The following is a 56,470-nucleotide window of genomic DNA, read 5'->3' as shown; positions in this document are numbered from 1 at the left end:
TCATGTCAGCCTGGGTGGTGTCGCCCTCAAGCTGGACGCGGCGCAGCGTGCCGATTGAGCTATCGGCGGCGATCCATTCCACCGTGCAGCCGCAGGTGGCTTCAAAGCCGGCCTTCAGGCCCGGGCCGGGGCCCCATTCGGCGGCAAAGCCATCATAGGTGTAGATCGTGAGCGTAGGCGTTTCCTGGGCGGAAACGGGTGCCGCGAACAGTCCAAAAAGGACCGCAGCAACGAGGCGGGTGGACTTGACCATGGGTCATCCCTTCGTCGGTTGCGGCCATGAAAGAAGGGGATGTGTGTCAATGGCGCGGCATAACGAGATGCCCTTGCCATCTCGAACTTCCTCCGCCAGCATGACCTGGTTCAGGTTCAATGGGTAACTCTCAGCTCCGGAAAATCCGGAACACCCCAGCGAGACACCCCACACTTAATGAGAGCTTTGTGACAGTGCAAGACACTTCCGTTGCGCCGGCGGATGCGCCGATCCTCGCCTTTGACGGCCCAATTGCCATTGTTGGCGGCGGGGCCGTGGACCCCGGACTGCTGCGCAGCCTGGCCGAACACGGCGTGGAACTGGTGGGGGCAGACGGGGGCGGGGATGCCATCGGGGATGCGGGGCTGGTGCCTGCCGCGATCATCGGCGACCTCGATTCGCTCGGGGACCGTGCGGCCTGGGCAGAGCGCACGCAGGTGATTCACATTCCCGAACAGGTGACCACCGATTTTCAGAAGGCGCTCTATTCGACCAGTGCGCCGGTAACGCTGGCGGTCGGCATGACGGGCAAGCGGCTCGACCATACGCTGGCGGCGCTGAGTGCCGTGCTGCAGTTCGCGCCCGAGCGCCGGCTGCTGGTGGTGGACGAGGTGGACGTGGCCCTGGCCGTGGTGGGGGCGGTGGCCTTTGAGGCGGCGCCGCGCGAGCGGATTTCCATCCATCCGCTGCTGCCGATCAGCTTTGTGCGCTCGACCGGTCTGTACTATCCGGTGGATGGGTTGACCCTGGAGCCGGGCGGGCTCCTGGGCACGTCCAACGAGGGCACGGGCGGGCGCGTCGAGATTGTGCCGGCCGATGAGACGCCATGGCTGCTGATCCTGGGCAAGGCGCGGCTGTGGGACCTGGTGGCGGTGGCCAGGAACAATGCGCTGGGCACATGACGTGCCAAAGGGCCCGCATTGGCGGGCCCATTACGATGCTGAATAGCGCGATTACTGCGTGCGGAAGCGCAGGCGACCGATCTCGTCGTATTCGGCCTGTTCGGCCTTGAGCTGTTCGGCAGCCTCGCGCTGGTGTTCGCGCTGGTCGAGCAGTTCCACCTTCTTGAGATCTTCGAGCGCTTCGGCCAGGGCGTCCTGGGCGGCTTCGAGCTTGCCGCGCATGTCGTTGGCCGAGGCCAGCAGATTGTCGCGGCGGCTCAGGGCGGCCTTGGCAAAGGTCGAATAGGCGAAATGAGCAATGTCGGAAATGCCGGTCTTGGTATGCTCGATCTCGATCTGCTGGTCGAGTTCGGACGCCATGCGCACGAAATCGTTGACCATCATTTCGATCTGCGCAACCTGGCGGCGCTTCTCGTCAACTTGAAACTTCTTGAGCCGGATGAGGCTCTCGCTACGCGATTTCAAGACTTGTACTCCTTACACACCAAGTCAGTTCCGAGGCTGATACCTTGCCCCATCAGTCTGCCGCGCCCGCTTCGGCGATAATGGCCTCGAGCATTTGATAGCCCTCCGCCACTGTCGTCGTCTCTTCCCGGTCCTGGCTCAAAAAAGCCTCAAGCGCCGGGTTGATGGCGATCGCGCGGTCCACTTTCGGATCTGACCCTTTCCGGTAAGCCCCCAGCCGGATCAGCTCCTCCATGTCGGAATAGATCGACATGAGCTCCCGCGCCTTGGCCAGGACCGGTCTGAAACTGACCGGTACGCACCCTGGCATGGTGCGCGAGATGGACCGGAGCACGTTGACGGCGGGGTAGCGTCCCCGCTCGGCGATGCCGCGCTCCATTACAATGTGCCCATCCAGAATGCCGCGCACGGCGTCCGCGATAGGCTCGTTGTGATCATCACCTTCAACCAAAACGGTAAAGAGTCCGGTAACAGAACCGGTCGTTGGTGTTCCCGGACCCGCCCGTTCCAACAATCGTGGCAATTCTGTGAACACTGTGGGCGGGTAGCCCTTTGCCGTGGGCGGTTCGCCAATGGCCAGGCCGATCTCGCGCTGGGCCATGGCAAAGCGGGTCAGGCTATCCATCATGCAGAGCACGCGCTTGCCCTGGTCGCGGAAATATTCGGACAAGGTCAGGCTCATATAGGCCGCCTGGCGCCGCATCAGCGCCGCTTCGTCCGATGTCGCCACCACCACCACGGCGTTGGCCAGCCCGGCTTCACCGAGATATTCCTGGATGAACTCATGCACCTCTCGGCCGCGCTCACCGATCAGCCCGATGACGGCGACATCGACATTGGTGTTGCGGGCCAGCATGCTCATCAGCACCGACTTGCCGACACCGGAGCCGGCGAAGATGCCCAGGCGCTGGCCCTCGCAGACGGTGGTGAAGGTGTTGAGGCACCGCACGCCCAGGTCGAGCGGTTCGCCCACGCGCACGCGGTCATGCGCGAGAAGAGGGTTCTGCCGCAGCGGATAGGGGGTTGGACCACGCTCAAGCGGTCCCTTGCCGTCGATGGGCTCGCCCACCGCATTGATGACGCGACCCAGCCAAGCCTCTGAGGGGAAGGCGGCGCCGTCGCTGCGCTGGAAGATGGCCTTGCAGCCCAGGCGCACGCCCGAGAGCTGGCCGAAGGGCAGGCAGAGGGCCCGGCCATCCTTGAAGCCGATGATCTCAGCGGCGAGAAATTCGCCATCGGTGCTTTCGATCTGCACCCGACCGCCGACCCGCAGTTCGCGCACCGGGCCCACGATTTCGATCAGCAGGCCCTGCACGGATTTGACCCGACCATAGACCTCGATGTCGTCAATGGCCTCGATGGCCGAGATCAGGGCCTTCATCTGTGTTCAATCCCGGATTCGTTCATTTCGCATTAAGGTTTCCGCCGCTGCTGGGCTGGGCCGAACCACGAATCAGACAGTAACCCATCGTTAAGCAAAAGGCGCTATTTCACCTTGTTGATCGCTCCGCGCGCCCGTGTGCGCCCCGACCGGTCCAAACCCCCGCCATACCCCGGATTGCTTGAGTCCCGAGAGTCGCTTGGAGGCGGTAGTTAAACCATTTTCTTAAGAAAAATTGATAAGATTAACCCTTAAATTTCAATGACTTAGACTTAATTCACCCTAACGCTCTTTGCGTATTGCCGAACCGAATTAAACTTTGTTAACTATTTGGACTTAGGGTTCAGTCATATCCAGTAGGGTTGGCGTGGGCAGGCCAGGTCCCACGGTTCCAGCAGGAACGAATGACAAGGGGAATATAATGCGGGTACTCCTTATAGAGGACGACAGCGCTACGGCGCAGAGCATCGAACTGATGCTGAAGTCCGAGAGCTTCAATGTCTACACCACCGATCTGGGTGAGGAAGGCGTCGATCTCGGCAAACTCTACGACTACGATATCATTCTTCTCGATCTCAATCTGCCCGACATGAGCGGTTATGAGGTGCTGCGCACCCTCCGCGTCGCAAAGGTGCAGACGCCAATCCTGATCCTGTCCGGCCTTGCCGGTATCGAGGACAAGGTGCGCGGCCTGGGCTTTGGTGCCGACGACTACATGACCAAGCCTTTCCACAAGGACGAGCTCGTGGCCCGCATCCACGCCATCGTTCGGCGGTCCAAGGGTCATGCCCAGTCGGTCATCAGCACGGGCGAGCTGACCGTCAATCTCGATACCAAGACTGTCGAAGTGCAGGCCCAGCGCGTGCATCTGACTGGCAAGGAATATCAGATGCTCGAGCTGCTTTCCCTCCGCAAGGGAACCACGCTCACCAAGGAAATGTTCCTCAACCACCTCTATGGCGGTATGGACGAGCCCGAGCTCAAGATCATCGACGTGTTCATCTGCAAGCTGCGCAAGAAGCTCAGCGTGGCCACCGGCGGCAAGAACTATATCGAGACCGTGTGGGGCCGCGGCTATGTGCTGCGCGAGCCCGACGAGAACGACAGCTATTCGGAAAACGTCGCCTGATATCAATCAGGACGTTCAAGCCTTTGAGCCCCGCGCGACACAGTCGCGCGGGGTTTTTCGTCGTGTTGGTACACGCGCGGATTGTCGCTGGCGCCTTATGCTGGTTTCATCCCCATCATGACCGTAGAATCGCCCACGCACCATGCCATCAAGGATGTGTTCCGAACCGAGCAACCCAGGCTGATCGCCGGGCTGACGCGGGTTGTGCGCGACATTTCGCTGGCCGAGGAGCTGGCGCAGGATGCGCTGCTGGTGGCGCTCAAGACCTGGCCGGAGCGCGGCGTGCCCGACAACCCGGCGGCCTGGCTGATGCAGACTGCCAAGCGGCGGGCGATCGACATGTTCCGCCATCGCAGCATGGCGCGCGACAAGCTGGCCGAGATCGGCCGCGACATGGACAGCGCTGGCGATGACGCCATCGAGGCGCTGCACGAGCAGATGGATGATGAGGTCGGCGACGACCTGCTCAAGATGATTTTTACCGCCTGCCACCCCATTCTGCCGGCCGAGGCCCAGGTGGCCCTGACGCTGCGGCTGGTGGGCGGTTTGACAACCGAGGAGATCGCGCGGGCGTTCCTGGTGGCGGAACCGACCATTGGCCAGCGCATCGTGCGGGCCAAAAAGACCATTGCCACGGCCCAGATTCCCTATGCCGTGCCCAGCGGGCCGGAGCGGGCCGAGCGGCTGGCCTCGGTTCTGGGCGTGATCTACCTGATCTTCAACGAAGGCTATTCGGCCACGGCCGGAGACGACTGGATGCGGCCGCAGTTGAGCCGGGAGGCGATCCGGCTGGGGCAGGTGCTGGCCGGGCTGGCGCCGCGGGACAGCGAAGTGCATGGCCTTGTGGCGCTGATGGAGATCCAGGCCTCCCGCATGGCCGCGCGCATGGGCGCGGATGGCGAACCCGTGCTGTTGCTCGATCAGGATCGCAACCGCTGGGATCATCAGGCCATTGCGCGGGGATTGTCGGCGCTGGACCAGGCCATTGCGCTGGGCGGGGAGAACGGGCCCTACACCCTGCAGGCGGCCATAGCGGCCTGCCATGCGCGCGCGCGCATTGCCGCAGACACCGATTGGGCCCGCATTGCCGGGCTCTATGGGCAGCTGGCGCAGGTGACGCCCTCAAGCGTTGTCGAGCTCAACCGGGCGGTGGCGCTGTCGATGGCCGAGGGGCCTGCTGCCGGCTTGGCGCTGATCGACTCCATTCGCGGCGATCCTGCGCTGGCGCGCTATCATCTGCTCTACAGCGTTCGCGGCGACATGCTGGGCCGGCTGGGCCGGCATGCCGAGGCGGCAGAGGAATTTGAGCGGGCCGCCGGGTTGACGCGCAATGCCCGCGAAAAGGCATTCCTGCTGGGGCGGCTGGAGGACGAGCGACGGGCCCTGGCCAGTTGATCAGGCGGCCAGGTCGGTTTCGAACTTGGCTTCCAGGATGGTGCGATCAAAGGGCTTCATCATGTAGTCGCTGGCACCGGCCTTGAGCGCCATGGCGATGGCGCCGATGTCGTTCTCGACGGTGCAATAGACCACGCGTGGCTTGTCGCCACCCTCATAGCCCCGCAGCAGCTTGAGAAACTGCAAGCCGCTCAGGATGGGCATGCTCCAATCGAGCAGGATGGCGTCGGGCATTTCCTGGCGGCACTTGTCGAATGCTTCCTGCCCGTCCTCGGCCTCATCGACAATGTAATCCATGTTCTCGAGGATGCGGCGCGCGACCTTGCGGACCACGGCAGAGTCATCGACAATCAGGCAGGATTTCATCTGAACAAGGCTCCGAGGCGGGTCACACCTGCGTCGATCCTAGCGATCACTTCCTATGAATTGGTTATGGAAATGCTAGGACTTAAACTGCCGCGGCGGCGGCTTTAGGCGTGGCGGTGAAGCGGAAGACGTCGTCGGTGATGCCGATGCTGATGTCCATCTCGGTCATGCGGGCCAGCAAGCCGGTGTAGAAGGGCTGGATGCCGCGCGCATCGACAAAGCCCTCGTCGGGCGTGCCGGCGAGCAGGCCGGCGGCGCCGGAGGGGACCAGGGTCTTCTGGCGCTTCTCGGGATCGCTCTTGGAGGTGAACTCGAACACTTCATTGCCGGCATCGCCGGTGATGCTCGCCGTAACCTGGCCGCCGCGCGGCACGGACATGGCCGCGATCAGCAGCATGTTCATGAACAGCTTGGCCTTGTGCTTGGGCAGCAGGATCAGCGGCACATTCCATTCCAGATCGGCCTTCTCGATCTCGAACAGGATGCGGGCGACGCGCTCGCATTCGCGCGTATCGATATCGGTGCCCGAGGTGGACGACGCGCCATAGGCCAGGCGGGCGAATTCCAGCTTGGCCCGGCTCTGGCGGGCGGCGCTGGCGATCAGGTCACGGGCGCCTTCGGCCATTTCGGCCTGATTGGGGTCACCGAGCACTTCCAGGCCATTGCCGATGGCGCCGATGGGGTTGATCAGGTCATGGCAGACGCGGCTGCACAGCATGGCCGCGAGGTCGGTTGCCTTAAGCTCGATAATGTCGGCCATGCAGAAGTCTCCGTGAGGCGTGTCGTCGGCAAAGAATCAGTTGCCCCGACATTAATCGGTGCGGGTTAACATTGGAGGCAAAAAGCGCGTGCCAAGTCGCGCGGCCAACAGGAAGTTCAGTTGATCGAGAGGGTTTTGGCCAGTTCGGGCCAGCGGGCTTCGGCCTGAGTGGCGGCAGCATCGGGCGCCAGCAGGAAGGCTTCACGGTTGGATGCTGAATAAAACAGGTAGAGCCGCTGCTTGAAGAGCGCGAAGAAGCGCGCGTCGCCGTCGGAAAGGAAGCCGCGCGCCACGCCCATGCCGTCATGGCCGCCGAACTGGGGGGCATAGATTTCGGGCGCGCGCGAGAACACGTCGCGATTGGCGGGCGACGAGAAATACCAGGGCACGTTGTTCCAGGTGAACTCATAATCCGGCGAACCCTGGAGGGGCGCGGGCTCAGTAAAATAGCTGACGGGATCCATGCCCGACATGGCGATCCCGGTGAGGGGATCGGTGACGATCAAGGTCACGACCGACTGGGCCCGGGCCAGCTGCAAACCGCCGCTGGCCAAGCCGAAAAGCGGCAAAACAAAGGCAAGCATGGTTAAGATTTGTTTATAGGTTTGCGTCATCTTCAAACCATGGATCGGCCCAACACTGGAACGAGTGTGCCGCAGAAAAGTTAAGCTCCTCGTTCGTCCGTGTTGCAATCGCTGCCAAAGCCACCCCATCGGGAGACGTCATATGCTCAAGCGCTTCGCCCTCATCATTGCCCTGGTTGCGGCTGTGCTGGCGCCACTGCCTGCCGCCCATGCCCAGGGATCGCTGAGCGACAGCTATTCCGGCTCCGAGCTGGTGGACAGCGGCAAGCAGTTTTTCGGCTCAGCCTCGCAGGGCCTGGCCTCTGTGGTTGAACGGGCGGTGAGCCAGTTCGGCCTGCCCAATGGCTATGTGCTGGGCGAAGATGCTGGCGGCGCGTTGTTCGCGGGCGCCCGCTATGGCGAGGGCGTGCTCTATACGCGCAACGCCGGCGAGTACAATCTGTACTGGCAGGGTCCCTCGATCGGCTTTGACGTGGGCGGCGACGGCTCAAAAGTGATGATGCTGGTCTATAGCCTGAACCAGATCCAGGACGTGCTGGGGCGTTTCGCTGGTGTGGACGGCTCGGCCTATATTGTGGGCGGCTTCGGCATGACGGTGATCAAGCGCGGCAATGTCGTGATCGTGCCGATCCGCTCGGGCGTCGGGGCCCGGCTGGGGATCAATGTTGGCTATCTCAAGTTTACCGCGGAGCCGACCTGGAACCCCTTCTAGGGCTGGTTGGGCGCTCCGTCGGTCACCATGGCGTGAACTGAAGATGCCGGGCGCGCCAAGTGTCCGGCATTGTCGTGACTGGACCGTCCCGTCGCGTTAGGGTTAATCATTGGCGATGATGGCGGGCCAGCCCCAGAGCTGCGAAAACCAGAGGTGACCCGCGCCACAGCGCTGCGCGGATCGGAGACCGGTCAATGCCTATCGAAAACATGATGTATTTCGCGCTTGGACTGCTGGTGGCAGGCCTGCTTGCGCTGATCATCATGCCATCGGTGTGGAAGCGCGCCGTGCGGCTGACCAAGCGCCGCATCGAGGCGGCGACACCCATCACCATGGCCGAGTTCCGCGCCGACAAGGACCAGCTGCGCGCCGAATTTGCGCTCTCGACCCGCCGGCTGGAAATGAATGTCGAGCAGCTGCGCAAGCGCCTGGCCGAGCAGCTGGGCGATGTGAACCAGAAGCGCAGTGACCTTGGCGCGCTCAAGGCTGAGCGCGACAAGCACCTTGCCACAACCCGGGAGCTGGAGCGGCGCGAAACGGAATTGCGCGGCCGCATTCTTGAACTGGAGCGGCATGGTGCGGCGCTGAGCGAACAGCTGAGCCTGCGCACAGAGGTGGCAAATGACAGCCTGGTGCCTGGTGGCGAGCTGGAGGGGGCTGACCTGTCTGGCGACTATGTGCGGGACATTACGCGCCTGTCCGCTGCACTGGCGGCAGAACGCAAGCGCGCAAGTTTCCTGCAGGAACAGGCCGAGGACCTGCTGACACAGCTGGAGAGCCTGGATCGTCGCAGTGCCGACACCAGCGAAGCCATGGCCCAGATGCGCGCGGCGCTGGCGGGGCAGGATGACAGCAAGGCTGCCGCCACCGAGGCCCTGATCGCGGCCGAGGCGCGCATGGCAAGTGCCGAGAACCAGCTCAACGCCATATTGGCCGAGACCGGGCAGGTCGTGGCCAAGTCGGAAAACCGCGTCGAGGCGCTGCTGGCCGACAAGCTCAGCCTCGAGGCTGAGGTCGAGGCCCTGCGCAAGACCGTGGCGGGCGTTGAATCCACCATCATGGCCGATTGGGACAGCGACCGGCTGGAGCAGGCCTATCTGCGCGAAAAGCTCAACGACATTGCTGCCAGCGTCAGCCGGCTGGTCTATGCGGTGGATACCGACACGCCGGTGGAGAGCAGCGAACCCGAGAGCCTGTTTGATCGGGTACAGCGCTTTGCCGACGAAGGCGACGAGGGGCCGCTGGAGCCACCTCCGGCCGCAAAGAGCCGGCGCGGATCGGTGTCGGACCGCATGGCGGCGCTTCGGGAAATCCAGGAGCGCTGAGACGCCTATTCCCCTGGAGGCGTCCTAGCTTTGCAGCCTGGGCGCCGCCTTTTGGCCTGCGGGGGGCGGACAACTCCATATTTCAGTCCGTGTCACCACCGGGCTTGTCCGGGTGGTCGATCTGGCCCTGGGGAGGGATTGCCCGGACGCGCCATGCAATGACGGAACGCAGGGGCCTTTGGAGCGTGTTTCCCAGGGGACTGCACTCTCAGGCGGCCGGGAGTGTCAGGGCGTGGTGATGGCGATGCTGCGGGTCAGGGTGCCGGTGGCGGGATCGAACAGGGCCAGGACTGTCTGGCCGTCGAGCGCATAGGTAACGTTGATCGCGCCGTCGGACAGTTGCGACGAGATGACTGTTGCGCCGGCAGGCAGGGCAATGGCTTCTGCAGTGGGTGGGGGCGGGGCGTCGCGCATCACGCGATAGACAAGCGCAACGCCAATCGCCATAAAGCCCAGCAAGAGAATGCCGATCGAAATACCGAACGAACGGCGCGCCTTCCCCAGCATGGCAAGAGCTTCGGGCGTGAGCGGAGTATCCGCTTTTTGTTCGCTGGGCCCAGTTTCGTTAGGATTGTCCATGGCCGAAGATACCGCACTAGAGTTCGAGGGCGACGAGGTTGAAGTCGTTGTCGATGCCGACATGGCCGGCGGACGGCTCGATGCCACGCTCGCCAAAGTGCATACCGTGCTCAGCCGCAACCGGATCAAGGATCTGATCCTGACCGGCGCCGTGAGCATCAACGGGACAATCGTCAGTGAGCCCAAATACCGGCTTAGTGCCGGGGAGACAATCGTCCTTCTTGCCCCACCCCCAGAAGACGCGGAGCCGCAGGCCGAGGATATTCCGCTCGATATCCTCTATGAGGACGACGATCTGATCGTGATCAACAAGCCGGTGGGCATGGTGGTGCATCCCGCGCCCGGCTCGCCCGATGGCACGCTGGTCAATGCGCTGATCTTTCATTGCGGGGCCAGCCTGCAGGGTATTGGCGGCGTCAAGCGGCCGGGCATTGTGCACCGGCTGGACCGCGATACATCGGGCGTGATGGTCGCGGCCAAGACCGAGCAGGCGCATCGGCACCTGTCGGCGCAGTTTGCCGACCACGGCCGCACCGGGCCGCTGCACCGGGCCTATATTGCCTTTGTCTGGGGCACGACCGAGACGGCCAAGGGCACCGTGGATGCGCCGCTTGGCCGGGACCAGAACAACCGCCTCAAGCAGACCGTGCGCAAGGACGGACGCGAGGCAATCACCCACTATATGGTGGAAGCCCGCTTTGGTGACACCGGCTGGGACATCACCCGCGTCCAGTGCCAGCTGGAAACCGGGCGGACGCACCAGATCCGCGTGCATATGGCCCATATTGGCCATCCACTGGTTGCCGATGCGGTCTATGCCTCTGGCTATGTGACCAAGATCAACAGGCTGCCGCCGGAGGTTGCCGGCCCCATTCAGGCGCTCGGCCGACAGGCGCTGCACGCTGCTGAACTGGGTTTCGAGCATCCCGAGACGGGCGAGGAAATGTTCTTCGAGGCGCCGCTGCCGCCCGACCTGGCGGCGCTGGAAGAGGCGCTCGAGGACTTCAACAAGGCCTTTGCCCGCTAGGGCCTGCGCCTGTTTGGGGCCTGTCGCCCGCCTTGCCAATTTGTAACATTTTTTCGACCCGGCAGGTCTTACAATCGCCCAAGTGGGGCTTATATATCCATCGTAGTCTTACGATGGGCCGGATTGGACATCGTGGACCACCAGAGTCTGCCCGCCCATGTGCGGGGGAACACGAAAGGGGTGCGTTTATGGCCCAGACTAATTTGCCCGTGCTCTCAGCCGAAGGTGGCTTGAGCCGCTATCTGCAGGAAATCCGGAAGTTCCCCATGCTGGAGCCGGATGAAGAATTCATGCTCGCCAAGCGCTACAAGGAACATGCCGATCCCGGCGCGGCGCAGAAGCTGATCACCTCGCATCTGCGGCTCGTCGCCAAGATCGCCATGGGCTATCGCGGCTATGGCCTGCCGATTTCCGAGGTCATCTCGGAAGGCAATGTTGGCCTGATGCATGCGGTCAAGCGTTTCGAGCCCGACAAGGGTTTCCGCCTGGCGACCTACGCCATGTGGTGGATCCGCGCGGCCATTCAGGAATATGTCCTGCGCTCGTGGAGCCTGGTCAAGATCGGCACGACGGCGGCCCAGAAGCGGCTGTTCTTCAACCTGCGCAAGGTGAAGGGCCAGATTGCCGCGCTGGAAGATGGCGCGCTGCATCCCGACCAGATCGCCCAGATTGCCACCACGCTCAACGTGACGGCAGATGAGGTGGTTTCGATGAATGCGCGCCTGTCCGGCGACGCGTCGCTCAACTCGCCCATGCGGGCTGATGAAGGCACGTCGGAATGGCAGGACTGGCTGGTGGATGATACCCCGAGCCAGGAAACCGCGCTGGGCGACAGCGAAGAATATACCGAGCGCATGGGCCTGCTGACCAATGCGATGGATGTGCTCAACGAGCGCGAACGGGCGATCTTCCAGGCGCGCCGCCTGCAGGACAATCCGGCGACGCTGGAAGAGCTGGCCCAGCAGTATGACGTCAGCCGCGAGCGCATCCGGCAGATTGAAGTGCGGGCGTTCGAGAAGGTGCAGGATGCTGTGCGCGGCGCGGCACGCCCCGACGCCTGAGGGCTACCAGCAGCGCTAGAATTGGAAAGCGGGCCGAAAGGCCCGCTTTTTTTGTGTCCGTTGTTCAGTCGATCAGGCGTGCGCTGTCGCGATCGTAGGTGCGCATGGCGCGATGCGGCATGCCGCCGTCCTGAAACTCTGGTCCGAAGGCGACAAAGCCCAGGCGCTGGTAGAAACCGAGCTTGTCCGATTGCGCCGTGAGGTAGAAGCGGTCGCACCCCTGGGCGCGGGCGTGCGCCATGGCGGCGGCGATCATCGCCTGGGCGATGCCGCGCCCCCTGAAGGCCAGCCGTACGGCGACGCGGCCGATCTTGATGTGCTCGGGGTAGTCAATGAGGCGGAGCGTGCCGACCACTTCGCCATCCAGCACGGCGACGAAATGGGTGGCGGTGAGGTCATCGGCGTCATGCTCGTCGGCTTCGGGAACATGTTGCTCCCAGACAAAGACCTCACGGCGCAGCGCAAAGGCCGCATTGCAGAGCGTGGAAAAGGGCGGGACGATCAGAATGGCCGGCGGCGCGGCGGACAGAGTGTGTGACATGGCTGCAGCCTAGTGCTGCTCCGGCGCGCTGCCTAGGGGGCTGGCGCAGGGGCGGCAGGCTCAGCCATGTCTGTGATGCACCAGATCGTGGATGAAGCTGAGCTTGTCGATCACCTGCGGCGTCAGGATGAAGGGATAGGCATCGGGATGTCCCATGGCGCGGTTGAGGTTGTTGAGCATGGAGGCCAGGGGCACCCAATTGTCGACGATGGTCTTGGCGTCGGCGGCCGCATAGGGGTCGAAGTCGATGCGGGCGGACAGGCTTTCGTCCTGTGTGGCGGGGCGGGCGCGAATGCCGAAAGCGGCGGCCATTTCGACCGTGTCGGTGATGTGCAGGTAGTGCGCGAATGTCTCGGCGAAATCCTCCCAAGGATGGGCGGTGGCATAGGCGCTGATATGGGTCTGCGGCCAGCCGGCCGGGGCGCCATTGGCGTAGTAGGTCTGCAGCGCCTGGCCATAGTTGAGTGTGTCATCGCCGAACAGGGCCCTGAACGCGTCGAGCCGGGGCCCGTTGGCCACCAGCAGATCCCAATAGTGGTGACCAATCTCGTGGCGGAAATGGCCCAGCAGCGTGCGATAGGGCTCGCCCATGCTGGCGCGTCGGGCTTCGCGCTCGGCATCGTCGGCCTCGGCCAGAGCAATGGTGATGATGCCATTGTCGTGGCCTGTCATCACCGGACTGCTTCCGGGCGCCGCGTCGGCATCGGACAGAAAGCGGAAGGACAGGCCATGCGCTGGATTCTGGCTGCGCGTCTCCAATGGCAGATCAAGGCGGAGGAGCGAATAGAACAGGCGCTTCTTGGCGCGTTCGATAACCTGCCAGCGCGACAGGTTGAGCGGGTTGTCGATGGCCGGGATGGTTTCGTTGTGGCGGCAGGCGGCGCAATAGACGTCGCCACCCGGCGCGGCGGGCACCAGCCAGTTGCAGGCACCATGACGGGCATTGGCGCAAAAGACGTAGCTATCCTGCGGAAAAGCGGGGGATGACAGGAGGCCGTTGGTCTCCACCAGCGAAATCAGGGCGTTGCGATCGGCACGATAACCCAGGCCATGGCCGCAGCGTTCGCAGACGGCGTTCTCGAAATACACCGTGTTGCCACAGTGATCGCAGCTGAAAAGCTTCATGATGGCCTTTGATGGCGGATGCGTTGATGGCATGACTATTGCACAACTGTGGAGCTTTTGCGTCTCCTGGCCGGTTCAATTCGACCGCCGGAGGGTAGGAGGGTGAATGGCGGCCAAGACCATCGGTGACTACATCGCTGGATTGCCCGACGGTGTGCAGGCCGTGTTTGGGGCGGTGTGTGAGGTGATCCGCCACAATGCGCCTGGCGCCACCGAAGCGATCAAATATGGCATGCCGTCCTGGCACGCGCCGAAGGGGCCCGTGATCTATGCAGGCGCCTGGAAAAACCATATAGGGCTCTATCCAGTCTATGTCGGGGACGCCGATTTCGAGGCGCTGGTAGGCCCTTACCGCGACAAGAAGGACACTGTGCGCCTGGTCTATTCCAGGCCCATGCCGATGGATGTGATTGCCGCCATTGTCGCGGCGCGGTGGATTGAACTGGAGCGCCAGGCTTGAGCATTGAATTTCTGATCACGACGCTGGTGGTGGTTGTCTCGCCGGGGACGGGGGCGCTCTACACCATTGCCGCAGGACTGGCGCGTGGCGGCAAGGCCAGCGTATGGGCGGCTTTCGGCTGCACGCTGGGGATTGTGCCGCACATGCTGGCCGCGATCACCGGTCTGGCGGCCATCCTGCACACCAGCGCGCTGGCTTTCGAGATCATCAAATACCTCGGCGTTGCCTATCTGCTCTACATGGCCTGGGTGACCTTGCGGCAGACCGGTTCGCTCAGCGTCGAGGCCGATGTGGCGGACAAGTCGGTGGGCAAGGTCATTGTCGAAGCCGTGTTGATCAACATTCTCAACCCCAAGCTGTCGATCTTCTTTTTCGCCTTCCTGCCGCAGTTCGTGCCAGCCCAGGCCCCCAATGCGCTGGTGCAGATGCTCGAATTGAGCGCGGTGTTCATGCTGGTGAGTTTTGTGGTGTTCGCGGCCTATGGCCTGTTCGCGGCGGCCATGCGCAGCCAGGTGATCTCGCGGCCGTCTGTGATGGTGTGGCTGCGGCGCAGCTTTGCGGGGGCCTTCGTGCTGCTCAGCGCGCGGCTGGCGCTGATGGAGCGCTAGTGGATTTTATTGCCCGCATGCGCGTGCTGGCGGAGACGGTCCTTGTCACGCCCCGGTTGCGCCTTGAGCCGCTAACGCCCGCGCATGCACCGGAACTGTTTGACGGGCTCCGCGCGCCAGCGCTGTACGCATTCATTCCGCAAGAGCCGCCTGCGAGTCTGGACCACGTACTGGCCCGTTTTGAGCGGATATCACGGCGGGGGCCCGCCGATGGCAGCGCCGTCTGGCTCAACTGGGCCTTCCGCACAGAAGAGCATTATTGCGGGTTGTTCGAGGCGACGGCCCTGGCTGATGGCACGGTGGACATCGCCTACTTCGTGTTCTTGCCTGACCAGCGGCAAGGGCTGGCACGCGAGGCGGGTGCTGCGGTCATGGCGGCGCTATGGGCCGATGCGGATACGCAGGTGATCGGCGCGTCGCTCGACACCAGAAACGAGGCGTCCGCGAAGCTGCTGGAGTCCCTGGGCTTCACGCGTGTGGCGGTGACCGAGAATGCTGACTTCTTTGGCGGTATGGCGTCTGACGAGTATCGCTACGAGTGCCGGCGCTGACTGTCAGTCCGCCGTGCTGGCGATGGCGTCGGCCGTAGTGAGGAAGATGGCCGCTTCAGCGTCTTCGCCGATTTCGAGCAGGTGCAGGCCGGTCGACACCCGTTCGACAAAGCCCCATTGCCAGATGGCTTCGCTGGCGACCTGGGTCCGGGAGGTGAGGTAGCGCGCCTTGCCGCGGGCGAAATCATGGGCCCGGCGGCCGGCGATGCCCTCGTGCCGGCCGCGCAGGACGACACCCAGATCATAGGCCGGCTCGATGGCCAGGCCATCAGGATCGATGAACTTGAACTGGGTCGGATTGCTGTCCGGCACGGACAGTAGATTGGCCGGGTGCGGATCGCCATGGGCGAGGATAGCGCTTTCCGGGCGCCAGGCGGCGGCGCGATCGCGGCAATAGAGCAGGGCCATGTCGATGCTGGCGCGCGCACAGGGCTCGTCCAGTTCGGCCCAGAGGCGCTCTATGGTGTTGGCGAGGTCCCCGGCTTTTTGCGCGCCCGTGGTGCCCGCGAAGTCGCCGGGGACGGGGCCCCAGGCTTGCAGCAGGGTGGCGCAGAGGGCATCGACCTGCCGCTCGTAGGGCATGTCGAAGCTGTCGAGCCGCGCGCCGAGCCGTTCGAGCAGCATGGCGCCGCTTTTGGGATCGTGGCGCAGCAGCCGCGCATAGCCACGGCCGTCGGCGATGCCCAGAACGGCAGCCTCCCGGCGTCCGGATGTGCTGGCCGGGGTGGGAAGCTTGAGGACCAGGATATCGCCTTCTGCCGTGGTGGCTTCGGCCACGAAAGCCGCCGTGCCGCCGGGGAGAGCCGGACCGATGGTGAGGCCCCAGTCCTTTTCGAGACTCCCCAAAGTCTGGTCCAGACTGGCGAGCCAGGTGCGGCCGGCTTGACCCTCCGACACGGCGCGACGGCGCACGACGTCCGTGACGGAAAAGCGCGGCGCGTCGTCCTCATCAGTAATGGTGTAGTGGCGCACAATGCCCCTGGTGACCTGAGCCCATGGCGAGGCCGAAGCGCGGGCCTGGTGCTGCTCGAAGGCGGCGCGATCGGCGAAGAGTTCGGCCACCATGAGGCGGTCGATGATGTCCGGGCTCGGGGTAACGGAAAATTCCAGACACCCGGGCTCCGCCTGGGTCAGGGCGATATGCTCCGGGAGGGCTGCGGCGACGGCCGCCATGCGATCTGAAGGGACGTCGAGATAACCCTCCAGCCGCACCCTGCCCATGGCTAGACGCTGCCCACCGTCTTGAGGCGGATACGGGGGTGAACCTCGTTCTGGCTCATCACCACCGTCTGGGGACGGAAGCGCTCAATGATGGCGCGGACATGCGGGCGAATGCCGGGCGAGGTGATGAGCACGGGCAGTTCGCCCATCTGGGCGGCGCGCTCATAGGCCGTCTGCACAGCGCCGATGAACTGCTGCAGGCGCGAGGGGGCCATGGCGAGGTGGCGGTTGTCGCCCTCGCCGACCATGGCCTCGGCAAAGTCACGCTCCCACTGCGGGCCCAGGGTCAAAAGCGGCAGATTGCCATCGGGGCCCAGATTGGCGGCGCAGAGTTGGCGGGCCAGGCGGCTGCGCACGTGCTCGGCAATGATCTGGACGGAGCGGCCGGGGCCGGCGACTTCGGCAATGCCTTCGAGGATCGTCGAGAGATCGCGAATGGAGATGCGTTCGTTGAGCAGGGTCTGCAGCACGCGCTGCACGCCCGAAACCGAGATCATGCCGGGGACGATGTCTTCCACCAGCTTCTGCTGTTCCTTGGGCAGGCCCGAGAGCAGGGACTGCACATTGGCGTAGCTGAGCAGGTCCGAGACATTGGCCTTGAGCACTTCGGTGAGGTGCGTGGAAATGACCGTCGAGGGATCGATGATCGAGAGGCCCCGCAGTTCGGCCTCGTCGCGCAGCGCCGGCTCGATCCAGGTGGCCGGCAGGCCAAAGGTGGGCTCGGTGGTGTGGTGGCCCGGCAGGTCGATTTTGTTGCCATAGGGGTCCATGACCATGAGCTGGTTGGCATAGATCTCGCCGGCGCCGGCTTCGACTTCCTTGATGCGGACCTTATAGGCATTGGGCTCGAGCTGCATGTTGTCGAGGATGCGCACGGGCGGCATGACAAAGCCCAGTTCGGTCGCCAGCTGACGGCGCAGGGCCTTGATCTGCTCAGTGAGCCGGTCGGAGCCGTTCTCGTCTTCCTTGACGAGGCTGAGCAGCCCATAGCCGAGTTCGAGCTTGAGCTCGTCGATGCGCAGACTATCGGTGATGGGTTGTTCCTCGGGCGCAGCCTGCTTGGCGCCGGCGCCCTGTGCGGCAGCCTTGCCCAGATCGCTGGCGGCCGCGTCGAGACGCTTCTCGTCCTTGGTGCGGGCGGAGCGCCAGCCGACATAGCCGACGAGGCCGGAGATGGCGAGGAAGGGGATGATGGGCATGCCGGGCAGGAAGGCCAGCAGGCCCATGACAGCCGAGGACATGCCCAGGGCGCGGGGGTAGCCGGTGAACTGGGCAGAGAGGGCCTTGTCGGCCGAACCGGTAACGCCGGACTTGGAGACGAGGATACCGGCTGCCGTGGAAACGATCAGCGCCGGGATCTGGGAGACCAGACCATCGCCGATGGTGAGCAGGGTATAGACGTTGCCGGCCTCCTGGACGGAAAGCCCCTCCTGCATCATGCCGATGAAGATGCCGGCGATGACGTTGATGAAGGTGATGATCAGGCCGGCGATGGCGTCGCCCCGCACAAACTTGGACGCACCGTCCATGTTGCCGAAGAAGGCGCTTTCGCCTTCCAGTTCGGCACGGCGACGCTTGGCAGTGTCTTCGTCGATCAGGCCGGCGCTGAGGTCGGCGTCGATGGCCATCTGCTTGCCGGGCATGGCGTCGAGGTTGAAGCGGGCGGCCACTTCGGCGATGCGGCCCGAACCCTTGGTGATGACGATGAAGTTGACGATCACCAGGATGGCAAAGACCACCACGCCGATGACGAAGTTGCCGCGCATGACGAAATGGCCGAAGGCCTCGATGACGTGGCCGGCAGCCTGGGTGCCGGTGTGACCCTCGCCCAGGATCAGGCGGGTGGTCGCGAGGTTAAGGCCCAGCCGCAGCATGGTGGCAATCAGCAGCACGGTGGGGAAGGACGAGAATTCCAGCGGCTTCTGGATGAACAGCGCCGTCATCAGGATCATCACCGAAAAGACGATGGACACCGCCAACAGGCCATCGAGCAGGATGGCCGGCATGGGGACGATGAGGATGACGATGAGACCCATGACGCCCGCTGCCAGGGCGATGTCGCCCGAGCGCAGCATGTCCACCACCGAACCGGGGGTGGGCAGTTTGAAGGGTGTATGGGCGCGGCCGCTGGGCAGGTCGGTCATCTAGGTCCTATGCGACGGAGCGCCGTTCGCCGGGCTCGGGCACCTTGGTGCCCTCGTCGGCATATTGATTGAGCTTGTTGCGCAGGGTGCGGATGGAAATGCCCAGGATGGTGGCCGCATGGGTGCGGTTGCCCAGGGTGTGGTCCAGGGTATCCAGAATCAGGTCGCGCTCGACATCGGCCACGGTGCGGCCGACCAGGGCCGCCGACATGGACTGGGCCGTCTGCGCCAGCTGGGACGACAGCGATGTCGCTGCCGCCACTTCGGACAGGCCCATGCCATCGGGCAGCACGATGGCCTCGGGGCCGATGACGACGCCCGAAGACAACAGGACTGCCCGATGCAGGGTATTCTCCAGCTCCCGCACATTCCCCGGCCAGGGGGCTTGCAGGAGCGCCGCGCGCGCATCAGGGGAAAGCATGCGCAGGGGCAGGCCATTGGCCTTGGAGTATTTCGCGACGAAGTGTTCGGACAGCGCAACGATGTCGCCGGGGCGATCGCGCAGCGCTGGCAGCTTGAGGTTGATGACGTTGAGGCGGAACAGCAGATCCTCGCGGAAGCTGCCTTCGCGCACGGCCTCGTTGAGGTTGCGGTTGGAGGTGGCCAGGATGCGGATATCGACCGGCACTGGCTTGCTGCCACCGACGCGATCGATCAGACGCTCCTGGATGGCGCGCAGCAGCTTGGACTGCAGGCGCACGTCCATTTCGCTGATTTCGTCGAGCAGCAGCGTGCCGCCCGAGGCTTCCTCGAACTTGCCGATGCGGCGGGCGACGGCGCCGGTGAAGGCGCCCTTCTCGTGGCCGAAGAGTTCGGATTCCAGCAGCGCCTCGGGAATGGCGGCGCAGTTGATGGAAATGAAGGGCTTGTTGGCGCGCTTGCTGCGAGCGTGGACGTATTTGGCGATGACTTCCTTACCGGTGCCGCTCTCGCCGGTGATCAGGATCGAGGCGTCGGAGCCGGCGATCTGGTCGGCCATCTTGACCACGCGTTCCATGGCCGGATCGCGATAGAGGAATTCGGCGCTTTCGCGGGCGACGGCGGCAATGACGGCGGCGATCAGCTCGGCATCGGGGGGCAGGGGGATATATTCCTTGGCGCCGGCGCGGATGGCGTTGACGGCAGCGGCGGCATTGGTCTCGACGCCACAGGCGACCACGGGGATGGCAATGCGTTCCGATTCAAGGCCGGCGATGAGCCCGGCAATATCCATGACCACATCGACCAGCAGCAGATCGGCGCCGCGCCCGGCGCGCAGGGCGGCCAGCGCGATTTCGACCGATGGGGCGTGGGCAACCTTGGCCCCGCCGTTCATGGCCATCTTGGTGGCTTCGCTGAGTTGGCCTTCCAGGGCCCCGATGATGAGCAGACGCATCTTGAGCTCCTTTACTGCGGTTTGATGATTTCGGTCATGGTGACGCCGAGCTTGGACTCGACCAGCACGATTTCACCGCGGGCGACGAGGCGCTCGTTGATGAAGATCTCGACGGCTTCACCAACCTGGCGATCCAGTTCGATGACCGTGCCGGTATCGAGCTTGAGCAGTTCGGAGACCGGCATCTTGGTGCGGCCCAGCACGACGGAAATGCGCACCGGGACGTCGAAAACGGCCTCAAGGTCGGCTGCAGTGCGCTCGACATGGGGTTCGGGCGCGTCGTCCTTCACGGTTGCGAGCATTTCCTCAAAGCTGAGGCCCTCGTCGGTGCCGGGTTCGTTGTCGGAAGCGCTCATGGGCTGCTCTCCTGTGCTTTGCCCGCGCCAGCCTTGGCGGCCAGATAGGCAGAAATCTTGCGGTCGATGTCTTTGGAAACGGCGGCAATGTCGCGCACCAGGCCACCGTCGACCCATTCCAGCTTGCCGTCGCCGACGCGCTGATCGGGATCACCCATGACGACGAGGCGGCCCGAGAAGCCGGAGGTCTGCATATGGGCGGTGGCGACGTCGCGGATGCCGTCGGCAATGGAGGGGTGGCAGCGGATCACCAGGTGCGGCACGCCATTGAGGCTCTGCATGCATTCGGCGATCAGCGCATCGAGTTCGAGCGTGGGGAAGCGGGCGAGCAGATGCAGCGCCAGCTTGCGGCCAACGGTGGCGGCCAGTTCAATGGCCTCGCGCCGCGCCTGGTTGGTGGCGTCATCGAGCGCGGCCGCCATTTCGGCGGTGTGGGTGGCCAATGCGGCGGCGGCAGAGGCCAGCGTCTGGGCGGCCATGGCGGTGGAATTGCGCTCGCCGGCGGCCATGCCTTCGGCATAGGCCTCTTCGCGCGCCTGGGCCACGAGCTGGGCGACCAGATCCTCGGGTACGGTGGCCTTGGCGGGCGCCGCCGTGCTGCGCGTGCCCATGTCCAGATCGAAGGTGAAGCGTGCGGGTTGAGCCACTTATGCCACCATCTGGTCGTCGGCTTTGGTCTTGAGGATGACGATCTCGCCCTTGGCCGCCAGATCCTTGGCGGTGGAGACCATGCGGCCCTGGGCTTCGTCGACATCCTTGAGGCGCACGGGGCCCATGGCCTCCATGTCGTCCTTGAGCAGCTTGGCTGTGCGGGTGGCCATGTTGTTGAAGAAGGTTTCCTTGATGGTCTCGTTGGCGCCCTTGAGCGCCATGGCCAGTTCCTTCTTGTCCATGCGCGACAGCAGGGTCTGGATGGCCGAGGTTTCCAGCTTGGCCAGATCCTCGAAGGTGAACATGAGGGCCTTGATGCGCTCGGCGTCGTCGCGGCTCTGCTCTTCGAGCGTGGTGATGAAGCGCGCTTCGGTCTGGCGATCGAAGGAGTTGAAGATTTCGGCCATCTGCTCGTGGCTGTCGCGACGCTTGGAGTGGTTGAGCGTGGACATGAATTCGGTGCGCAGGGTGTTCTCGATCTTTTCGAGAATGTCCTTCTGCACGGGATCGAGGCCCAGCATGCGGGTGACCACTTCCATGGCCAGTTCCTCGGGCAGCACCGCCAGGACCTTGGAGGCGTGGTCGGTGGCGATCTTGGACAGGACCACGGCGATGGTCTGGGGATATTCGTTCTTGAGATAGGCTGCCAGCACGTCGGCCTGAACGTTGGAAAGCTTCTCCCACATGTTGCGGCCGGCCGGGCCACGGATCTCTTCCATGATGGAATCGACCTTGTCCTGGCTGAGGAAGCTCAGCAGCAGGCGCTCGGTGGAATCGGTATTGCCGGCCAGCGAACCGTTCGAGGAGATGGTGGTGACGAATTCGATCATCAGCTCGTCGAGCATGTCCTGGGTAATCGGCCCCAAACGCACCATGGCGCGGCTGAGCTGCTTGACTTCGAGCTCGTCGAGTTCGTCAAAGATGGGCTTGCCATAGTCCGGTCCGAGCGCCAGCAGCAGCGCGGCAGCCTTTTCGTCGCCACTCAGGACGCGCTGCTGGCTGGTGTTGCTGACGACCAGCTGGCTGGAGCCGGGTTCGGACTGTTCGGTGGATTGTGGTACGACTGCCATGGGACTTACGCTGCACTACCCAGCCAGTCGCGCACGATGAGCGCGGCCTGCTTGGGGTTTTCTTCGACGAGGGTGCCCACGGTCTTGAGCGTCTGCAGCTGCGTCTCGCCCATGGACTTGGCGTTGCTGACCCAGGCCGGCGTCTTGTCGCGCGGGGTCTCGTCCTGTTCGGCGATGACTTCGCCATTGGCGCCGACGACGCCGTGGTGGCCCACTTCGGCGGCGGTGGGCAGGGCCAGCGGCTGGGTTTCGGGGGTCAGCACCTTCTTGAGCAGGGGGCGCATGACGAAGAACACCAGGGCCAGGGCGATGAGCAGGGTCACAGCCATTTCGGCGCCGTTCATCAGGTCATCCCGGGTGAAGTCGAGCAGGCCGCCGGCGCCATCAGTGCCCGGCGTGGCCAGGCCCGGCCGTTCAGCAAACTGCATGTTGACCACTTCCACCGTGTCGCCACGCGCTTCGGAATAGCCAACGGCGGAACGCACGAGCGTCAGGATCTGGGAGACCTCATCGGCGGTGCGGGGCGTATAGGTCAGATTGCCCGAGCCATCGTCGGTATAGACGCCATCGACCACCACAGCGACCGAGAGGCGCTTGACGGCGCCGGCTTCGGTGACGGCGGTCTGGGTGGTCTTGGAAATTTCGTAGTTGGTGACTTCCTCGGTCGAGGTGCCCTGATCGGTGGCGCCCGTCCCGGCAGCGCCGGACGCGCCGGGCAGCTCGTTTGCCACAGTTACCTGGCCATTGGTCGCACCAGTGATGTTCTGGGTTTCACGAACCTGGCTGGAGCGCACGACCTGCGATTCGGGGTCGAAGGTTTCCTGGGTGGTGGTGGAGCGGTTGAAGTCGATCTCGGCACTGACCTCGACGCGGGCACGACCGGCGCCCACCACATTGGCCAGCATGTCCTCGACCCGCGTGCGCAGCATGTTCTCAAAGCTCAGGGTGCGCTCGGCGCCCTGGCCCACCAGGGCGTCCTGCTCGTCGCCCGTGCCGGAGGCCAGCAGGTTGCCCTGATCGTCGACGATCGACACCAGAGAAGGCTTGAGACCTTCGACGGCTGAGGCGACCAGATGCTGGATGGCCTGGATCTCGCCGTTGGAGAGTTCGCCGCGCACGGACAGAACGATCGATGCAGACGGGTCCTGGCGCTCGCGCTGGAACAGGGCGCGCTCGGGCAGGACCAGATGCACGCGGGCGGACTTGATGCGATTGAGAGAGTTGATGGTGCGGGCCAGTTCGCCTTCCAGCGCCCGCACATTGTTGATGTTCTGGACAAAGCTGGTGGCGCCCAGCGTCGACTGCTGATCGAAGATCTCGTAACCGACCTGGCCGCGGGTGGGGAGACCCGAACCGGCCAGGCTCATGCGCAGGGTGGTGATCTGGTCGCGGGGCACCAGAATCGTGTCGCCATCTCCACGCAGCTCGTAGGGGACGTTCTGCGTTTGCAGTTCGGACAGGATGGCAGAGGAATCTTCCAGGCTCAGACCCGTATAGAGCGGGGCCAGGTTGGGGGTCTGGGCGCGCAGGATGAGGAAGGCGAAGAAGCCCATCATCAGCACGGCAACAGTTGCCATCGCGGCCAGGCGCGGCAAACCGATACGACTGATGAGCTGGGAGAAATTTTCCACGCCGGCACTCGATTCCAACTGGACCGGATCAACGCAGGGGGCGTGACGGTCGCTGGGCAAAAATTACCTAGCGGATGGTAAACATAATCTTAACTCTTGGTGCCAGAATGCGAATTCCGGCATAAATTGCCGGGCTGGGTAAACCAAAGGTACCAAAAATGCTGAAACTGCTGGGGCGGATCACCTCGATCAATGTCCGCAAGGCGCTATGGGCGCTCGACGAGTTGGGTGTCGAGTATGAACGGGAGGACTGGGGTCTGCCGTTGCGCGATCCGAAGGTCCCCGAATTTCTGGCGCTGAATCCCAATGCGCAGGTTCCCGTGCTGATCGAAGGCGACTTCGTGCTGTGGGAGAGCATCGCCATTCTGGGGTACATCAACCAGGTCTATGGCAATGGTGCCCTGCTGCCCCGGGACAGCCGTGAGCAGGCGCATGCCATGCAGTGGGTGCTATGGCAAAACAATGAGATGAGTTCGCACTGGGGGTATCCGCTGCGGGCGATTATCCGCAAAGAAGCCGGCTATGACGATGCCGGTGCCCTGGCGCAGAATATTGCAGTCTGGACGGGCAAGATGGCCATTATCGAGGCGCACCTTGCCAAGGGCGGCGAATTCGTGGTGGGCAGCGATTTCTCGCTGGCAGACATCTGCATTACGCTGGGCCTGCACCGGTGGTTCGCAATTCCATTCGAGCATGCGCCAATGCCGGCTTCGGAAGCCTATTATCGGCGCATGATCGAGCGGCCGGCGGCGGCCCCCTGGGTAACGCCTGCTACACCCTGAGGCGAGATGAACAGCAAAGCCCGCCCGGATGTCTCCGGGCGGGCTTTGAAATGTCTGAGCTCAAGAGCCTTGCGGCTCAGCCTTCGCGGTAGTGCTGGATCCAAGTGGTCCGCAGCCCGGCAAGTCCATGCTTGTCGATAGCGGCCTGCCAGTTCAGGAATTCGTCGACGCTCAGCGTGTAACGGTCGCAGGCCTCTTCAAGGCTGAGCAGACCGCCGCGCACTGCTGCGACGACTTCGGCTTTACGGCGGATGACCCACCTCCGCGTATTGGCGGGGGGAAGGTCTGCAATCGTGAGCGGACTTCCGTCCGGTCCGATAACGTACTTAACGCGAGGACGCATTTGTACGGTCATTTTACTCTCTACTCAACCTGACCATATGCTGAGAGAGTAGGCCAACGGCCTTAAAATTCGACTAAGGGGATGCTTACAACAGGTTAAGAATGGGCTTGAATATCAAAGGATTGATTTCAAGTTTTCGCAAACAGAAACGCCCCCGCTTGCGGGGGCGCCAAGCAGGCTGACAGAAGGGTATCAGGCCTCGGGGTCGGCTGCCGTAACATCGGGGATGCGCACGTCGGTGACGTCCGTGATGGAGACACGGCGGCTGCCGACGGTGAGCACCGGGATGTCGCTGGTGAAGTCCACAGCGGTGACGATACCGATCGAGGCCGTGCTGATCTTGACGTCCTTGCCGTTGGCGTCCTTGCCCTTGATATCGATGGTATAAACGCCATTGGGCTTGACGTTGCCATCGCTGCCCTTGCCGTCCCAGCGGAAGGTGCCCGGCCCGGCACTGATCGGCCCGGTCTGGGTATAAACCACCTGGCCGTTGGAATCCTTGATCGTGACCGTCGAGTTGGCCGCGTTGGCGTCGGCGCTATAGGCCCAGAACACCGGGTCGGTGTCGGTCAGCTCGCCCGTCTTGCCGGACGAGGTGACTTCCTTGCCGATGTAGGACACGGCGTCCGACTTGGCGGTGTTCTGGCCGGCCAGCATCAGTGTCTCAAGAAATTCATTGGTCTTGAGCTGCTGCTCGACGCCACTGAACTGCACCAGCTGCTGGGTGAACTGGTTGGTATCCAGCGGATCGAGCGGGTTCTGGTTCTTCAGCTGGGTGGTAAGGATGTTCAGAAAGGTATCGAAATTATCCGCAATGCCGGCGCGTGCCGAGCTTGTTGCGGTTGAGGTGCCGGATCCTGATACGCCGCTGACTGCCATGGTACCTACTCCTTACGCGATGATGTTGACGCCGCTGGCCGAAAGGCTCGCGCGGTACAAATTGATGGTGGGCGGGACGTCCTCGACGGTGTCTTTCGCCTGGCCCTGCAAGCCAAAGGCGTTCTCCTGCTGGTCGCGTCCCTGCTGCTGGCCGCCACTGAACGGGCTCTGACGCAGCGAGAATTCGAGATTGGTCTTGGCGCTGTCGAGCCCGGCCTGCTGCAGAGCGCGTTCCAGTGCGCGCTGGTCGCGCTGCATGAGATCGAGCGTTTCGGCCTTGTCGACCACCAGGTGAGCCTTGACGTGACCGGAGGCGCCGATGTCGAGCTTGACGTCGATGCGCCCCAGTTCGGGCGGATCAAGCCGCATCTGGAAGCGGGCATTGCCATCATTGACCTGGCGGACCAGTTCGAAGGCAATCTGGGGCAGGTTGATTTGCTGCTGGCTGGTCTGATAGCCGGCCTGAACGACGCGCGGCGCCACAGCATCGACACGGGCGACCTGCGCCGGCTGGCTGGGCGCGGGCGGCTGGGTGTCGACGGGCTTGTCGGCCGCGGCGGCCGCCATGGCACTGGCCTTGGCGTCGAGCGGCTTGGCATCGGACGGCTTGTCGGACTTGTCCGGGGTGTCGCTGCCCTTGCCGGAATTGCTGCCGGTGTCGGCGGCGACCACGGGCGTGGCCGCGGGCTTAACGGCGCTGGCGCTGTCGCTGCTGGTCTCTGCAGGCGTGGCGGCAGGCGTGGGCTGCGCTTCGCCTTTGCCCGTAAGCGTGGGTTCGGTGAGCTTGAGGCTGGGGGTAGCCAGCGTGGGGACCGTGGCGCTTGGCTCGACCTTGGCAGTGCTGCTCGTGAGCTTGGCCAGGGCTGCAGTCAGCTCGGCGTCGGGCGCGGCGTTGTCAGCAAGACCAAGGGCCGCCAGATCGACCGATTTCTCGGCCTTGCCGTTGAGTGCCTGAAGAAGCGCCTGCAATTTGTTGCTGACCGCCTGGAGCTGGCCGGGGTGGACCACTTCAGTGGTCGCCTGGGCGGAGGCATTGGCGGCGCTTGCTGCGCGCAGGGCTTCCACCAGCGGCGCCAGAGACTTGGTCACTTCGGCCTTGGGCGTCGCGTCGTCAGCGGTGACCGCCAGCAGGGCCTTGAGGGCGTCATCGTCGGCGGCGTTGCCAATATCGCTACCCAGGTCGATGTCGAACTTGGCGCCGAGGGCATCGAGCGCGGTGTCGATGCGCTTGAGCAGCTCCGGATCGACCGGCTCGCCGGCGTCAAGGCTCTGCTTGAGGCTCGAGAGGTCGTGAATCAGGCTGGCGAATGTCGCCTTGGCGTCGATGTCGCCCTTGATGGCAACCGGCGCATCGATGACGGCGGCGATGGCCTGGGGGTCAGCCGGCTGATCGTCCTGGGTTTCGGCGTCGGCGCCGCCTGCCTGGGTAAATTTGGACAGGCTCTCGAGCGCTGCATCGATCATCCCGGCCATGCCGGAGCGTGCGCCCTTGTCGGCCTTTGCCATATTGCCGAGCAAAGCAGCAAAGGTCCCATCGGTGGCCGGCGCGTCGTCTCCGCCCGCCTGGGCGTTGAAGGCGCGTGCAGGGGCACCTGAAGCAGTGCTGGGCGTTACGGTCAAATGAGATACCACGGCGCAACTCGCGAAAAGGGGACTAATCCAGCCCTATCAATGCAAGAGCCTTGCCAAGTCGGGGGAAGGGCAAGAAATTACATTGCATCAGTGGTTTGCGGACGAGTGCCGGGTTGTCGTCATCGGGAGCGCGGCTGCCATGCGGCAAGACTTGCCGGGCAAAACTTGCGAGCGGATGGGGAAGGCGCTATGCAGCGGCGACTTTCGTCCGCTGGCCCTTGAACCCAACCGGATCCTGATCTGATGCTGAACTCGCTTGATATTGCCAAGCGCCCCCAGGACACGCGCGTCGTCGTGGCCATGTCGGGTGGCGTGGATTCCTCTGTTGTCGCGGGCCTTCTGGCCCGGCAGGGCTATGACGTGGTGGGGGTGACCCTGCAGCTGTATGACCATGGCGAGGCAACGCACCGGAAGGGCGCGTGCTGTGCCGGTCAGGACATCCATGATGCGCGCCGGGTGGCGGCGACGCTGGGCATTCCCCACTATGTGCTGGACTATGAAGAGCGCTTCAAAAAGAGCGTGATCGCGCCGTTCGCCAATGCATATCAGCAGGGTGAAACGCCGGTGCCCTGCATCGCCTGCAACCAGTCGGTCAAGTTCGTGGACCTGATGGCGGTGGCGCAGGAACTGGGGGCCGATGCCCTTGCGACCGGCCATTATGTGCAGTCCAGGCTTGGCGAAGACGGCCGGCGACAGCTGTTCCGCCCGGTCGACGGCGACCGCGACCAGACCTATTTCCTGTTTGCCACCACGCAGGAGCAGCTCGACTATCTGCGCTTTCCGTTGGGCGGCATGGGCAAGGCCGAAGTGCGCGACCTGGCCCGGGAGATGGGGCTCGAGATCGCTGACAAGCACGACAGCCAGGACATCTGCTTTGTGCCGCAGGGCAAATATGCCGACATCATCCGCAAGATGCACCCCGAGGCCGTTGCCAAGGGCGAGATCGTGCATCTTGATGGCCGCGTGCTGGGCACCCATGAGGGCATCGTCAACTACACCATCGGCCAGCGCAAGGGCCTGGGCGTGGCAGCGGCTGAGCCGCTCTATGTCATCAAGCTCGAGCACAAGACGGGCCGGGTGATCGTTGGACCGCGCGAAGCGCTCAAGACCCACACGGTGCGTCTGCGCGACGTCAACTGGCTGGGTGGTATCCCGCTGGCCCAACTGACGGCCGGCAATGGCGCGCCCGTCGAAGTCAAGGTGCGGTCGACCCGTGGCCCGCAGCCGGCGGTGATCCAGAGCCGGGATGGCGAGGTGTTCGTGACGCTGGTGAGCGGCGAATATGGCATTTCGCCGGGCCAGGCCTGCGTATTCTACGCTGACGACACGGCGACATCAGAAGTGCTTGGCGGCGGCTTTATTGCCGAGGCGGTGCCGCAGGTTTTCGCGGCCTAGGCGCGATCAGGGCGAGACGGTGTTCGCCGGCGCGCCAATGTCGGGCGTTCCGGCCTTGGCGGCGTTGGCCGCCTCCTTGAGCTGCTGATAGGAGCTCAGCCCGCCCATGGATGTGGAAATGACGATCAGCACCAGCACGGCGCCGAGCACGAGCAGCACGACGCGCGAGCGGGTGAGGGCGAAGGGGCTCAGCTTGGGCTCTTCCATCAGGCACTCCGAAAAAATCTTTGCTCGCCGCCAAAGGATGGCCGCGCTGGCGGCGTCTTAGCACTAGAATGGGTCCAGAGGTAAGGCTCGGCAGGTGCATGGCTTGGTAATGGGACTGACTGCCGCAGGGGCGGAGGAGGCCGGCGAGGCGCTGACGCGGGCCCTGGTGGTGCGCGCCCAGAACGGCGACGCCGAGGCGTTCGGCGAACTGCTCGCCGACCAGTATGACCGTATCTATCGCACGGCGTGGAAATGGTGCGGCAATCGCAGCGATGCCGAGGATGTGGCGCAGGATGTGTGCGTCAAGCTGGGGAGCGTGATTGCCCAGTTTGACGGGCGCTCGGCTTTCTCAAGCTGGGTGTTCCGCATCACGCTCAACATGGTGCGCGACATGCAGCGGGCCGGTAAGCGACGCGGGCGTCATGCCGATGCCTATGCCGAATTGGCGCCGGACAGTCAAAGACCGGAACAGGAAGACGGGCTGGCGCACCAAGCCCTGTGGGATGCGGTGCGCCGCCTGCCCGAGCAGCAGCGCGACGCCGTGCTGCTGGTCTATGCCGAAGACATGAGCCACGCGGCTGCGGCCGAGATCATGGGCATCAAGGAAGCCACCGTGTCGTTCCATGTCCACCAGGCCCGCAAGACCCTGAGAGGGCTGCTATGAGTGACAAGATGAACCCTGATCCCTTCGACGCGCTCAAGAGCGGCCAGGTGCCGCCGGCCGGTGACGCGGCGCGCAGGCGGGCGCTGGCGGCCGGCATGGCGGCTTTTGCAGCGGAGCAACAAAAAAGCACAGCACCAACCAAAGGCAACGGCTTCGGCGCGCGTCTGAGGTCCATCATCACTTCCTTGAAAGGGAATTCGATCATGGACCTGCGCTATCCCCTGGGCACGGCCGCCGTTGCCCTGTTGCTGCTGCCACTGGGTTATCAGCTCTATTCGACCACCGCGCTGACGCCGGGTGGTGCCACGCCGGCCAAGACGGTTGCGGCAACGCCGGTGGTCCCGATCCCGGCCGATGATGCGCCGGCAATCACGACGGCTGACCTCGCGGTCGCGCAGCAGGACAAGGAAGAGGCAACCGCCGAGGCGGATGCTTCCGAGGCTGTGGTATCAGCCGAGCCGGCGCCATTGCCCCTGCCGGTCGCCCCGAGCCCCGCCGAGAACATTGCGGTCAGCAGCGCCGCCATCGCGCCGCAGAGGATGCAGGAGTCCATGGCGCCAGCGGCCAAGATGGTGGCCGGCGCGCCGTCACCAACCACACTGGCGTCACCGATGGATGCGCTTTCGGGCGACAGCTTCGCGAGCTTCGACGAACAGCGGCTCAAGGTGGTTGCCGAGGAGCCGGTTTCGACCTTCTCCATCGATGTCGACACCGCCAGCTACAGCTATGTGCGGCGGGCGCTGGAGGATGGCTACATGCCCGAGGCCGACGCCGTGCGCATCGAGGAGATGGTCAATTATTTCCCCTATGACTATCCGGCCGCGACCAGCGCCGATGCGCCATTCAAGCCGACGATGGCGGTATTCCCGACGCCGTGGAATCCCAAGACAGAGCTGCTGCAAATCGGCATCAAGGGCTATGTGCCGCCGGCCGATGGCGTGCACAAGCCGAGCAATCTGGTGTTCCTGATCGATACGTCAGGCTCTATGGACGAAGCCGACAAGCTTCCATTGCTGAAGCGGGCGTTTGGGCTGCTGGTGGATCAGTTGGGCGATCAGGACACGGTGTCGATCGTGGCCTATGCCGGCTCGGCCGGGGTGGTGCTGGAGCCGACCAAGGCGGCGCAGAAGGCGCGCATCCTCTCGGCGCTGGACGATCTTGCTGCCGGTGGCGGCACGGCGGGCGCCGAGGGGATCGAACTGGCCTATCGGCTGGCCGAAGAGGCCAAGGTGGCTGACGGCACCAATCGGGTCATCCTGGCCACCGATGGCGATTTCAATGTCGGCATTGATGATCCCGAAAGGCTCAAGGCCTTCATCGCGGCCAAGCGCCAGAGCGGGGTGACGCTGTCGGTGCTGGGCTTTGGTCGTGGCAATCTCGACGATGCGACCATGCAGGCGCTGGCGCAGAACGGGAATGGCAATGCCAGCTATATCTCGAGCTTCCGCGAGGCCCAGAAAGTGCTGGTCGAAGAGCTGGGTGGCACGCTCGACATGATCGCCAAGGATGTGAAGATCCAGATCGAATTCAACCCGGCGGTGGTCAGCGAATATCGCCTGATCGGCTATGAGACGCGCATGCTCAACCGCGAGGATTTCAACAATGACGCGGTGGATGCAGGGGACGTGGGCGCGGGAACGACGGTGACGGCGCTCTATGAAATCACCCCGGTGAGCGCTGGTGGCGGGTTGGTCGATCCCTTGCGCTATGGCGGGGCCGAGTCAGCAGCGCAGGCAGGTGATGCGACAGAGATCGGCTTTCTCAAGATGCGCTACAAGCTGCCCGACAGCGATGTCAGCCAGTTGATTGAGGCGCCGGTGACGCCGGACCTCGTCTATGGCGATATTGCCGATGTCGGGGATGATATGCGCTTCGCCGCTGCGGTTGCCGCGTTCGGGCAGAAGCTCAAAGGCAGTGTCTATGGTGGCAGCATGGATTGGTCGGACATTGCGGCTCTGGCACAATCGGCCAAGGGCGTCGACGAGGGGGGGTATCGGGCGGAGTTCGTCGGCCTGGTCAAGACCGCCAGCCTGCTCAAGCCGGACGCCGATGATGGCGGGGCGGCCGATTGCAGCGGCGAGAACTGCGCAACGGACTGACACAGCAAAAGGGGGCCACCTGGCCCCCTTTTTCAATCCGTTGTTCGTCCGCTGTCGCTTGTGTTGCTGCTAGACCAGCGGCTTGAGATTGGCTTCGATGCTGGCGCGGCGGCTCTCGAGGAAGGGCGGCAGCGCGAGGCTTTCGCCCAGGGTTTCCATCGGCTCGTCGGCGGCAAAGCCGGGGACGTCGGTGGCAATCTCGAACAGGATGCCATTGGGCTCGCGGAAATAGAGCGAGGTGAAATAGAAGCGCTCGACCTCGCCCGAGGAGCGGATGCCGGCGCGGGTGACGCGCTCGATCCAGAGCCGCAGGCTATCCTGATCCGGTGTGCGGAAGGCGACATGGTGCACCCCGCCGGCGCCGGGGCGGGCCGGGGGCAGGGTGGGGTCGACCACCACATGCAGCTCGGCGCCGGGGCCGCCGGGGCCCATTTCGAAGACATGGGTTTCGGGCGTATGACTGGTCATGGCATGGGTGCGGATCTTGCGCATGTTCATCACCTGGGTCAGCACGGCCTCGGTGCGGTCAAGCCGCGGCACGGCCAGCGAAATGGGGCCCAGACCGATGATCTGCCGCTCGGCAGGAACGGGCGACTTGGCCCAGGGCACGACCTTGTTGGCGGCGTCGATGACCATGCGGAAGCGCTGGCCCTCGAAATCCTCGAAATCGAGCGAGAGCTGGCCATTGCGTTCCTTTATCGCGGATGTGCCGACATTCTTGCTCTGCAGGTGATCCTTCCACCATTTGAGGCTGTCTTCGCTATCCACGCGCAGGCCGGTGCGGCTGACGGTGTGATTGCCGCGCTGTTCGCGCCCGGTGTCGAAGTCAAAGAAGGTCAGGTCTGCGCCCGGCGAGGCAACGCCGTCGCCATAGAACAGGTGATAGGCGGTGGTATCGTCCTGATTGACGGTCTTCTTGATCAGCCGCATGCCCAGGGTCTGGGTATAGAAGGCCAGGTTCTTGCTGGCCTGGGCCGTTACGGCGGTGAGGTGGTGGATGCCGCCCAGTTCGAGAGTCATGATCTGTCTCCTGTGCATTGGGGTCGATGACGTTCGCGTTGCTGCAGATGTAGTGCCGTCGGATGGCTTTGGGCAGCGGTCCAATCATGACAGACCGGTGTCGATTGTTGAACAAACCAAGATGATGCTGCACGGGACGGCAAGCCGCTTGACAGGCGGAAGGGCCAAACCTAAATAGACCGCAGATGCGCCGCGCTGAGCATTCAGCCGCGCAACGCCTATGGCGGAGTAGCTCAGTTGGTTAGAGCAGCGGAATCATAATCCGTGTGTCCCCAGTTCAAATCTGGGCTTCGCTACCAAATTTGCTGAAGAAATTCAGCCTCTTAACAGGCCCGCTGTCCAGTCTTGGATGGCGGGCCTTGTTGTTTCCAGCCGTTTTGCCTGGCGCTTGAGCGGATTGGCAAAGTTCGGGGCGGCGTCCAACGGTGCAACATGTGGCTCGATGGCAGCAAATGCCAGAGCAGCGGTTGTGCTGGAGTCGCTGGAAAAGCGGTTCGGGCCCGTGCATGGTGCTGCCGTTTTCAGCCATGAGTCTGTCATGCCATTTCCAGATCTGATTCAGCCCGAACTGGGCGCCTATGCCAGCAGCGTCGAGACGCCCGGCGACTTCTCCGACTTCTGGGCTCAAACCATTGCCGAAGCCCGTGCCGTAGGCGGGGCCGTGAGCATGGTGCGCGCCGAGACGAGCCTGCGTGCAGTGGAGGTCTATGACGTCACCTATCCCGGTTTCGGCGGGCATCCGGTCAAGGGCTGGCTGGTGCTGCCGACCCAGCGCAGCGGCAAGCTGCCTCTGGTGGTGCAATATGTCGGCTACGGAGGCGGGCGGGGGTTTCCGCATGAGCAACTGCATTGGGCGGCCTCGGGCTATGCCTATTTCCGCATGGACACACGCGGGCAGGGCAGCGGCTGGAGCACGGGCGCCACGGCGGACCCGGTGGGCTCGACGGCCTCCCTGCCGGGCGTGATGACCAAGGGCGTGCTGGACAAGGCTGACTATTATTATCGGCGCGTGTTCACCGATGGCGTGCGGGCAATCGATGCGCTGGTGACCCATGAGGCGATCGATGCCGAGCGGATTGCGGTGTGCGGCGGCAGCCAGGGCGGCGGCATTGCGCTGGCCGTGGCGGGGATCGACCCACGCGTCAAGGCAGCGATGCCTGATGTTCCCTTCCTTTGTGACTTCCCGCGGGCGGTGCAGAAGGCCGGCCGCGACCCCTATGGCGAAATCGTCCGCTTTCTGGCGCAGCATCGGGACAAGAAGGCCCAGGTGTTCGAGACGCTGCGTTATTTCGACGGGGTCTGCTTTGCTCGCCAGGCCAAGGCCGCGACGCTGTTCTCGGTGGCCGTGATGGACGACATCTGCCCGCCCTCAACGGTCTATGGCGCCTTCAACGCCTATGCCGGGGCGGACAAGAGCATTGTCGAATATGAGTTCAACAATCACGAGGGTGGCGGGCCGTTCCAGGAGCGGGCCCAGATGGCCTGGCTGGGCGAGCGTTTCAAACCCTAGGGAAAACGCCAAGCGGGGTCTTGTGCAGCGCAAGAAATGCAAATATTGCATTGTTGAATAGCGCGAGAATGAACATGGCCCCGCAGAAGCGAGCAAACCAGGCTGACATCGCCGAACGACTGGGCGTTTCGGTGAGTACGGTGTCGCGCGCGCTGGCCAATGAGATCGGCATCAGCGAGGTCGTTCGGCGCGATGTGCAGCGCATGGCGCGGGCGTTGGGCTACAAATCCAAGCATATCACCGGCGTTTCGGCCGGTGACAAACGGGCCGTGGCGCTGGTGCCGCTGGGGAGCGCCACCAGCGGCTTGTCGGGCTTTTATTTCGGTATTGTCGAAGGCATGCGCCAGCAGGCAGCCGAGGCCGGCATGGTGCTGGACGTGCGGCTGATCAACGAGCGCATGGTGACGCTCGACCTGATCCGAAAGCAGATCGACCAGGCCGATGCGTCCGGGGTGTTGCTGGCGGGAATCGACGCCGGGGACGAGCTGGCGCAGTGGTGTGCCGAGGCCGATATCGCGGCGGTGCTGGTCAATGGTAGCGATCCGCAGATGCGGTTCAGTTCCGTCTGTCCGGACAATTTCTACGGCGCATATCTCGCGACGCAGCGCCTGCTCGATGCGGGACACCGGCGCATCCTGCATTATACTCACCGTTATCGCCCGACGATCCTGCAGCGGCAGCGCGGGTTCGAGGCTGCAATAGCCGCAACCCCTGGCGCACAAGGAGTTATTGTCAACACGGCCACCAGCGAGACCCGCGAATTGCTGGCTGATCTATTGGCTGGCAAATACGATGTGACGGCCCTGTTCAGCTGGAACGACATTGCCGCAGTGGAGATGCTCGAAGGCATCTATGGGCCGGATAGTCCGCTGTCAGATGGCTTTTCGATCATAGGTTTCGACGATCTGCCGCTCGCTGGTATGGCAACGCCGCGGCTCAGCACAATCCGTGTGGACCGCGAAGCGATCGGGCGTAGTGCCATCCGGCTCCTGGCCCAGCGCATGGAAGGCGAAACCAGCGTGCAGCAATTGCAGGTCGGCGTCACCATGGTCGAAGGCGAGACCGTGTCCCAGGTGGGCGCCTGAGTTCGAGCGGCCGCTTTCGGGCTCTTTTTTTCGGTGCGAGTGATGTGGTCTATGAATGCTCTCGGGGGCATTTCGACAGGCTATGGTCTTGTTCGTACGACGCAAAATGAACAAAATTGCGTTTATTGCGCGAATTGCGCAAATTGCTTGAACCAGTGCAATTTGTGAAATAGGCTTTCCTGCAGCAGCGATCTCAAGACGGCCCTGGTGGCCGCATGATCCTGCGACGAGGAGAGCGGCTCTTGGATTTGCGACGCTGGAACGTCAGGCATGTGCGCATGGTGCTGGAAGCGGCGCCAGTCTTTGCGCCGTTTCCGCAGGATGCTGCGGGCGTTGCCGCCGGGATTGGTGATGCGGCCGTCGCGGCTCTGATGGAGGCGGCCCGCGCGGATGCTGCGGCGCCAATTCCTGGTTTGCCAGCAAGCCTCTATCGCGAGTTCGCCCGCACCGGGCGACGCGAGGGCTATGAGGATGCTCAGCGTGAGCGCCGGCAGATGCTCTATCGGCTGACGCTGGCGGAATGGCTGGCGGGTGAAGGCGCGTTCGTCGATGCCATCGAAGACCTGGCCTGGGCGCGGCTGGAGGAGACCAACTGGGCCTGGCCGGCGCATGCGCGGCTGCTCGACCCGACCGATCGGCCAACGCTTGACCTGGCTGCGGCCATGTCGGCGCTGGATATGGCCGAGCTGGATTATCTCGTTGGCTCGCGGCTTTCGCCTGAGCTGCGCGCGCGGCTGCGAACCGAGGTCGAGCGACGGGCCATCGGGCCGTTTCTCAACCGGGACGATCTGTGGTGGCTGCATCCGACGCCGGAAAAGGCCGTGAACAACTGGACAGCGGTGTGTGTCGCCGGAGTGGTGGGCGCGGCCTGCTATCTGGAGGCCGACAGCGACCGGCTGGCACGGATCATCACGCGCGGACTGCATAGCCTGGCCGACTATCTCGAGACCTTCGACAGCCAGGGCGGATCGTCCGAAGGGCCGGACTACTGGTCCTACGGCTTTGGAAATTATGTGGTTCTGGCCGAGCTGCTGGCGGCGCGGACGGGTGGCCAGATCGACCTGATGGACGACGACCTGGTGGGTGAAATCGCCCGGTTCCCGCTCAGGACGATGATGGCGCCGGGCGTGTGGGCAAGCTTCTCGGATTCTGACAGCCAGCCGCAGTTTCCGCCTGGTTTGCTGAGCTATCTGGCCAGGCGGCTCGACCTGCCGGGCCTGACCGGGCTGGGCATGACCAACGACTTCACAGTGCGCGGTTTCAATCAGTTCGTGTGGCCCCTGCGCCAGTTCGTCTCGCCACTGCCCCGCTCAGGAGCCGGATTTGGGGGAGAGTTGCACGACTGGTTCGGCGACATGGGGTGGATGATCAGCCGGCTTGACCCGGCCGAGCCGGCATCGCTGCGCCTGGCGGTCAAGGCCGGGCACAATGACGAGATGCACAACCAGAATGACGTCGGCTCGCTGATCGTGGTGAGTGGCGGCAAGGTGGCGCTGACGGACCCTGGTCGGGGTCGCTATTCGAAGGCCTATTTCGGACCCGAGCGCTACCAGAACCTGTTCGCCAGTTCGCGCGGCCATTCGGTGCCGGTGGTCAATGGCTTCGAACAGGCCGAGGGCGCGGCGCATTGCGCGACCGTGCTTGCCCATGACCATCGGCCGGACGCCGATACCCTCCAGTTCGACATGGCTGCGGCCTATCCGTCAGAAGCGGGCATCGAGACGCTGGTGCGCAGCGTGACGCTGGACCGGACGGTGCCGGGCGGAAAGGTCTTGCTCGAGGACCGGTTTGGCTTTGCCGCGGAGGCGGGGGCTTTCCAGTCGGTGCTGGTGACGCCGCTGGCCGTGGACATAGCAGAGGGCCATGTACGGATCGGCACAGCCGGCGGCGGGGTGGTGGTGCGGTTCGATCCGCAGCAGATCAGCGTCCTCAGCGAGCATCATGCCAATCAGGAAAAACAATATGCGCCTTCGGTGGATCTGACGCGGGTGCTGTTCAGCCCACGCCAGCCCACCAAGACCGGACTGGTGGCGCTTGAAATCTCGCCGCTCTGAACGAGCGCGGGCGCCGGTGCACGCACCGGCACACTGAGGAGAGTGGCTGTCGGACTGCCGTCCGGCGCCAATTGGAGAACCCGGGCAGACGCTGGCCGGACAAGGGAGGAACGAGATGAGGCATGAAGTATTGATGCGGCGCGGGCCAAGACGGCTTGGCCTTGCAGGCGCAGTGGCGGTGGCGGCCCTGGTGGCCGGTGTCGGCGTGGCGCTGGGCGCGGGACAGGCTCCGGCGCTTGAAGAGATGGTGGCCAGCGGTGCGCTGCCGCCGCTTGAGGAGCGCCTGCCGGCCAATCCGTTGGTGGTGGAGGCCGACAGTATCGGCAGCTATGGCGGCACATGGCGCATGGGCATGAATGGCGGCGGCGACAACGGCCTGATCGTCAAGACCGTCGCCTATGAAGGGCTGGTCCGTTACGACCACGAATGGAAGGGCGTGCTGCCCAACCTGGCCGAGAGCTGGGAGGTCAATGCCGACGCCACCGAATATACCTTCAAGCTGCGCGAGGGCGTGAAGTGGTCGGACGGTACGCCGTTCACCACCGAGGACATCGCCTTTGCCGTGCAGATGTACCAGGACCCGGACTATGCGGCCGGCAGCTGGATCGACAACAAGAACAATCCGGTGACGCTCGAGGTCATCGATGCCTATAATTTCAAGTTCATCTTCGGCAAGCCGAACGGCATGTTCATGGAGCAGCAGGCCTCCACGGACGGCATCCACATCACCTCGCTGCAGAAGAAGTACTGCAGCCAGTTCCACCCCGCCTACAATGAGAATGCAGCCGCCGAAGCCGAAGCCAAGGGCTTTTCGAGCTGGGCACTCTATCTGCAGGACCGCTGCGCCTGGGGCTGGGAAACCATCCGTTTTGCCAATCCCGACCTGCCTACGCTCTATGGCTGGGTAATCGACCAGCCGCTGACGGCCAATGCACAGCGCGTGACCTGGAAGCGCAATCCCTATTACTGGAAGGTCGACGCAGAAGGGAACCAGCTGCCCTATATCGACAATCTGGACATGCGCGTGAGCCAGGGCGGTGTTGAGGAACTGACCCTGGCTGCCCTCAATGGCGAGATCGACTTCCAGGAGCGCCACATTGCCACCAATGTGAACAAGCCCCTGTTCTTCGATGGCCAGGAGGCCGGCGGCTACCATCTGGGCGAGGTTATCCCCTCTGCATCCAACACGCTGGTGCTGCAGCTCAATCTCAACCACCTCGATCCGGTCAAGCGCGAGCTCTACCAGAACAAGGATTTCCGCATCGGCCTGTCCTATGCGATCGACCGGGCCGAGATCATCGATGTGGTGTTCACCGGCCAGGGCGAGCCCTTCCAGGTGGCGCCGCGCCCGGAAAGCCAGTTCTATGATGAATCGCTGGCCAAGCAGTACACCGAGTTCGATCCCGACCAGGCCGCCGAACACTTCGCTGCCGCCGGGCTGACCGAAAAGAACGGCGACGGCATCTATCTGATGAGCAATGGCCAGCCGGCCAAGATCACGGTCGACGTCATTTCGGCGCTGCGTCCGGAATGGATCGACATGCTCGAAATCATGCAGCTGCAGCTGGGCGCCGCCGGCGTCGAGATCGAGCTGAACAATATCGACCGCACGCTGTTCTACGAAAAGCGCCCGGCCGGTGAGTTCGATGCGCAGGTGTGGGCCGGTGACGGTGGCATCGAGGCGCTGCAGGAGCCGCGCTACTACTTCCCCTTCAGCGATGAATCGGTCTGGGCCTATCGCTGGGCGCAGTGGTTCAACGGCACGCGCCCGGAAATCGCCGAAGAACCGCTCGACTGGGCCAAGAAGCAGATGGACCTCTACAACCAGGTCCGTGCCTCCGGCGATCCGGAAGAACGGGCACGGCTGTTCCGCGAAGTGCTGGCGATCACCAAGGAAGAGTTCCCGGTGATCGGGGTGAGCCTGATGCCGAACTCCTATTCGATCATCCGGAACAACCTCAAGAACGCGCCTGAGACAATGTTCAACGCGTGGCTGTTCCCGACCCCGGCGCCGATGGATCCGGTGACCTGGTACTTCGAATAACACCGGCGGGACCTCCCCCCCGTCAGCCTCCCTCGCGGCAGCATTTGCCGCGAGGGACCTCCAGAATTCCAGCAAGGGCCCAGCCATGCTTTCCTTCATCATCCGACGCACGATCGTCATGGTGCTGACCCTGATCGCCGTGTCGATCGTGGCGTTCGCGATCATCCAGCTGCCGCCCGGCGACTATCTGACCAGTTATATCGCCTCCCTGTCGGCCACCGGGGATCAGGTGGACCCGCGCGTAATCGAGAACCTGCGCAACCAGTATGGACTGGGCCAGCCATTCTACATTCAGTACTTCAAGTGGATCACCGGCGTGGTGCAGGGCAATTTCGGCCACAGCTTTGAGTGGAAGCGCCCGGTGTGGGAGCTGATCTGGGGCCGGCTGGGTAATTCGGTGATGGTCGAGGGCCTGGCGGTGCTGGTGATGTGGCTGATCGCTCTGCCCATCGGCATCTATGCGGCGGTGCGCAAGTATTCGTTGGGCGACTATCTGGCGACAATCGCCGGCTTCATCGGCCTGGCCGTGCCCAATTTCTTCTTCGCGCTGATCCTGATGTATCTGGCCTATGTGTGGTTCGGCACGACCATGGGCGGGCTGTTCTCGCCCGAGTTCGAGACGGCGCGCTGGAGCCTGCCGCGGCTTTGGGACTTCTTCACCCATGCCTGGGCTCCGGTGCTGGTGCTGGCGACGAGCGGGACGGCCGAGCTGATCCGTATCCTGCGCGCCAATCTGCTGGACGAGCTCAAGAAGCCCTATGTCACCACAGCCCGGGCCAAGGGCCTGCCGGAATGGAAGGTGATCCTCAAATACCCGGTGCGCCTGGCGCTCAATCCGCTGGTCTCGACCATCGGCTGGCTGCTGCCGGCGCTGGTGTCGGGCTCGGTGATTGTCTCGGTGGTGATGAACCTGCCTACGGCCGGCCCGATGCTGCTGCGCTCGCTGACCACCCAGGACATGTATCTGGCCGGTGCGATCATCCTGCTGCTGAGCGTGTTGACGGTGGTCGGGACGCTGATCTCGGACATTCTGCTGGCCTGGATCGACCCGCGTATCCGCTACGGGAGCAAGTAAATGGCCGAGACCAGCATGAGCACATCCGGTGCCGCCGCAGCACGCGCCAAGCGATCGGGCCGCGAGAGCCAGATGGGCCTGATGTGGCGCCGCTTCCGCCAGCATAAGCTGGCCCTGGCGAGCCTGTGGATCGTGGTCGCCTTCTATGTGGTGGCCCTATTGGCCGAGTTCCTGGCGCCGACCGACCCGAGCGCCTACAGCGCCCGCTACACCTATGCACCGCCACAGGGCCTGCACTTCATTGCCCAGAATGACGACGGCAGCTGGGTCTTCGGGCCCTATGTGAATGGCTACAAAACTGAAATCGATCCGGTGGCGCTGCGACGCACCTTCGTGATCGACGAGGAGAAGCGGCTGCCGGTGCAGTTCCTGGCGCCGAGCAAGCCATACCTCCTGGCCGGGGTGATCCCGATGTCGGTAAAGCTCTTCGGATTGGAAAACCCGCGTGACCCACTCTACATCCTGGGCGCGGACCGGCTGGGTCGCGACCTACTGAGCCGGCTGATCCACGGCACGCGCATTTCGCTGAGCATTGGCCTGGCCGGGGTGACGATGAGCCTGTTCTTCGGCATCATCATCGGCGGCTTTGCGGGTTACTATGGCGGCTGGTTCGACAGCGCCGTGATGCGCGTGGTGGAATTCATCCGTTCGATGCCGACGATCCCGCTATGGCTGGGTCTGGCGGCGGCGATGCCCAAGGACTGGAGTGCGCTCCAGACCTATTTCGCCATCACGCTGATCCTGAGCCTGATCGGCTGGACCGAGCTGGCGCGCGTGGTGCGCGGGCGGTTCCTCAGTCTGAGAACCGAAGATTTCGTGACGGCGGCGCGGCTCGATGGGGCCAGCGACTGGCGCATCATCACACGGCACATGGTGCCCAGCTTCACCAGCCACATCATCGCGGCAGCGACGCTGGCCATTCCGGGCATGATCCTGGCCGAAACGGCGCTGAGCTTTCTTGGCCTGGGGCTGCAGGCGCCCATCGTCAGCTGGGGCACGCTGCTGCAGGACGCGCAGAACATCCGCACGCTGGCCACGGCGCCCTGGCTTTTGACCCCCGGCATCTGCGTGGTGGTGATCATCCTGGCGATGAATTTCTTTGGCGATGGGCTGCGCGATGCGGCCGATCCGCATGGGCGCTAGTGCAATGGTTCTGAGCTCTCGAAACCCCAGCCTCACCTCTGCCCGACAGTTGGCAGGCGCACGTCGCGGACGCGCGGCAGGGATACCGGCAATCATGGAGGCGCGGTCATGACGCAGCCAATCTTGCGCATCGAAGATCTCTCGATCAGTTTTTCCTCGCCAGACGAGGCCGACATCGAGGCCGTGCGGCAGGTGGACCTGACACTGACCCCCGGCAAGACGCTGGCGCTGGTGGGCGAGAGCGGCTGCGGCAAGTCGGTGACGGCGCGGGCCGTGTTGCGGCTGCTCGATGCCAATGCGCGCATTCCGCATGGGCGCATCCTGTTCCAGCCCGAGGGGAGCGAGCCGACCGATATTGCCCGGCTCAAGCCGGACAGCCTGGCGCTGCGGGCCATTCGTGGCAACCAGATTGCCATGATCTTCCAGGAGCCGATGAGCTCACTGTCGCCGGTGCACACGATTGGCGACCAGATCGACGAGATGGTGCTGATCCACGAGCGGGTGAACCGCAAGCAAGCACGGGCCCGTACGGTGGCGCTGCTGGATCAGGTTGGGATTCCGGGCGCCAAAGAGCGGGCCGATGCCTATCCCTTCGAGCTCTCGGGCGGGTTGCGGCAACGGGCGATGATCGCCATGGCGCTGGCCTGCACGCCGCGGCTGCTGATTGCCGATGAGCCGACGACGGCGCTGGACGTGACGACACAGGCGCAGATCCTGGACCTGCTGCGGCAATTGCAGGCCGATTTCGGCATGGCCATGCTGTTCATCACCCATGATTTGGGCGTGGTGGCCGAAATCGCCGACGAGGTGGCGGTGATGTATCTGGGCGATGTGGTGGAGCAGGGCAATGTGTTCGACGTGTTCCGTGCCCCGCAGCATCCCTATACCCAGGCACTGATGAACTCGATCCCCAAGATGGCGCGCAAGGCCGACCGGGTGCGGCTCAATCCGATCAAGGGCACGGTGCCGGCGCCCAAGGACCGGCCGGAGGGCTGTGCTTTCACCAGCCGCTGCCCGCATGCCTTCGGCCCCTGCGCCAGCGAACGGCCGGCACGCACTGTGGTGGGCGAGGGTCATCACGCCCGCTGCCATCTGTTGACCCGGCAAACCGAAGAGGCCCTGGCATGAGTACGCTGCTGCGCGTGGAGCATGTCTCCAAGCACTATACGCTGTCGGGCGGGTTGCTGGGCGCTGAGCGGCGGCTGGATGCGCTGAGCGACATCAACCTGTCCGTCGAGGCCGGGGAGACGCTGGCCATTGTGGGCGAGAGCGGCTGCGGCAAGACCACGCTGGGCCGTTGCATCATCCAGGCGCAGCCGGTCAGCGACGGGCGGGTGACCTATCATCCCCTGGGTGGCGGCGACGTCGAACTGACTGCGCTCAACAAGCGGCAGCTCAAGCCCTGGCGACAAGACATTCGCATGATCTTCCAGGACCCGATGAGTTCGCTGAACCCCAATATGCGGGTGTTCGACATCGTGGCCGAGCCGCTGCGGATCCACAAGATCGCCAAGGGCAAGGCGCTGGAGGACAAGGTGATCTCCACCCTGGCCAAGGTGGGCATACCCGCCGAGGCCGTGGGGCGCTATCCGCATGCCTTTTCCGGTGGACAGCGGCAACGCATCGGCATTGCCCGGGCGCTGGTGCTGGACCCAAAGCTGGTGATTGCCGACGAGGCGGTCTCGGCGCTCGATGTGTCGATCCAGGCGCAAGTGCTCAACCTGCTTGAGGACCTCAAGCGGGAATTCGGGCTGACCTATATTTTCATCAGCCACGATCTGGGGGTGGTGAACTATATCGCCGACCGGGTGGTGGTGATGTACCTGGGCCATGTGGTGGAGAATGCGCCCACCGAGATGCTGTTCGAGCGACCGCGCCATCCCTATAGCGAGATGCTGCTTGAGGCCCTGCCGATTGCCGATCCGCTGCGGCGCAAGGGACGCAGCACAGAGCTGCGCGGGGAGATCCCCTATCTGGGAAATCGACCCAAGGGCTGCCCGTTCCACACCCGCTGCAAATATGCCGAGGACCGCTGCCGAGCGGAAAAACCGGTGCTGCGCCCCGTTGCGGGCACGGCCCAGGAAGCCGCCTGCCATTTTGCCGAAACACTCACACTCAAGGGCGCCTATGAGGATAACCCGCCCCAGGTGGCCTCCGCGGCGCTGGCGGGCGCCGGTGGATTGCCCGGACGAGCCGGGCAATGACGGGAGAGAGTGTTGGATAGAGCCTTCGAACCACCATTCATCGTCACCCCCGGGCTTGTTCCGGTGGTCCATGCTGCCGCGAGCGGCGTGTCGTCTAGAAATCAGGAATTTTTGATCCCATGACTTACAATCCTGCCACCGCAAATCCGCTGTTTGGCAATCCGCTCAAGACCAGGGCTGATACCGAAAAGGGGCTGCGCGACCTGTTTGCGCCGCTGCTACCCTATTTCTCCGAGGGTGGGGCACGGGTGCGGGTGGACGGCGCGGCGGCGCATTTCGACCGGGCGGCGGCGGACCTGGAAGGCTTTGCCCGACCGCTGTGGGGCTTGACGCCGCTGGCGGCAGGGGGCGGGGATTTCGCCCATTGGGAACTCTATCGCCAAGGCCTGGCCAATGGCACGGACCCCGAGCATCCCGAATATTGGGGACAGGTCAATTCGACCGACCAGCGCATGGTCGAGCTGGCGGCTATCGGCTTCACCATGCGCATGGTGCCGCAGTTGGTGTGGGAGCCGCTGAGCCAGAAGGCCAAGGACAATCTGGCGGCCTATCTCAAGCACGCACGGCGCTTCGACTATGCCGACAACAACTGGAAGTTCTTCCGGGTGCTGGTCGACCTGGGGCTGGAGGAATGCGGGGTCGCGTTCGACCGCACGCTGACCGAGCAATATCTGGAGGAACTGGACGGGTTCTACCTCGGTGATGGCTGGTATCGTGACGGCAATGTGCGGCGCATCGACCACTACATTCCCTTTGCCATGCACTTCTATGGTCTGATCTACGCCAAGCTGGCGCGGGGCGATGAGGCGCGTGTGGCGGCCTACAAGGAGCGGGCGCGGCTGTTTGCCAAGGATATTGCCAGCTGGTTCGACGAGGATGGCGGCACGCTGGCCTTCGGGCGAAGCCTGACCTATCGCTTTGCCTGCGGCGGGTTCTGGGGGGCATTGGCCTTTGCCGATGTGGAGGCGCTGCCCTGGGGGCAGATCAAGGGGCAGTTCCTGCGGCATCTGCGCTGGTGGGCCGACAAGCCAATTGCGCATGGCAATGGCGTGCTGTCGGTGGGCTATGGCTATCCCAGCCAGATCATGAGCGAGAGCTATAACTCGGGCGGCTCGCCCTATTGGGCGCTGAAGGCCTTTCTGCCGCTGGCGCTGCCGGAAAGCCATCCGTTCTGGACGGCCGACGAGGTTGCCGCTGAGGTTGACCCCGCGCCCGTGCCGCTCAAGCACCCTGGCATGGTGATGATGCAGACGGCGGGCAATGTGGTGGCGCTCTCGAGCGGGCAGCAGAACTGGCAGATGCGCCACGGCGCTGAGAAATACGCCAAGTTCGTCTATTCCAGCCGCTATGGCTTTTCCGTGGAGGTGGATGAACGCGCCTATCACCAGGGCGCCTTTGACGGTGCGCTGGGCCTGTCGGATGACGGGCGGCACTATCGGGTGCGCGAAACCAATGAGGTCGCCCAGATCGCTGGCGACAGGCTCCATGCGGTGTGGAAGCCCTGGAGCGATGTGACGGTGGAGACCTGGCTGCTGCCGGCCAATCCCTGGCATATCCGGGTGCACAGGATCACCACGCCCAGGCCGTTGCATGGCACCGAAGGTGGTTTTGCCGTCGGGCGGGCCGATCTCAATGTCGACACGCTGACAGAAGCGGCGGGTCAGGCGGTGGCGCGCAGCGCCAGCGATGTCAGCGCCATTGTCGACCTCAAGGGACAGCGAGCCGGGCGGGTATTGAAGGCGCTGCCCAATACCAATCTGGTCGTGGCGCGCACGCTGGTGCCGCAATTGCGCGGCGAGATCGCGGCGGGTGAAACCGTACTGGTGACGGCGGCGCTGGCGTTGCCGGCCGGTGCTGACGCGGAGACAGCGCTTGCCAGCCGGCCAGCGGCGCCGGACCTCGATGCGCTGGTGGCGCTTTTTGCCGAACAGGGCGTGGACGTCAGCGCTATCCTGGTGCCGGAGCGATTCTGATGAAACCCAAAGTTGGTTTCGCCATGGCGGCGGACAAGACCAAATATGTGTTCGACGCCGCGGCACTGGAGCGGCTGGAGCAGAGCTGCACCATCGTCAGGCGGGAGCCACTCGAGGAATTTGATAGTCCTGCGGCGCGGGCCCTGCTGGCCGAGATCGACATTCTTATCACTGGCTGGGGCTGCCCCATGGTGACCGCGCCCGTGGTGGCTTCAGCGCCCAGGTTGCGACTGATTGCGCATGCCGCAGGCACGGTGAAATACACGCTGGACCCCGCGGTCTATGCGGCGGGCATTGCGGTGACGCATGCGGCCGACGCCAATGCGGTGCCGGTGGCGGAATATACGCTGGCGGCGATCCTGTTCTCCAACAAGCGCATGTTCGAGCTGCGCGACCGCTATCGCGCCGATCCCGGGCGGAAGTCGAGCTATGCGCTGACCAATGCGCCGATCGGCAATTACCAGCGTACAGTGGGGCTGGTGGGGGCATCGCGCATCGGGCGCAAGGTGGCCCGTCTGTTGCGCCCGTTCGACTTCACGGTGCTGCTGAGCGACCCCTATGTGCTGCCGGGCGATCCGGTGACCGAGGATGCCGAACTGGTGAGCCTTGATGAGGTGATGACCCGCGCGGACGTGGTGTCGATCCATGCGCCGTCTCTGCCCAGCACCCGCGGCATGATCGGCGCGCGGCATTTCGGGCTGATGCAGGATGGCGCCTGCTTCATCAACACGGCGCGCGGCGCGGTGGTGGATGAGGCTGCGATGATCGCCGAACTGCAGACCGGTCGCATCCATGCGGTGATCGACGTGACCGAGCCGGAAATTCCGGCAGCGGATTCGCCGCTCTATACATTGCCCAATGTGTTCCTGACGCCGCATGTGGCCGGGGCGGTGGGGACCGAGCGGCTGCGGCTGGGGCAATTGGCGATCGCCGAGATCGAGCGCTTCGTGGCCGGGGAACGGCTGGAATTTGCGGTGGAGCCGGAGCTGCTGGAGCGGCTGGCTTAGGGTGGCATTTCTCGCCGCTGTTGGATTGCCCGGACAAGCCGGGCAATGACGGGGGAAGATTGGGGACGTCGGACCTGGATTGGCGGAGACAGTGATGGACGTTCAGATGGACGACAAAGCTGCGCATGAGGCGCGGCTGCAGTTTTTGACGTGGGACCGGACGCCCGAGGATATCGCTTCGCCTGAGCATCAGGCGCGGTTGCGGCGGCTGGAGGTCACGGCAGGAGCGCAATTTGATCCGACAGCCTATGTGGCAGCGGACGCTGCAGTCTTTACCAGTGAATTGACCTTGGGTGCCCAGAGCTGGATTGCCGGGCATGCCCTGGTGCGCGGCGCCGTGGCGTTTGGCGCGTATTGCACGGTCAATAGCTATGCCATGATTTCGGGCCGGGTGCGCTGTGGCGACGGCGTGCGGATTGCCAGCCATGCCAGCCTTGTCGGCTTCAACCACGGCTTCGATGACCCCAGCGTGCCGATCCACACGCAGAAGCACGAGAGCCTCGGTATCGTGATCGAGGATGATGTGTGGATCGGCGCCAATGCGGTGGTGCTGGACGGGGTGACGGTGGGGCGCGGGGCAGTGATCGCTGCCGGTGCGGTGGTGAGCAAGGATGTGCCGCCGCTGGCCATTGTCGGCGGGGTGCCGGCCAAGGTGGTGCGGTTCCGCGGACAATCGGCGCGGCGCGACAGTGTTGCGCAGCTGGCTGCGCTGGGCGCGTCGGCAAAGGCGCAATGGCCGGAAATACTGGCGGCGCATCGGCAGGATGGGCACTATGTGTCGCGCGAGGCCGATGGGCAGCTGCGCGCCAGCGCGCGACACCGTAACGATGCCATCGAGATTGCCGCCGGCTTTGACGCGCGGCCCGAGGGGCTTGATGTCGCCGCGACGCTCGAAGAGCTGTTGGCGATGCAGGATGCGGCAACGGGGCTGTTTCCTGACCCGCACCGGCCGGTGGCAGCAGGCCAGTCCATGCGCGATGATGGGCTGGCGCTCTATAATGTGCTGTCGGTGGGCTATTGCATCGAACTGCTGGGCGGCCGGCCGCGCCACAGGATTGCGGCAGTGGAGCTGGAGGCGCCGGAGCTTTGCGCCTGGCTCGAGAGCCTGACCTGGCGCGACCGCGCCTGGAGCGCGGGGGCGGCGGTGGATGCCATCGGCACCGCGCTCTATTTCAACGCGCGCTATCATAGCACCGGGCGGGCGCGGGAAATCCTGTTTGGCTGGCTCGCGATGGCGCAGGACCGCGGCTCGGGCCTATGGGGTTCGCCCACGGCGAACGAGGGACTGCTGCAGCCGGTCAATGGATTTTACCGGCTGACGCGGGGAACCTATGCCCAATTCGGCCTGCCGGTGCCGCAGGCCGAGCGGGCAATCGATTCCGTGCTTGCCAATTATCGCAACTATGGCGGGTTCTCCGGGCCGACCTATACCGCCTGCAATCTGCTCGACACCATCCACCCGCTGTGGCTGTGCCTCAAACAGACCGATCATCGGCGGGCCGAAGCCGAGTCCATTGCGCGCGCCGTGATCGCGCGTGCCGGGGAGCGCTGGATGGACAGTGCGGGCTTTGCCTTTGCCGATGGGCAAGAGGGGAGCCTTCAGGGCACCGAGATGTGGCTGAGCGTGGTGCATCTGGCGGCCAAGCTGTTGGGAATTGCCGATGATTTCGCCTTTGTGCCCAAGGGGGTGCATCGCACGCAGGCGGTGGGGTTGGGTTTGTGACGGTCTCGAGGAGCAGTGCGATGACGGCAAAGAAGGCTCTCGTGGTCTGGGGCGGGATGGAGCTGCATACGCCTGAGCGCGGTGCGCATGTGGTGCGGGAGCTGCTGGAGGCCGAGGGCTTTGCGGTGACCGTGACGCCGGACTATGACGCACTGGGCGCTGCGGACGTGGGCGAGAATGATTTGGTGGTGCCAGTGATCACCGATGGGGTGCTGGCGCCCGAAAAGATGGAGCGGCTGATTGCGGCGGTGCGGGCCGGGACGGGGCTGGCGGGCTATCACATGGGGCTGGCGACCAGCTTTCGCAGCTCGGTGCCGTTCCGCTATGCGGCGAGCTGCTACTGGGTGCAGCATCCGGGCAATATCATCACCTACACGGTGGATGTTACGCGAAACGACCACCCCATCATGGCGGGGATCGAGAGCTTCGAACACACTTCCGAGCAGTACTACCTCAACTTTGATCCGGCCGTTGAGGTGCTGGCGACGACGGTGTTTTCCGGGGAATTCCACCCGTGGCGCAAGGATGTGGTGATGCCGGTGGTGTTCACCACCACCCATGACCGGGGGCGGGTGTTCTATTCCTCGTTGGGGCACACAGCCGACGAGCTGGCCGGCGGGCCGGTGCGCGAAATCCTGCGGCGCGGGCTGATCTGGGCGGCGCGCTAGGCCGGGCTATTGCTGCTGGGCCTGTTGAGCCTGGCGACGGAGAACTTCGGATTCCGGCAGGGCATTGGCATAGGCCAGTTCGCGATTGGCGCGGGCCCAGAAGCTGGGATGGACCGTGTCGAGAAGGGCCGGGTCGGTGGGCGTGAGACCCAGCTGCGTCGCCAGTGGCGCGGCGAGATAGAGCACAGCATTCTGGCGATACCAGGCGGGGATGGCATCATCAGCCCAGATGACGGGGCGGATGACGTCATGGGCGGCGTAGCCATGGCTGGCAAAGTGCGCCGCCCACCAGCTTTGCCATTGCTCATTGGCGTGGCCGACGCCGCCCTGGCCGGGAATGGCAGCAGAGAACAGCACGGCGGGGGCGAGGGCGACGAGATCGGCGACAAAGCCGGGCGCGCGGGCGGGGCTCAGATGCTCGGCGACCTCGAGCGAGAGCGCGAGATCGACGCGGGGCAGGGCAAAGGGCTGTTCAAGATCGTGGGCGGTGAAGACGATGGCGGCATCGTCCAGCATGTCCGGGGTGACCCAATCGCCCTCGATGCCAAAGGCGGTGGTGGCGCCCATGGCGAGGGCCGTGGCCAGCCAGGTGCCGGTGCCGCAGCCGATATCGGCCAGGCTCTGGCGCGGCAGATTGGCGGGCAGGGCCGAGAGCAGGCGGCGCGCGGCATGGGCCGTATGGGCGCGGCGGTTGTCATAGAAATCGGCGGGATAGAGCGAGGCGGTCATGGCGCGGCCGATCGGTGACGGAGACTGTAGGTTAAGCCGGGTACGCGCCGCGGGCCAGATGCGATCAGTGGGCATGCTGGCGGACAGCAAAACGGGCCCCGCAGGGCCCGCTCCAATGGGTGGGAGCCGCAGCGTCCGGATCAGTCTTTGGCACGCTCAACGTAGGAATTGTCTTCGGTGAGGATGACGATGCGGGTGCCGGCGCCGATATGGGGCGGGACCATGCACTTGAGGCCATTGGTCAGCACGGCGGGCTTGTAGGAAGACGAGGCCGTCTGGCCCTTGACCACCGGCTCGGTCTCGGCGATTTCGACCGTGACGCGCTGGGGGAGTTCCATGGACAGGGCATTTCCCTCGAAGGTCTTGAGGTGAACCTTCATGCCATCGGTGAGATAGGCAGCCTGTTCGCCGATGACGTCTTCGGGGACGGTGATCTGCTCGAAGCTGACGGGTTCCATGAAGTGGTGACCCTCGCTGTCGGAATAGAGGTAGTCATATTCGCGATCATCGACATCGGCCTTTTCGACCATTTCGACAGTGCGCCAGCGGCCGACGACCTTCACGCCATCGGAAATGCGGCGCATGTTGACGTTGGTGATGGAGTTGCCCTTGCCGGGGTGGACGTTTTCGGCCGTCAGGATGACATGCAGATTGCCGTCCTGCTCGACGACATTGCCCTTGCGCAGCGAGGAGGCGATGACCTTGACCATTATTCTTCCTTGTTCGTAGCGATGGCACGTACTAGAGGCAGGGCCGATGAAGCGGCCGCCCCGGGCGCCGAAATAGAGTTTCGTGCGCCAACTACCCTATCTTGGCGCAAATCGCCAGCCTTGGTGTCATAAAGCGCGCATGAGCAACCCAACTTCCATCGCTGCCTCGCCTTGGTGGACGCCATCGGTGCATGCCGACCGGCGGCCGATCCTTTTGGCGCGCAACCGCATCGAGGCGGCGGTGCGAGGGTATCTCGCCGGGCAGGACTTCTTGATGGTCGATCCGCCGGGGCTGCAGCGCTCGCCGGGCAATGAGACCCATCTGCATGCGTTCGGCACGCAGATGATTGGCAATGACGGGCTGGGGCAGGCGATGTATCTGCACACTTCGCCCGAGTTCACGATGAAGAAGCTCTTGGCCGCGGGCGAGACGCGGATCGCGAGCCTGGGGCATGTGTGGCGCAATCGCGAGCGCAGCGCGCTGCACCATCCCGAGTTCACGATGCTGGAATGGTATCGCGCCGGGGAAAGCTATGACGCTGTGATCGCCGACTGTGTGGCGCTGCTGGGTATCGCGGCGCAGACGGCGGGCGTTGCGCAGTTGCGCTATCGCGAGCGGGCCTGCGATCCCTTTGCCGCGCCCGAGCGGCTGAGCGTGGTCGAGGCTTTTGCGCGCTACGCGGGGATTGATCTCCTCGCCAGCCTGGACGCCGAAGGGCGCACCGATGGCGAGGCGCTCGCCGCGCAGATGGCAGCGCTGGGCATGGCGGTGCCGGAGGATCGGAGCTGGAGTTACCTCTTCAGCCTGATCCTCACCGACAAGGTGGAGCCACAACTGGGCAAGGAGCGCATCACGGTGCTCGATCGCTATCCAGCGGCCGAGGCGGCGCTGGCGCGGCGGGCGGGCGATGACCGGCGGGTGAGCGAGCGTTTCGAGCTTTATGCCTGCGGCGTGGAACTGGCCAATGGCTTTGGCGAGTTGACCGATGCGGACGAGCAGCGGCGGCGCTTCATGGCCGAGATGGACGAGAAGGCGCGGCTCTATGGTGAGCGCTATCCGATCGACGAGGATTTCCTGGCGGCCCTGGCGCTGATGCCGGAGGCCAGTGGCGTCGCGCTGGGCTTTGACCGGCTGGTGATGCTGGCGACGGCGGCGCCGCGCATCGAGGCGGTGCTGTGGGCGCCGGTGGCGGAATGAGCGTCGTGCGGGCCATCAAGACGGTGGATGAACTGGTGGCAGCCGGGCTGGGGCCTGACGCGACCGGGCTCGATGCCGTGGCGGCGAAATATGCGGTGGCGATCACGCCGGCCGTGGCGGCGCTGATCGATTTTGGGAATCCGGACGATCCGATGGCGCGGCAGTTCGTGCCTCGTATGGAAGAGCTGGAAACGACGCCGGACGAGCGGGCGGACCCGATCGGGGATCTCAGCCATTCGCCGGTGACCGGCATTGTGCATCGCTATCCCGACCGGGTGCTGCTCAAGGCGGTGCATGTGTGCCCGGTCTATTGCCGGTTCTGCTTCCGCCGCGAAATGGTGGGGCCGCAGGGGCTGGGCACGCTGACACCGGCGGAGCTCGATGCAGCGATGGACTATATCGCCGGCCACAGCGAGATCTGGGAAGTGATCCTGACCGGAGGGGATCCGCTGGTGCTGTCGCCGCGGCGGCTGGGCGATCTGATGGCGCGGCTCGCCGGCATCGACCATGTCAAAGTGGTACGCTTTCACACACGGGTGCCGGTGGTGGAACCAGAGCGCATCGACGACGCCATGGTGGCGGCGCTGCTGGCGAGCGGTAAGACGACGTATCTGGCAATCCATGCCAATCACCCGCGCGAATTCACCCCGGCGGCCAAGGCCGGGATGGCGCTGATGCACAAGGCCGGGCTGGCGCTGGTCAGCCAATCGGTGCTGCTCAAGGGCGTCAATGACGATGTCGAGACGCTGGCGGCGCTGATGCAGGCTTTTGTCGAGAACAGGGTGCAGCCCTATTACCTGCACCATCCGGACCTGGCGCCCGGGACCAGCCATTTCCGGCTGTCCATTGCCGAGGGGCAGGCGCTGGTGAGCCAGTTGCGCGGGCGAATTTCGGGCCTGGCGCAGCCGATCTATGTGCTCGATATTCCCGGCGGCTTCGGCAAGGCCGACATCGGCGCCAGCGCCATTGCCGCGGCGGATGGCGGCTGGATTGTGCGCGACTGGCAGGGGCAGGCCCATGCCTATCCGCCGCGGGATCAATCAGGCCAGGACTGAGCTTTTTCGGCGCTAGCCGTCGAGTTTTTCCTTCCACAGCAGGCGCCGGTAGAGGGTGGAGCGGTCGATGCCCAAGGCGCGGGCGGCGGCAGAGAGATTGCCCTTGTTCTGATCGACAGCGCGGCGCATGGCCGCTTCGGTGAGGCTGCCAAGGTCAGTATCGGCCAGGATGGGCGCCGGGGCCGTGTCAGCGGCGAATTGCGGCAGGTCGGCCAGGGTGATGGGGCGGTCGGGTTCGCAGAGGGCGGCCAGAGCCCGCAGGGCGCCGGTCAGCTCGCGGAAATTGCCTGGCCAGGGCTGGGCGGCCAGGCGGGCGAGCACCGGCGCGGGCAGGACGGGATAGCCACTGGCAAGCTGGGACCACAGGGTCGAGACCACGGTGGCCCGGTCGGGGAACTCGCACAGCGCCGGCAGGCGGATGGTGAACTGGGCAATGCGATAATAGAGGTCGGCGCGGAAGGTGCCAGCCTCGACCATGGCCTTGAGGTCGCGATTGGTGGCGCAGACGGGCACGAAATCGGCCTTTTGCGGTGTGCCGCCGCCCAGGGGCACCACTTCCTTGTCCTGAAGCACCCGCAGCAGGCGCGACTGCAGCAGCAGCGGCATGTCACCGATTTCATCGAGGAAGAGGATGCCGCCCTCGGCCTGTTGCACCAGGCCAATGGCGCCCTGCTTGCGGGCGCCGGTGAAGGCGCCGGATTGATAGCCGAAAAGCTCGGACTCGATCAGGCTCTCGGGCAGGGCGGCACAGTTGATGGCGATGAAAGGCTTGCCGGCGCGCTGGGTGAGGCCGTGCAGATGGCGGGCAAAAACCTCCTTGCCGGCGCCGGTTTCCCCGGCAATCAGCAGGGGGATTTCGGCATTGACCAGGCGGATGGCGCGGGTGAGGTCGGCGCGGGTCTCCGGGGTGAGGAAAGGCGCAGGCTTGGCCGGCTTGGTGGCGCGCGGCAGGGTGCCGGTGACGCGCAAAGGCGCCTTGCGCGGCTCGGAGACGGCGGCAAAGAAGCGCTCGCCACTGCGGGCGCGCAATTCGCCGCGCTCCATGGCGAGAGCTGCAGTCTCAAAAATCTCGTCGGAGGTGGCCTGGCGCAGCGCCTTGCGGTCGAGTCCGACAAGATGGAGCGCGCGGCGATTGCCGGCGACGAGGCGGGCGCCATCAAACACCAGAATGCCCTCGCGCGCTGTGCCCAGCAGATCGGCGGAGCGGTGGAAGCGCACCACGGTCATCTCGTCGAAATCGCGGGCGAAGAAGCGGTGTTCGATCTGTTCGACGGCGAGGCGCACCAGGCCCATGGCATGGGTGTGTTCGGCCGAGGCATGGCCCGAGAGGTCGAGCACACCGGCCAGCTTGCCGAAGGGATCGAAAATGGGCGAGGCGGCACAGTGCAGGATGCCATGCGGCTCGAAGAAATGCTCGCCGCCATGCACCTCGATGGCGCGGCGCTCGGCCAGGGCAGTGCCGATGGCATTGGTGCCAGTGGAGGTCTCGGACCAGGCGACGCCAGGACGCAGGGCAACCTGGGCAGCGCGACCGGCAAACTCGGGACTGCCGGTGGTATCAAGCACCAGGCCCTTGGCATCGGTGAGAATGACCACGCTGTCGGTGAGGCGCGCCTCGGTGCGCAGCGAGACCAGTTCGGAGCGCGAGAGCAGGCGCAGCGTTTCGTTCTGCTCATGCAGGGCACGCAGTTCGGGGGCGGTGACCGGCTCGGCACGGATTGTGCTGCCGGCATCGAGCCCCTGTTGGGCGCAGCGTTGCCAGGAGCGCAGAATGGGCGCAGGCACCAGGCCCTCGGGCAGGTCCTGACCGGAAAAGAAGCGCTCGCGCGCCGCCGCCAAGGCGGACTGGGACGCTTGATCCATATCTGCTCTCCTCCCAGTTGTGGCAGTTTGCAACAGGTGTTGCACCCGCCATCGTCTCTGGTTGTGGCAAAGTGTTGCATCCGAATTCGCGCCGCGTCCAGTCCTGTGTCGAGGCTAGTTATTTCGGCAATGAAAGCAGGTATTTAGCCAAGACTGGCACGGCGGTTGCAACGTTGCTGGCATCCAAAAACAAGGGAGGATGCCATGAACAAACCTGAATTCATCGGCCAGCGGACCAAGTCTCCGTACAAGGCCAAGTATGGCAATTACATTGGCGGCCAGTGGGTGGATGCGCTCGATGGCGAGACATTCGACAACACCTCGCCGGTGACCGGGCAGGTGATCTGCGCCGTAGCGCGATCCAAGGCCGCTGACGTCGAACGGGCGCTGGACGCAGCGCACAAGGCCGCACCGAGCTGGGGCCAGACCTCGGTTGCACAGCGCGCGGTGATGCTCAACAAGATTGCCGACCGGATGGAGGAGCATCTGGACGAAATCGCCCTGGCCGAGACCTGGGACAATGGCAAGCCGATCCGCGAGACAACGGCTGCCGATATTCCGCTGGCCATTGACCACTTCCGCTATTTCGCGGGCGCCATCCGCGCCCAGGAAGGCGGCATTTCCGAACTCGACCATGATACGGTGGCCTATCACTTCCACGAGCCGCTGGGCGTGGTGGGGCAGATCATCCCGTGGAACTTCCCCATCCTGATGGCGGTGTGGAAGCTGGCGCCGGCGCTGGCGGCTGGCAATGCCGTAGTGCTCAAGCCGGCCGAGCAGACGCCGGCCTCGATCCTTTATCTCATGGAACTGATCGAGGACATCCTGCCCCCGGGCGTCATCAATATCGTCAATGGCTTTGGCCTTGAGGCTGGCAAGCCGCTGGCCAGCTCGAACCGCATCGCCAAGATCGCCTTCACCGGCGAGACGACGACGGGCCGGCTGATCATGCAATATGCCAGCCAGAACCTGATCCCGGTGACGCTGGAGCTGGGCGGCAAATCGCCGAACATCTTCTTTGCCGACGTGCTGGCCGAAGACGACGACTTCTTCGACAAGGCGCTGGAAGGCTTTGCCATGTTCGCGCTCAACCAGGGCGAGGTGTGTACCTGCCCCAGCCGCGCGCTGATCCAGGAAAGCGTCTATGACCGCTTCATGGAGCGGGCCATCAAGCGGGTGGAAGCGATCAAGCAGGGTTCGCCCTTCGAGATGAGCACGATGATCGGCGCACAGGCCTCATCCGAACAGCTCGAAAAGATCCTTTCCTATCTCGATATCGGTCGGCAGGAAGGCGCCAAGGTGCTGACCGGCGGCGAGCGCAACAACCTCGAAGGCGAACTGGCCGGCGGCTACTACGTCAAGCCGACGGTGTTTGCCGGCCACAACAAGATGCGCATCTTCCAGGAGGAAATCTTCGGGCCGGTGGTATCGGTGACCACGTTCAAGACCGATGCAGAGGCGCTCGAGATCGCCAATGACACGCTCTATGGTCTGGGCGCCGGCGTCTGGACGCGCGACGCCAACCGGGCCTATCGCTTCGGCCGGGGCATCCAGGCCGGGCGCGTGTGGACCAATTGCTACCATGCCTATCCCGCCCATGCTGCCTTTGGCGGCTACAAGCAGAGCGGCATCGGTCGTGAGAACCACCGCATGATGCTGGATCACTACCAGCAGACCAAGAACATGCTGGTGAGCTACAGCCCCAAGAAGCTGGGCTTCTTCTGAGGTATCGTCTG

General features: G+C 64.1%; 53 protein-coding genes, 1 tRNA gene and 1 riboswitch (1 of these 55 cut by a window edge). Of the genes, 30 read left to right on the top strand and 24 right to left on the bottom strand.

Translation table 11 applies throughout. The features are described 5' to 3' along the window. On the bottom strand, positions 1-253 hold the 5' end (the start) of the coding sequence (thiB, locus tag K1177_RS11570; RefSeq protein WP_224703446.1) for a thiamine ABC transporter substrate binding subunit. The gene continues 752 nt to the left of window position 1, outside the view; only the first 253 of its 1,005 coding nucleotides appear in the window; the start codon lies at positions 251-253; the stop codon falls past the left edge of the window. Positions 254-321: 68 nt separating this feature from the next. Further along, a riboswitch (TPP riboswitch) is annotated at positions 322-421 on the bottom strand. A 20-nt stretch (positions 422-441) separates the two neighbouring features. Between thiB and K1177_RS11565 the strand changes: the two genes are divergently transcribed. Beyond that, positions 442-1,155 carry a thiamine diphosphokinase gene (locus tag K1177_RS11565; RefSeq protein WP_224703445.1) on the top strand — a complete coding sequence of 238 codons (714 nt, stop codon included), beginning with the start codon at positions 442-444 and terminating at the stop codon, positions 1,153-1,155. A gap of 51 nt (positions 1,156-1,206) precedes the next feature. Here K1177_RS11565 and fliJ read toward each other — a convergent pair whose 3' ends face one another. Both fliJ and fliI read right to left on the bottom strand, forming a co-directional pair. Then, the gene (gene fliJ, locus K1177_RS11560) at positions 1,207-1,620 is read right to left on the bottom strand and encodes a flagellar export protein FliJ (protein WP_224703444.1); all 414 of its coding nucleotides are present in this window, start codon (positions 1,618-1,620) and stop codon (positions 1,207-1,209) included. 52 nt (positions 1,621-1,672) lie between these two features. Continuing rightward, the gene (gene fliI / locus K1177_RS11555; RefSeq protein WP_224703443.1) at positions 1,673-3,001 is read right to left on the bottom strand and encodes a flagellar protein export ATPase FliI; all 1,329 of its coding nucleotides are present in this window, start codon (positions 2,999-3,001) and stop codon (positions 1,673-1,675) included. 421 nt (positions 3,002-3,422) lie between these two features. Between fliI and ctrA the strand changes: the two genes are divergently transcribed. Together ctrA and K1177_RS11545 are read left to right on the top strand one after the other, a co-directional pair. Further along, positions 3,423-4,130 (top strand): response regulator transcription factor CtrA, encoded by a 708-nt coding sequence (gene ctrA, locus K1177_RS11550; protein WP_137153034.1) that lies wholly within the window; start codon positions 3,423-3,425, stop codon positions 4,128-4,130. A gap of 117 nt (positions 4,131-4,247) precedes the next feature. Then, positions 4,248-5,525, top strand: coding sequence for an RNA polymerase sigma factor (locus K1177_RS11545; protein ID WP_224703442.1), 1,278 nt, complete (start codon positions 4,248-4,250; stop codon positions 5,523-5,525). Here K1177_RS11545 and K1177_RS11540 read toward each other — a convergent pair whose 3' ends face one another. The 3 genes from K1177_RS11540 to K1177_RS11530 all read right to left on the bottom strand — a co-directional run bounded on the left by K1177_RS11540 (position 5,526) and on the right by K1177_RS11530 (position 7,265). Further along, complete coding sequence (locus tag K1177_RS11540; protein WP_224703441.1) at positions 5,526-5,891, bottom strand: response regulator; 366 nt, start codon at positions 5,889-5,891, stop codon at positions 5,526-5,528. Positions 5,892-5,973: 82 nt separating this feature from the next. Beyond that, complete coding sequence (gene chpT, locus K1177_RS11535) at positions 5,974-6,651, bottom strand: histidine phosphotransferase ChpT (RefSeq protein ID WP_224703440.1); 678 nt, start codon at positions 6,649-6,651, stop codon at positions 5,974-5,976. Positions 6,652-6,767: 116 nt separating this feature from the next. Continuing rightward, positions 6,768-7,265, bottom strand: a complete 498-nt coding sequence (locus K1177_RS11530) for a YHS domain-containing (seleno)protein (RefSeq protein WP_224703439.1) — start codon at positions 7,263-7,265, stop codon at positions 6,768-6,770. 112 nt (positions 7,266-7,377) lie between these two features. Here K1177_RS11530 and K1177_RS11525 point away from each other — a divergent pair, with 112 nt between their 5' ends. Further along, positions 7,378-7,947 (top strand): DUF1134 domain-containing protein, encoded by a 570-nt coding sequence (locus tag K1177_RS11525; protein WP_224703438.1) that lies wholly within the window; start codon positions 7,378-7,380, stop codon positions 7,945-7,947. Between the two features lie 194 nt (positions 7,948-8,141). After that, positions 8,142-9,272, top strand: a complete 1,131-nt coding sequence (locus tag K1177_RS11520) for a coiled-coil domain-containing protein (protein ID WP_224703437.1) — start codon at positions 8,142-8,144, stop codon at positions 9,270-9,272. Between the two features lie 225 nt (positions 9,273-9,497). Here K1177_RS11520 and K1177_RS11515 read toward each other — a convergent pair whose 3' ends face one another. Next, positions 9,498-9,779 carry a DUF6476 family protein gene (locus tag K1177_RS11515; RefSeq protein WP_224703436.1) on the bottom strand — a complete coding sequence of 94 codons (282 nt, stop codon included), beginning with the start codon at positions 9,777-9,779 and terminating at the stop codon, positions 9,498-9,500. A gap of 70 nt (positions 9,780-9,849) precedes the next feature. Here K1177_RS11515 and K1177_RS11510 point away from each other — a divergent pair, with 70 nt between their 5' ends. Together K1177_RS11510 and rpoH are read left to right on the top strand one after the other, a co-directional pair. Further along, on the top strand, positions 9,850-10,878 hold the full coding sequence (locus K1177_RS11510; protein WP_224703435.1) for an RluA family pseudouridine synthase: 1,029 nt from the start codon (positions 9,850-9,852) through the stop codon (positions 10,876-10,878). 188 nt (positions 10,879-11,066) lie between these two features. Beyond that, positions 11,067-11,939, top strand: a complete 873-nt coding sequence (rpoH, locus tag K1177_RS11505) for an RNA polymerase sigma factor RpoH (protein ID WP_224703434.1) — start codon at positions 11,067-11,069, stop codon at positions 11,937-11,939. Positions 11,940-12,003: 64 nt separating this feature from the next. On the opposite strand, the gene K1177_RS11500 is transcribed toward rpoH, so the two are convergent. Beyond that, on the bottom strand, positions 12,004-12,480 hold the full coding sequence (locus K1177_RS11500) for a GNAT family N-acetyltransferase (protein WP_224703433.1): 477 nt from the start codon (positions 12,478-12,480) through the stop codon (positions 12,004-12,006). Positions 12,481-12,540: 60 nt separating this feature from the next. After that, positions 12,541-13,605 (bottom strand): zinc-binding metallopeptidase family protein, encoded by a 1,065-nt coding sequence (locus K1177_RS11495; protein ID WP_224703432.1) that lies wholly within the window; start codon positions 13,603-13,605, stop codon positions 12,541-12,543. Positions 13,606-13,711: 106 nt separating this feature from the next. On the opposite strand from K1177_RS11495, the gene K1177_RS11490 reads away from it, so the two are divergent. From K1177_RS11490 to K1177_RS11480, 3 genes are read left to right on the top strand one after another with little or no spacing between them, the layout of a single operon-like run. Continuing rightward, positions 13,712-14,065 carry an iron chaperone gene (locus K1177_RS11490; protein ID WP_224703431.1) on the top strand — a complete coding sequence of 118 codons (354 nt, stop codon included), beginning with the start codon at positions 13,712-13,714 and terminating at the stop codon, positions 14,063-14,065. Next, on the top strand, positions 14,062-14,673 hold the full coding sequence (locus K1177_RS11485; protein WP_224703430.1) for a LysE family translocator: 612 nt from the start codon (positions 14,062-14,064) through the stop codon (positions 14,671-14,673). Before K1177_RS11490 ends, K1177_RS11485 begins: the two co-directional genes overlap by 4 nt. Then, a complete protein-coding gene (locus tag K1177_RS11480) occupies positions 14,673-15,224 on the top strand; it encodes a GNAT family N-acetyltransferase (protein ID WP_224703429.1) in 552 nt (183 codons plus the stop codon). The genes K1177_RS11485 and K1177_RS11480 overlap by 1 nt, the downstream gene beginning before the upstream one ends. Positions 15,225-15,227: 3 nt before the next feature. Here the strand turns inward: K1177_RS11480 and K1177_RS11475 are convergent, their stop codons facing one another. The 7 genes from K1177_RS11475 to fliF are packed head-to-tail and all read right to left on the bottom strand — an operon-like array spanning position 15,228 to position 23,672. Further along, positions 15,228-16,445 (bottom strand): aminoglycoside phosphotransferase family protein, encoded by a 1,218-nt coding sequence (locus K1177_RS11475; protein ID WP_224703428.1) that lies wholly within the window; start codon positions 16,443-16,445, stop codon positions 15,228-15,230. A gap of 2 nt (positions 16,446-16,447) precedes the next feature. After that, positions 16,448-18,589: a flagellar biosynthesis protein FlhA gene (flhA, locus tag K1177_RS11470; protein ID WP_224703427.1), complete on the bottom strand. Its 2,142-nt coding sequence runs from the start codon at positions 18,587-18,589 to the stop codon at positions 16,448-16,450. 7 nt (positions 18,590-18,596) lie between these two features. Then, entirely contained in the window at positions 18,597-19,964 is a 1,368-nt protein-coding gene (flbD, locus tag K1177_RS11465) for a sigma-54-dependent transcriptional regulator FlbD (protein WP_224703426.1), read from the bottom strand. Between the two features lie 11 nt (positions 19,965-19,975). Then, positions 19,976-20,266, bottom strand: a complete 291-nt coding sequence (fliN, locus tag K1177_RS11460; RefSeq protein ID WP_137153430.1) for a flagellar motor switch protein FliN — start codon at positions 20,264-20,266, stop codon at positions 19,976-19,978. Between the two features lie 50 nt (positions 20,267-20,316). After that, on the bottom strand, positions 20,317-20,967 hold the full coding sequence (locus K1177_RS11455; protein WP_224703425.1) for a FliH/SctL family protein: 651 nt from the start codon (positions 20,965-20,967) through the stop codon (positions 20,317-20,319). Next, a complete protein-coding gene (gene fliG, locus K1177_RS11450; protein WP_224703424.1) occupies positions 20,968-22,041 on the bottom strand; it encodes a flagellar motor switch protein FliG in 1,074 nt (357 codons plus the stop codon). A 5-nt stretch (positions 22,042-22,046) separates the two neighbouring features. Further along, entirely contained in the window at positions 22,047-23,672 is a 1,626-nt protein-coding gene (gene fliF, locus K1177_RS11445) for a flagellar basal-body MS-ring/collar protein FliF (RefSeq protein WP_318153292.1), read from the bottom strand. A 158-nt stretch (positions 23,673-23,830) separates the two neighbouring features. Here fliF and K1177_RS11440 point away from each other — a divergent pair, with 158 nt between their 5' ends. Beyond that, entirely contained in the window at positions 23,831-24,454 is a 624-nt protein-coding gene (locus K1177_RS11440; protein ID WP_224703423.1) for a glutathione S-transferase family protein, read from the top strand. Positions 24,455-24,530: 76 nt separating this feature from the next. Here K1177_RS11440 and sciP read toward each other — a convergent pair whose 3' ends face one another. From sciP to K1177_RS11425, 3 genes are all read right to left on the bottom strand, one after another. Next, the gene (gene sciP / locus K1177_RS11435; RefSeq protein ID WP_035102845.1) at positions 24,531-24,809 is read right to left on the bottom strand and encodes a CtrA inhibitor SciP; all 279 of its coding nucleotides are present in this window, start codon (positions 24,807-24,809) and stop codon (positions 24,531-24,533) included. A gap of 180 nt (positions 24,810-24,989) precedes the next feature. Further along, positions 24,990-25,676: a flagellar hook assembly protein FlgD gene (locus K1177_RS11430; protein ID WP_224703422.1), complete on the bottom strand. Its 687-nt coding sequence runs from the start codon at positions 25,674-25,676 to the stop codon at positions 24,990-24,992. A gap of 12 nt (positions 25,677-25,688) precedes the next feature. Continuing rightward, positions 25,689-27,296, bottom strand: coding sequence for a flagellar hook-length control protein FliK (locus tag K1177_RS11425; protein ID WP_224703421.1), 1,608 nt, complete (start codon positions 27,294-27,296; stop codon positions 25,689-25,691). 255 nt (positions 27,297-27,551) lie between these two features. Here K1177_RS11425 and mnmA point away from each other — a divergent pair, with 255 nt between their 5' ends. Beyond that, positions 27,552-28,703, top strand: a complete 1,152-nt coding sequence (mnmA, locus tag K1177_RS11420; RefSeq protein WP_224703420.1) for a tRNA 2-thiouridine(34) synthase MnmA — start codon at positions 27,552-27,554, stop codon at positions 28,701-28,703. Between the two features lie 6 nt (positions 28,704-28,709). Here mnmA and K1177_RS11415 read toward each other — a convergent pair whose 3' ends face one another. Further along, positions 28,710-28,910, bottom strand: a complete 201-nt coding sequence (locus K1177_RS11415; RefSeq protein ID WP_224703419.1) for a hypothetical protein — start codon at positions 28,908-28,910, stop codon at positions 28,710-28,712. Between the two features lie 109 nt (positions 28,911-29,019). Between K1177_RS11415 and K1177_RS11410 the strand changes: the two genes are divergently transcribed. Together K1177_RS11410 and K1177_RS11405 are read left to right on the top strand one after the other, a co-directional pair. Continuing rightward, entirely contained in the window at positions 29,020-29,574 is a 555-nt protein-coding gene (locus K1177_RS11410; protein ID WP_224703418.1) for an RNA polymerase sigma factor, read from the top strand. Positions 29,575-29,777: 203 nt separating this feature from the next. Next, positions 29,778-31,673: a vWA domain-containing protein gene (locus K1177_RS11405; protein ID WP_224703417.1), complete on the top strand. Its 1,896-nt coding sequence runs from the start codon at positions 29,778-29,780 to the stop codon at positions 31,671-31,673. A 69-nt stretch (positions 31,674-31,742) separates the two neighbouring features. On the opposite strand, the gene K1177_RS11400 is transcribed toward K1177_RS11405, so the two are convergent. After that, complete coding sequence (locus K1177_RS11400) at positions 31,743-32,693, bottom strand: ring-cleaving dioxygenase (protein ID WP_224703416.1); 951 nt, start codon at positions 32,691-32,693, stop codon at positions 31,743-31,745. 222 nt (positions 32,694-32,915) lie between these two features. Between K1177_RS11400 and K1177_RS11395 the strand changes: the two genes are divergently transcribed. The 13 genes from K1177_RS11395 to K1177_RS11335 all read left to right on the top strand — a co-directional run bounded on the left by K1177_RS11395 (position 32,916) and on the right by K1177_RS11335 (position 49,179). Continuing rightward, positions 32,916-32,992 (top strand) — tRNA-Met (locus tag K1177_RS11395). 239 nt (positions 32,993-33,231) lie between these two features. After that, a complete protein-coding gene (locus tag K1177_RS11390) occupies positions 33,232-34,203 on the top strand; it encodes an acetylxylan esterase (protein ID WP_224703415.1) in 972 nt (323 codons plus the stop codon). Positions 34,204-34,271: 68 nt separating this feature from the next. After that, complete coding sequence (locus K1177_RS11385; protein WP_224703414.1) at positions 34,272-35,288, top strand: LacI family DNA-binding transcriptional regulator; 1,017 nt, start codon at positions 34,272-34,274, stop codon at positions 35,286-35,288. 242 nt (positions 35,289-35,530) lie between these two features. Beyond that, the gene (locus tag K1177_RS11380; RefSeq protein WP_224703413.1) at positions 35,531-37,342 is read left to right on the top strand and encodes a heparinase II/III domain-containing protein; all 1,812 of its coding nucleotides are present in this window, start codon (positions 35,531-35,533) and stop codon (positions 37,340-37,342) included. A gap of 115 nt (positions 37,343-37,457) precedes the next feature. Beyond that, entirely contained in the window at positions 37,458-39,386 is a 1,929-nt protein-coding gene (locus tag K1177_RS11375) for an ABC transporter substrate-binding protein (protein ID WP_224703412.1), read from the top strand. A gap of 85 nt (positions 39,387-39,471) precedes the next feature. Then, complete coding sequence (locus K1177_RS11370; RefSeq protein ID WP_224703411.1) at positions 39,472-40,461, top strand: ABC transporter permease; 990 nt, start codon at positions 39,472-39,474, stop codon at positions 40,459-40,461. Next, a complete protein-coding gene (locus K1177_RS11365) occupies positions 40,462-41,604 on the top strand; it encodes an ABC transporter permease (RefSeq protein ID WP_137153001.1) in 1,143 nt (380 codons plus the stop codon). A gap of 108 nt (positions 41,605-41,712) precedes the next feature. Beyond that, positions 41,713-42,732: an ABC transporter ATP-binding protein gene (locus K1177_RS11360; RefSeq protein ID WP_224703410.1), complete on the top strand. Its 1,020-nt coding sequence runs from the start codon at positions 41,713-41,715 to the stop codon at positions 42,730-42,732. After that, positions 42,729-43,808, top strand: coding sequence for an ABC transporter ATP-binding protein (locus tag K1177_RS11355; RefSeq protein ID WP_224703409.1), 1,080 nt, complete (start codon positions 42,729-42,731; stop codon positions 43,806-43,808). Before K1177_RS11360 ends, K1177_RS11355 begins: the two co-directional genes overlap by 4 nt. A gap of 119 nt (positions 43,809-43,927) precedes the next feature. Further along, positions 43,928-45,781: a DUF2264 domain-containing protein gene (locus K1177_RS11350; protein WP_224703408.1), complete on the top strand. Its 1,854-nt coding sequence runs from the start codon at positions 43,928-43,930 to the stop codon at positions 45,779-45,781. Then, entirely contained in the window at positions 45,778-46,788 is a 1,011-nt protein-coding gene (locus K1177_RS11345) for a hydroxyacid dehydrogenase (RefSeq protein ID WP_224703742.1), read from the top strand. Before K1177_RS11350 ends, K1177_RS11345 begins: the two co-directional genes overlap by 4 nt. Before the next feature lie 106 nt (positions 46,789-46,894). Beyond that, positions 46,895-48,511, top strand: coding sequence for an acyltransferase (locus tag K1177_RS11340; protein ID WP_224703407.1), 1,617 nt, complete (start codon positions 46,895-46,897; stop codon positions 48,509-48,511). 20 nt (positions 48,512-48,531) lie between these two features. After that, positions 48,532-49,179 (top strand): ThuA domain-containing protein, encoded by a 648-nt coding sequence (locus K1177_RS11335; RefSeq protein WP_224703406.1) that lies wholly within the window; start codon positions 48,532-48,534, stop codon positions 49,177-49,179. 6 nt (positions 49,180-49,185) lie between these two features. Here the strand turns inward: K1177_RS11335 and K1177_RS11330 are convergent, their stop codons facing one another. Both K1177_RS11330 and efp read right to left on the bottom strand, forming a co-directional pair. Then, positions 49,186-49,908, bottom strand: coding sequence for a class I SAM-dependent methyltransferase (locus K1177_RS11330; RefSeq protein WP_224703405.1), 723 nt, complete (start codon positions 49,906-49,908; stop codon positions 49,186-49,188). 140 nt (positions 49,909-50,048) lie between these two features. Further along, the gene (gene efp / locus K1177_RS11325; RefSeq protein ID WP_224703404.1) at positions 50,049-50,618 is read right to left on the bottom strand and encodes an elongation factor P; all 570 of its coding nucleotides are present in this window, start codon (positions 50,616-50,618) and stop codon (positions 50,049-50,051) included. 139 nt (positions 50,619-50,757) lie between these two features. Between efp and epmA the strand changes: the two genes are divergently transcribed. Together epmA and K1177_RS11315 are read left to right on the top strand one after the other, a co-directional pair. Beyond that, on the top strand, positions 50,758-51,816 hold the full coding sequence (gene epmA, locus K1177_RS11320; protein ID WP_224703403.1) for an EF-P lysine aminoacylase EpmA: 1,059 nt from the start codon (positions 50,758-50,760) through the stop codon (positions 51,814-51,816). Continuing rightward, complete coding sequence (locus K1177_RS11315) at positions 51,813-52,871, top strand: lysine-2,3-aminomutase-like protein (RefSeq protein WP_224703402.1); 1,059 nt, start codon at positions 51,813-51,815, stop codon at positions 52,869-52,871. Before epmA ends, K1177_RS11315 begins: the two co-directional genes overlap by 4 nt. Before the next feature lie 12 nt (positions 52,872-52,883). Here the strand turns inward: K1177_RS11315 and K1177_RS11310 are convergent, their stop codons facing one another. Then, positions 52,884-54,734 (bottom strand): sigma-54-dependent Fis family transcriptional regulator, encoded by a 1,851-nt coding sequence (locus tag K1177_RS11310; protein WP_224703401.1) that lies wholly within the window; start codon positions 54,732-54,734, stop codon positions 52,884-52,886. Between the two features lie 204 nt (positions 54,735-54,938). On the opposite strand from K1177_RS11310, the gene adh reads away from it, so the two are divergent. Then, entirely contained in the window at positions 54,939-56,459 is a 1,521-nt protein-coding gene (adh, locus tag K1177_RS11305) for an aldehyde dehydrogenase (RefSeq protein WP_224703400.1), read from the top strand. Positions 56,460-56,470: the final 11 nt, after the last annotated feature.

Origin of the sequence: Devosia aquimaris, assembly GCF_020169335.1 — a bacterium.
Taxonomy (GTDB): domain Bacteria; phylum Pseudomonadota; class Alphaproteobacteria; order Rhizobiales; family Devosiaceae; genus Devosia; species Devosia aquimaris.
Note: the sequence above shows the minus strand (reverse complement) of the source record. Positions and strands in the feature narration are given on the sequence as shown.

What these genes read in the sequence shown, in the direction of transcription:
- K1177_RS11525 (WP_224703438.1), top strand. Translation starts at nt 7,378, where the DNA reads ATGCTCAAGCGCTTCGCCCTCATCATTGCCCTGGTTGCGGCTGTGCTG.
- K1177_RS11375 (WP_224703412.1), top strand. Translation starts at nt 37,458, where the DNA reads ATGAGGCATGAAGTATTGATGCGGCGCGGGCCAAGACGGCTTGGCCTT.
- K1177_RS11365 (WP_137153001.1), top strand. Translation starts at nt 40,462, where the DNA reads ATGGCCGAGACCAGCATGAGCACATCCGGTGCCGCCGCAGCACGCGCC.
- K1177_RS11545 (WP_224703442.1), top strand. Translation starts at nt 4,248, where the DNA reads ATGACCGTAGAATCGCCCACGCACCATGCCATCAAGGATGTGTTCCGA.
- K1177_RS11335 (WP_224703406.1), top strand. Translation starts at nt 48,532, where the DNA reads ATGACGGCAAAGAAGGCTCTCGTGGTCTGGGGCGGGATGGAGCTGCAT.
- fliN (WP_137153430.1), bottom strand. Translation starts at nt 20,266, where the DNA reads ATGCTCGCAACCGTGAAGGACGACGCGCCCGAACCCCATGTCGAGCGC.
- K1177_RS11500 (WP_224703433.1), bottom strand. Translation starts at nt 12,480, where the DNA reads ATGTCACACACTCTGTCCGCCGCGCCGCCGGCCATTCTGATCGTCCCG.
- K1177_RS11410 (WP_224703418.1), top strand. Translation starts at nt 29,020, where the DNA reads ATGGGACTGACTGCCGCAGGGGCGGAGGAGGCCGGCGAGGCGCTGACG.
- K1177_RS11340 (WP_224703407.1), top strand. Translation starts at nt 46,895, where the DNA reads ATGGACGACAAAGCTGCGCATGAGGCGCGGCTGCAGTTTTTGACGTGG.
- mnmA (WP_224703420.1), top strand. Translation starts at nt 27,552, where the DNA reads ATGCTGAACTCGCTTGATATTGCCAAGCGCCCCCAGGACACGCGCGTC.
- efp (WP_224703404.1), bottom strand. Translation starts at nt 50,618, where the DNA reads ATGGTCAAGGTCATCGCCTCCTCGCTGCGCAAGGGCAATGTCGTCGAG.
- K1177_RS11400 (WP_224703416.1), bottom strand. Translation starts at nt 32,693, where the DNA reads ATGACTCTCGAACTGGGCGGCATCCACCACCTCACCGCCGTAACGGCC.
- chpT (WP_224703440.1), bottom strand. Translation starts at nt 6,651, where the DNA reads ATGGCCGACATTATCGAGCTTAAGGCAACCGACCTCGCGGCCATGCTG.
- K1177_RS11390 (WP_224703415.1), top strand. Translation starts at nt 33,232, where the DNA reads ATGCCATTTCCAGATCTGATTCAGCCCGAACTGGGCGCCTATGCCAGC.
- rpoH (WP_224703434.1), top strand. Translation starts at nt 11,067, where the DNA reads ATGGCCCAGACTAATTTGCCCGTGCTCTCAGCCGAAGGTGGCTTGAGC.
- K1177_RS11350 (WP_224703408.1), top strand. Translation starts at nt 43,928, where the DNA reads ATGACTTACAATCCTGCCACCGCAAATCCGCTGTTTGGCAATCCGCTC.
- sciP (WP_035102845.1), bottom strand. Translation starts at nt 24,809, where the DNA reads ATGACCGTACAAATGCGTCCTCGCGTTAAGTACGTTATCGGACCGGAC.
- epmA (WP_224703403.1), top strand. Translation starts at nt 50,758, where the DNA reads ATGAGCAACCCAACTTCCATCGCTGCCTCGCCTTGGTGGACGCCATCG.
- K1177_RS11430 (WP_224703422.1), bottom strand. Translation starts at nt 25,676, where the DNA reads ATGGCAGTCAGCGGCGTATCAGGATCCGGCACCTCAACCGCAACAAGC.
- K1177_RS11370 (WP_224703411.1), top strand. Translation starts at nt 39,472, where the DNA reads ATGCTTTCCTTCATCATCCGACGCACGATCGTCATGGTGCTGACCCTG.
- K1177_RS11330 (WP_224703405.1), bottom strand. Translation starts at nt 49,908, where the DNA reads ATGACCGCCTCGCTCTATCCCGCCGATTTCTATGACAACCGCCGCGCC.
- K1177_RS11475 (WP_224703428.1), bottom strand. Translation starts at nt 16,445, where the DNA reads ATGGGCAGGGTGCGGCTGGAGGGTTATCTCGACGTCCCTTCAGATCGC.
- K1177_RS11510 (WP_224703435.1), top strand. Translation starts at nt 9,850, where the DNA reads ATGGCCGAAGATACCGCACTAGAGTTCGAGGGCGACGAGGTTGAAGTC.
- K1177_RS11415 (WP_224703419.1), bottom strand. Translation starts at nt 28,910, where the DNA reads ATGGAAGAGCCCAAGCTGAGCCCCTTCGCCCTCACCCGCTCGCGCGTC.
- K1177_RS11310 (WP_224703401.1), bottom strand. Translation starts at nt 54,734, where the DNA reads ATGGATCAAGCGTCCCAGTCCGCCTTGGCGGCGGCGCGCGAGCGCTTC.
- ctrA (WP_137153034.1), top strand. Translation starts at nt 3,423, where the DNA reads ATGCGGGTACTCCTTATAGAGGACGACAGCGCTACGGCGCAGAGCATC.
- K1177_RS11315 (WP_224703402.1), top strand. Translation starts at nt 51,813, where the DNA reads ATGAGCGTCGTGCGGGCCATCAAGACGGTGGATGAACTGGTGGCAGCC.
- fliG (WP_224703424.1), bottom strand. Translation starts at nt 22,041, where the DNA reads ATGGCAGTCGTACCACAATCCACCGAACAGTCCGAACCCGGCTCCAGC.
- K1177_RS11540 (WP_224703441.1), bottom strand. Translation starts at nt 5,891, where the DNA reads ATGAAATCCTGCCTGATTGTCGATGACTCTGCCGTGGTCCGCAAGGTC.
- K1177_RS11515 (WP_224703436.1), bottom strand. Translation starts at nt 9,779, where the DNA reads ATGCTGGGGAAGGCGCGCCGTTCGTTCGGTATTTCGATCGGCATTCTC.
- K1177_RS11385 (WP_224703414.1), top strand. Translation starts at nt 34,272, where the DNA reads ATGAACATGGCCCCGCAGAAGCGAGCAAACCAGGCTGACATCGCCGAA.
- K1177_RS11440 (WP_224703423.1), top strand. Translation starts at nt 23,831, where the DNA reads ATGCTGAAACTGCTGGGGCGGATCACCTCGATCAATGTCCGCAAGGCG.
- K1177_RS11530 (WP_224703439.1), bottom strand. Translation starts at nt 7,265, where the DNA reads ATGACGCAAACCTATAAACAAATCTTAACCATGCTTGCCTTTGTTTTG.
- K1177_RS11355 (WP_224703409.1), top strand. Translation starts at nt 42,729, where the DNA reads ATGAGTACGCTGCTGCGCGTGGAGCATGTCTCCAAGCACTATACGCTG.
- flhA (WP_224703427.1), bottom strand. Translation starts at nt 18,589, where the DNA reads ATGACCGACCTGCCCAGCGGCCGCGCCCATACACCCTTCAAACTGCCC.
- adh (WP_224703400.1), top strand. Translation starts at nt 54,939, where the DNA reads ATGAACAAACCTGAATTCATCGGCCAGCGGACCAAGTCTCCGTACAAG.
- K1177_RS11490 (WP_224703431.1), top strand. Translation starts at nt 13,712, where the DNA reads ATGGCGGCCAAGACCATCGGTGACTACATCGCTGGATTGCCCGACGGT.
- fliI (WP_224703443.1), bottom strand. Translation starts at nt 3,001, where the DNA reads ATGAAGGCCCTGATCTCGGCCATCGAGGCCATTGACGACATCGAGGTC.
- K1177_RS11520 (WP_224703437.1), top strand. Translation starts at nt 8,142, where the DNA reads ATGCCTATCGAAAACATGATGTATTTCGCGCTTGGACTGCTGGTGGCA.
- K1177_RS11405 (WP_224703417.1), top strand. Translation starts at nt 29,778, where the DNA reads ATGGACCTGCGCTATCCCCTGGGCACGGCCGCCGTTGCCCTGTTGCTG.
- K1177_RS11360 (WP_224703410.1), top strand. Translation starts at nt 41,713, where the DNA reads ATGACGCAGCCAATCTTGCGCATCGAAGATCTCTCGATCAGTTTTTCC.
- K1177_RS11495 (WP_224703432.1), bottom strand. Translation starts at nt 13,605, where the DNA reads ATGAAGCTTTTCAGCTGCGATCACTGTGGCAACACGGTGTATTTCGAG.
- flbD (WP_224703426.1), bottom strand. Translation starts at nt 19,964, where the DNA reads ATGCGTCTGCTCATCATCGGGGCCCTGGAAGGCCAACTCAGCGAAGCC.